The following is a 57,545-nucleotide window of genomic DNA, read 5'->3' on the forward strand; positions in this document are numbered from 1 at the left end:
GTGACGCATCTCTCACCGCTAAGGAACCGAGTAGGGTGAGGCCATGGCCGATCACGTCGACCGAGTGCTGGAGCAGTGGGCCCGCGAACGCCCCGACCTGGACGCCTCCCCGATGGGGGTGATCGGGCGGCTGGGCCGCCTCTCCCGGCTGATCGACGCCGAACTGCGCCGCACGTTCGCCGCCCACGGCTTGGACCACGCCTCCTTCGACGTCCTGGCCACCATGCGCCGCAGCGGGCCGCCCTACCGGCTGAACCCGGCCGAGCTGATGCGCTCGGCCATGGTCACCTCGGGGGCCATCACCCAGCGTCTGGACCGGCTGGAGGCGCGCGGCCTGGTGGCGCGCTCCCCCAGCGAGACGGACGGCCGCGGCGTGCACGTCACCCTCACCGATGAGGGCCACGCCCTGATCGACCGGGTACTGCCCGACCACCTCGCCACCGAGCACCGCGTCCTGGCCGGACTCACCGGCGCCCGGCGCGGCGAACTCGCCGGGCTGCTGCGCGAGCTGCTGGAGTCCCTCGGGGACCGGGTGGACTGAGCCGGGCGCGCCGACGGTGCCTGCGGGAAGCCGCCCTGCCCGCAGGATGCGAGATACCTTCGCCCGCGCCCTGGCCCGCGCCGCGGGTCTCCCCGCGGCGGGGTAGCCGCCCATGGGGCTGCAGCCCCGGACCCTTGCCCCGGAGACCAGCACCCAGCCGTGATCGGCGTCACGGGCGGCCTGCTCGATGTCGAGCATGTCATCCGGACGGGAGATGAGTAGAAGTGCTCAAGCCGTGACTGCGACAGGGTGCTAACTTTCCGCAGCGAACTGATCACACGAGCCGTGCGGTCGAGGCCGGAGAGAAGCGGGGAGTCCGTGTCCTGGGACGACGAGTGGGCGGAAATGGTGCGCAACGCATCGCACGGTACGAGCATGCGTCTCGCCGGCGCCGACAAGGACGGCAACGGCTGGTCCGGAAACCTGAAATCGGAGAGGGCCGCCTGGATCATGGCAGGGGGCGGCATCGGGGAACTGCGCGGAGACATCAGGAAGGCTCTGGGGACGCTCGAGAAGACGCAAGAGGGCCTCGGGTCGGACGGCGACACCGTCGACGGGGTGCAGAGCGGCGCGGCGCAGTTGGAGGTGTACCGATCCTGGAAGCGCTACCTGGAGGACGTGAGCGGCAGATGTGGCACGCTGAGGACACAGCTCGAGAAGGCCGGCGACGACCATGACGTGAACGACGCCGATGTGAAGAAGGCGTTCGACGGTCTGGACGGCCGGTACAAGGACACTCCCGCCGTCGGCGGCCAGGACCAGGGTCGGTGACCCGGGCCAGTGGACTACACGACGCTCAGAGGCCTCAAGCTCTCGCTGTTCGAAGGTGCGGCGGACGGCTACCGCACCACCAGTGACATGGCCTGCCAGGCCAAAGATCGCATCGACCAGCAGATCACCGCGAAGATGCGGGGAGCACTTGAAGGAGAGGCGGCGGATGCCGCCCTTGGGCAGCTTCGGGAGCTGTCGAAGAACTTCCACTACGCCCAGGTGGAGTGCGGTCTGCTCAGTACGGCTCTCAACGGGCTGGTCTCCGACCTGCGAGCAGCCCGGAAGAAGCTCGACGCCGCAGTCGAGGACGTACAGGGCGAGAAGTTCACCGTGGAGCCCGACGGCTCGGTCACCTACCCCGCGGCGGGAGAAAAGGTCGACGGGAAGATCCCCCAGGGTGGCACCGTCAAGGGCACCACCTACGGCGCGGCCCAGTCGGTCCAGGACCAGGCCGCCATGTTCGGCCCCAACCCGAACTACGCTCGCGCGAAGGGGTACGCCAACCGCATCGCGGCGGCCGTGGAGGAGGCCACAGAGGCCGACTCGAAGTGGGCCCCGAAGTTACGGAAGCTGAAGGCGGACGACGACCTCACCGTCTCGCACAAGGACTGGGCGGACGCCCAGAAGGACATGCGCGGCGTCCGCGAAGCCGCCAAGGACTATCTGGACGGCATCGAACCCCCTCCGAAGGAGGGCACCCCGGAGGAGAACGCCAAGTGGTGGAAGGGACTCTCCGACACCGAGAGAGACGACTACGTCTCTCTCCTTCCCGCCGGCGTCGGCGCTTTGGACGGCCTCCCGGCAGAGGTCCGGGACGAAGCCAATCGGGCCGTCCTCGCCGAGAAACGCGGCCGGTACGAGACGGAACTCAGATCCATTCCTCCCGAGCCCGCCAGGTATTTCCAGGACTATCGGGGTAATCACGCGGTCAGAGCCGAGACCGCAGCCTGGGGAGAGTGGAACGAGAAATACGGGGACAGGAAGGAGCACCTCGAGGGCGCCTTGAAGGGGATGCAGGCCATCCAGGACCGTTTCGACGCCACCGGCGAAGAGGGACTGCCGGATGCCTACCTCCTCGAGTTTTCCCCGGAAGGGAACGGCCGGTCGATCGTCGCCAACGGAAATCCGGACACAGCTGACCGCGTCGCCGTGTACATTCCCGGCACCACGTCGAATCTCGGAAGCATCGGGGGAGACATAAATCGCATGACAAGCCTCTGGCGGGAGAGTCAGGCGATGGCTCAAGGCCAAAGTGTCTCCACTATTACATGGCTCGGTTATGAGGCTCCGCAGAGTATTGTCAAGGACGCACCCATGAGCCACTACGCAGACGATGGGGCGCCTGCCTTCAACAGGTTTCTGGATGGCCTTGAAGCGTCAAACAGCACTGAATCAGGCGGTCACCGAACAGCAATCGGCCACTCATACGGCACCACGCTCATCGGTTCAGCGGCTCGCCAGGGCGATCTCAATGCGGATGACGTGGTGCTCGTAGGAAGCCCCGGTGTGCAGGTAGGGCACGCAAGGGACCTGGACGCACCGCCCGGGCATGTATGGAATGAAGAGGCAGACGGGGACGTGGTTCCCGACATCGGCCGCTACGGCCACGGCGGAAGCCAGTGGACGTTCGGTGGCGGCACGTTCATCATCCCCAGCGACGAACTGTTCGGCGCGAATCAGATGAGCACAGACACGACGGGGCACAGCGATTACTGGGACCCGGGCACCGAGAGCCTGAAGAATCAGGCAGCGGTTGTCGCAGGGCAGTACGACAGGGTTGAAATTGAGAAATAGACTGCGCAGCTCGGTTTTAATGATAGCAGGAATGCTCACCGCGATCACTGGATGCAGCATGACAGAAACGAATGAACCCAGAACTTCGCAAGAGGTCAAGACCCGAAGCGTGGAGGAGGTAAAGGCCGACACCAAGGACGTCTCCAGCGAGGTGCTTAATTTGATCGCCGTCAGGGGAGAGGTGTCGGAGCCGGGGCCAGGAGTCGCGGTGTGCGAAGGAAGGGATCGGGATAAATTCTTCAGAATGATTCACCCGTGGACCCTCACGGCTCCCACCGGGAACGAACTCGAAAGAGCCATGGAGCGTCTCAAGGAAGAACTCCCGAAGAGGGGGTGGAAGATCGTCGAATACGGAAGGAACAGCAGTCGGGCCAAGACTCTTGAACTGACGGCCGACCACACCGGGAAGGAATTCTCCGTCAACGTGGAGTTCTGGGCGGAGAGCGGGGAGAAAAGAAAACCCATGCTGGTCGTCAATGTCGTCTCCGCATGCTACTCGACACGCGGTGGAGAGAGGGTCAGGGAGTACTGACGCCCCGGACGGCCCTGGTGCCGACCGGTCCGGAACCGGCGGCCGCGCCCCTCATGCTCGACCCTCCTTCCACCGGGCCGGATGCGGTCGGAGCCGGCTTCCGGCCCGTGGTCAGCAGCGATCAGGGGATGGGACGGTGGACGTCCGTGCGGGTGGAGGGGCCGGGGGCGGCCTCCGCGATCCAGGGGCCGGGAGTGGAGGGGTCGACGACGCCCTCCTCCAGCCAGGTGTAGACCCCGCCCAGGACGCCGCGCACGACCTTGCGGTCCACGTCGTCGGTGTTGTCCCACAGTCGGCCGAACAGTTCCTCGGCGCGGAGGCGGGCCTGGCGGCAGAAGGCGTCGGCGAGCTGGTAGGCGGCGCGGCCGTCCTCGCCGCGGGCGCGCAGCATCTCCGCACGCACGCAGGCGGCGCTCATGGCGAACAGTTCGGCGCCGATGTCCACGATCCGCCCGAGGAACCCCTGCTTGCCCTCCAGTTTCGCCTGCCAGCGGGACATGCCCAGGAAGGTGGCGCGGGCCAGGCGGCGGGAGGCGCGCTCGACGTAGCGCAGGTGGGCGGCCAGGTCGGGGTGGCCGGCGGGGTGGAACTCGCGGTAGGAGCCGGGCAGTTGGCCGGGGCCGGCGACCAGCTTGGGCAGCCAGCGGGCGTAGAAGCCGCCGGCGCGGACGGCGGCGCGGCCCTTGTCGGTGAGGGTCTTGTCGGGGTCGACCAGATCGCCCGCGACCGACAGGTGGGCGTCGACGGCCTCGCGGGCGATGAGCAGGTGCATGATCTCGGTGGAGCCCTCGAAGATGCGGTTGATGCGCAGGTCGCGCAGCATCTGCTCGGCCGGTACGCCGCGCTCGCCGCGGGCGGCGAGGGAGTCGGCGGTCTCGAAGCCGCGTCCGCCGCGGATCTGGACCAGTTCGTCGGCCATCTCGTACGCCATCTCCGAGCCGTAGAGCTTGGCGAGGGCGGCCTCGATGCGGATGTCGTTGCGGTCGTCGTCGGCCATCTGGGAGGCGAGGTCGAGGACGGCCTCCAGGGCGAAGGTGGTCGCGGCGATGAAGGAGATCTTGCTTCCGACGGCCTCGTGGTACGCGATCGGCTTGCCCCACTGCTCGCGGGCCGCGGACCACTCGCGGGCGATCTTCAGGCACCACTTGCCCGCACCGGCGCACATCGCGGGCAGGGAGAGGCGGCCGGTGTTGAGGGTGGTCAGCGCGATCTTCAGACCGGCGCCCTCGGGGCCGATCCGGTTGGCGGCCGGAACACGGACGCGGTGGAAGCGGGTGACCCCGTTCTCGATGCCGCGCAGGCCCATGAAGGCGTTGCGGTTCTCCACGGTGACGCCCTCGGAGTCGGCCTCGACGACGAAGGCCGTGATGCCGCCCCGGTGGCCTTCCGAGGCCGGTACGCGGGCCATGACCACCAGCAGGTCGGCGACGACGCCGTTGGTGGTCCACAGCTTCACGCCGTCCAGGACGTAGGTGTCGCCGTCGGGTACGGCGGTGGTGGCCAGGCGGGCCGGGTCGGAGCCGACGTCCGGTTCGGTGAGCAGGAAGGCGGAGATGTCGCCCCGGGCGCAGCGCGGCAGGAACGCCTTCTTCTGCTCCTCGGTGCCGAACATCTTCAGCGGCTGGGGCACACCGATCGACTGGTGCGCGGACAGCAGCGCTCCGACGGCGGGGCTGGCCGACCCGGCCAGGGCCAGGGCGCGGTTGTAGTGGAGCTGGCTCAGGCCCAGGCCGCCGTACTCGGGACCGATCTTCATGCCGAGCGCGCCGAGCTCCTTGAGCCCCTTGACGACCTCGTCGGGGACCAGGCCCTCGCGGTCGATGCGCGGGCCGTCGATCTCCGTCTCGCAGAAGTTGCGGAGCCTGGCGAGGAACTCCTCGCCGCGCCGGGCGTCGGCGTCCGCGGGCCGGGGGTGGGGGTGGATCAGGCCGAGGCGGAAGCGGCCGAGGAACAGTTCCCTGGCGAAGCTCGGCTTGCGCCAGTCCTGCTCCCTCGCGGCCTCGGCCACCTGTCGTGCTTCGCGTTCGGAGACGGTCATCACGGTTCACCTCGCACTGCCGGGTACTGCGGAGAACTGCCGGGAACTGCCGACGGGTGCTGCGCGATGCGTGTACCCGTTGCGCACGGTACGTACCGTTTCCGAGGTGCGGTGCACCCGTATGCGACCACCTGTTGAAGCGCTTCGACAACCCGTCGCACAGCATCTGGACAGGCGGTCAGGTCGGGTTTAGGGTCGGTCCGCAGATTCCCTGTCGAAGCGCTTCACCTCAGCCGCTTCCCGCACCGTCCTGGAGAGCACATGGTCACCCTCGCCGAGGTCGCCCGGCACGCCGGAGTCTCCGCCAGCACCGTGAGCTACGTCCTCAGCGGAAAGCGCTCCATCTCGGCCGCCACCCGCGAACGCGTCGAGCAGAGCATCCGGGAGCTGGGCTACCACCCCAACGCCGGTGCGCGTGCGCTGGCCAGCAGCAGGTCGAACATCATCGCCCTGATGATGCCGCTGCGCACCGACATGTACGTGCCGGTGATGATGGAGATCGCCCTGGCCGTCGCCACCACCGCCCGCGCCCACGACCACGACGTGCTGCTGCTGACCGGCGAGGAGGGCCCGGAGGCGGTGCGTCGGGTGGTGGGCAGCGGACTGGCCGACGCGATGATCCTGATGGACGTCGAGCTGGACGACGCCCGCCTGCCGCTGCTGCGCGACACCCGGCGCCCCGCCGTGCTCATCGGCATCCCCGCCGACCCGTCCGGGCTGACCTGCGTCGACCTGGACTTCACCGCCACCGGCGCACTGTGCGTGGAGCACCTGGCCGCGATGGACCACCGCGACATCGCGGTGGTCGGCGAGGCGGCCGCCGTCTACGAGCGGCACACCGGTTTCGCCGAGCGCACCCGCGACGGACTGCGCGCCCGCGCCGCCGAACTGGGCGTGCGGCTGCTGCACCGGCCGTGCGAGGGCAGCTACGCGGCGATGGCCGGGACGCTCTCGCGCATCCTCGACGAGCGTCCCGGCACCACCGGCTTCGTCGTGCAGAACGAGGCCGCCATCGACCCGCTGCTGAGCCTGCTGCGCCAGCAGGGCCGGGCCGTGCCCGAGGACGTCTCGGTGGTCGCCATCTGCCCCGACCAGGTGGCCGTCCAGGCGTCCGTGCGCCTGACCTCGGTGGCCATCCCCGCGCACGAGATGGGCCGCCGCGCGGTGGAGCTGGTGATGGCCAGGGTGCGCGGGGAGCGCGGGGAGCGTCTGGAACTGCTGCCCCCGCGGCTGACGGTGCGGGCAAGCTCCGGCCCGGCCCCCGCCGCCCGCTGACCCCTCACCCGCCGTTCTCCCCCGCTTCTCCCCGCTCTTCCCGCCCGACCGGTCCGCACCCCGACGAGCCCCTCAGGAGCCCCGTGTCCACACCCGCCTTCTCCCCTCCTCCCTCCTCCCTGGCCCAGTCCTCCCCCACCCGCGGCACCTTCCGCACGCGCGACGGCGCGCTGGAGTGGCGCGGGCGGCAGGAGACCGTACGCGTCGAGCCCTGGGGTCCGGACGCCGTACGAGTGCGCGCCCGGCTGGGCGGCCCGGTCCTGGACGGACTGCCCGGCGCCCTCCTGGCCGGTCCGCCGCCCGCCGGTTCCGGGCCGGACATCCGGATCGAGGACGACCACGCGCGGGTGACCTGTGGTGCGATCACCGCCGTGGTGAGCACCGACGGCATGCTGCGCTTCGTGCGCACCGGCGACGGCGCCGAGCTGCTGGCCGAGGACCGCGCGCACTTCTGGTGGCCCGGCTCCCGGCTGCACACCGCCACCGGCAACGGCTACCACCGCCTGGAGCAGCGCTTCGCCGCCTACTCCGGCGAGCGGCTGTACGGGCTGGGCCAGCACCAGCACGGGCTGCTGGACCACAAGGGCGCGGTGATCGACCTCGTCCAGCGCAACGCCGAGGTCTCCATCCCCGTGCTGACCTCCTCGCGCGGCTACACCCTGCTGTGGAACAACCCGGCCGTCGGGCGGGTGGAGCTGGCGCACAACGGCACCCGCTGGGTGGCCGACTCCGCCCGCCAGATCGACTACTGGATCACCGCAGGCGACCCGGCCGACGCCCAGCGCCGCTACTCGGCCGCCACCGGCCGCAGTCCGATGCTGCCCGAGTGGGCGGCCGGCTTCTGGCAGTGCAAGCTGCGCTACCGCACCCAGGACGAACTGCTTTCGGTGGCACGGGAGTACAAGCGGCGCGGGCTGCCCCTGTCGGCGATCGTCTGCGACTTCTTCCACTGGACGCACCTGGGCGAGTGGCGGTTCGACCCGGCCGAGTGGCCCGACCCGGCCGCCATGGTCAAGGAGCTGGAGGGGCTGGGGGTGAAGCTGGTGGTCTCGGTGTGGCCGTCGGTCTCGCCGCTGAGCGAGAACCACCGGCCCATGGAGCAGCAGGGCCTGTTCATCGGCACCGAGTACGGGCCGATGGCTCACGCCGACTGGCCGGACAAGGGGGTGGCCGAGCCCGTCCAGGTCGCCTTCTACGACGCCACCGACCCCGACGCCCGTGACTTCGTGTGGTCCCGCATCCGGGAGAACTACCTGTCGTACGGCATCACGGCGTTCTGGCTGGACGCCGGGGAGCCGGAGCTCAAGCCCGGTTTCGCGGCCAATCTGCGCTACCACGCCGGTCCGGGGCCGGAGGTGTCCAACCTCTACCCGCGCGAGAACGCCCGTACCGTCCACGACGGCCTGGCAGCCGAGGGCGTCACCGAGATCGTCTCGCTGAACCGGTCGGCCTGGGCGGGCTCCCAGCGCTACGGCGCCGCCCTGTGGTCCGGTGACATCGGCACCGACTTCGCCACCCTGCGCCGCCAGATCGCGGCCGGCCTCAACACCGCGCTGTCGGGCATCCCGTGGTGGAACACCGACATCGGCGGCTTCCACGGCGGCGACCCGGACGATCCGGCCTACCGCGAGGTGATGGTGCGCTGGTTCCAGTTCGGCGCGCTCTCTCCGCTGATGCGGCTGCACGGCTTCCGCGATCCGGGGATGCCGCTGGGCCCGGACATGACCGGCGGGCCCAACGAGGTGTGGTCCTACGGCGAGGAGGCCGGGGAGATCCTGGAGGCGTACCTGCGGCTGCGCGAGCGGCTCAGGCCGTACGTGCTGGAGCAGATGCGCGCCGCCCACACCGAGGGGCTGCCGCCGATGCGTCCGCTGTTCCTGGAGTTCCCCGGCGATCCGGCCGCCTGGGAGGTGGACGACGCCTATCTGTTCGGGCCGGATCTGCTGGTGGCGCCCGTGCTGGAGGCCGGCGCCCGGGAGCGCACGGTGCACCTGCCGGCCGGGGCGGAGTGGACGGACGCCTGGACGGGTGAGAGGTACCCCGGCGGCGGGCCGGTCACCGTGCCCGCGCCGCTGGAGCGGATCCCGCTGTTCCTGCGGGACGGCGCCCGGCTTCCGGTGAAGGAGGACTGAGGTGGTTGGCGGCTCCCGGGTGCAACGGGAACGGCGGCGCCGGCGGATCGCATCCGCCGGCGCCGCCGCCGTTCCCCCTGTGTGCGGGGCGTGCCCGCCGCCCTATGCGGGCGGCTCCTCGCACAGGACGGCGGCGCCGTGGCGGCCGAGCGTGATCGCGTGCTCGTGCCGCCGCCCGGTGAGCTCGTCGGTCGCCGGGGCGGGCAGGGGGACGGTGGCCGGCTCGCGCCGGTGGTTGAGGAGGAACAGCCGGGCGCCGCGGCGTACGGTCTCCACTCCCGTGGGCAGTCCGGGAAGCGGAGGCCGCAGCCCGGCCTCGCCGGCCGCGCGGGACAGCAGGGCGCGCAGCGCGGCGGGACCGGGGAGGGTGGACAGGTACCAGGCGGTGCCGTCGCCGAAGGGGTGGCGGGTGATCGCGGGACGGCCGTCGAGTTCGCCGCCGCGGTAGGCGGCGACGGTCTCGGCGCCGGGCAGGGTCTCGAAGTCCTCGCGCCACAGGGTGCCGACGGGCCCGGTGGCGTCCTCCCCGGCGGCGTCCGCGCCGAGGAGGGTGCCGCAGGGGGCGAGCGGCTGGACCTCGCCCTCGTCCAGCGGCCACCACTCGTGCACGGTGCCGATGCCCAGCACCTCGCGCAGCCGGGCGTCCACACCGCCCTCGCGCACCCGGTCGTCGGTGTCGGCGACGCCGGTGAAGAAGCCGCACACCAGGGTGCCGCCGCCACGCACGTAGGAGAGGAGGTTGTCCAGGGCCGCGTCGGTGAGCAGGTACAGATGGGGGACGGCGACCAGGGCGTAGCCGTCCAGATCGCTCTCGGGGTGGGCGAAGTCGCAGGTCAGATGGGACTCCCACAGGGCTCGGTGCCAGGCGCGCAGCGGCCGCTCGTAGGTGAGGAGGCTGGAGGGGCGGCCGGCGGACAGGGTGGCCCACCAGGCGTTCCAGTCGTGCAGTACGGCCGCCCGCGCGGTCACGGGCGAGCCGGTGACCGCGCCCAGGCGTCCCAGGTCCGCGCCCAGTTCGCGCACCTGGTGGAAGGTGCGGCCGCGCGGTCCGGCGTGGGAGACCATCCCGGAGTGGAACTTCTCGCTGCCCTGCCGCGACTGGCGCCACTGGAAGAAGCAGATCCCGTCCGCGCCGCGCGCCACGGCCTGCAGTGACCACAGCCGTGTCAGGCCCTCGGGCCTGGGGTGGTTGACGCCGCGCCAGTTGACCGGGCCGGCGGCCTGTTCCATCAGCAGCCAGGGGCCGCGTGCCTGGGAGCGGGTGAGGTCCTGCACCAGCGCTCCCCATGCCGCGCCGTCGTCCCCGTCCGGGTCGGCGGGATCGGGGTAGAGGTCGACGGAGACGACGTCCTCGCGCTTCGCCCACGTCCAGCCGTCCTGGCCGACGAAGAGCGGCATGAAGTTGGTGGTGACGGGGATGTGCGGGGTGCGCTCCACCAGGGCGTCGCGTTCGGCGGTGAAGCACTCCAGCAGAGCGTCGCTGGTGAAGCGGCGGAAGTCCAGTTCCTGGGCGGGGTTGACCATGTACTGGGCGCGGCGCGGCGGGATGATCTCCTCCCAGTCGCCGTAGCGCTGGCTCCAGAAGGCCGTGCCCCAGGCCTCGTTGAGCGCGTCCAGGCTTCCGTGGCGGGCACGCAGCCAGCGGCGGAAGTGGGCGGCGGTGGCATCGCACCAGCAGGCGGTGCCGTACTCGTTGTTCACGTGCCACAGCCGCAGGGCGGGGTGGCCGCCGTAGCGGTCGGCGAGGTCGGCGGTGATACGCAGGGCGTGGTCGCGGTAGACGGGCGAGGAGGCGCAGAAGTGGTTGCGCGAGCCGTACCAGACCACCGCGCCCGTCTCGTCGCGCGGCAGGGTCTCGGCGTGGCGGACGCCCATCCAGGGGGGCGGGGAAGCGGTGGGGGTGGCCAGGCAGACGCCGATCCCGCCCGCGTGGAGCAGGTCAAGGACGCGGTCGAGCCAGCCGAAGTCGCGTTCCCCCGGGCGGGGTTCGAGCCGTGCCCAGGAGAAGACGCCGACGGTGACGAGGCTGACGCCCGCCTCGCGCATCAGCGCCATGTCCTCGTACCAGACGGACTCGGGCCACTGCTCGGGGTTGTAGTCGCCGCCGTAGAGGATCCGGCCGCGGGTGACGTCGGCGAGGGTGGGCCTGGGTGAGGGTGTCACAGGATGCCTCCGTGGCGGGCGCCGCGGTCGCCCGTGTGCTGTGGCGGCGGTCGGGTCGGTCCGGTGGCGGCGGTGGTTGCGGCGGTCCGGCGGTCAGCCCTTGACCGCGCCGATGAGCATGCCCTTCTTGAAGTGCTTCTGGACGAAGGGCGAGAGCACGGCGACCGGCACCAGGGCCAGCACCATCACGGCCATCTGCACCGAGAGGCTGTGGATCTGGCCGGTGTTGATGATCTGGGACATGCCCGCGGGCCGCTCGCCCTTGAGGACGATCTGGTTGAGAACCACCTGAAGCGGCATCTTGGTCTGGTCGTTGAGGTAGATGGAGGCGTTGAACCAGGCGCTCCAGTAGCCCACCGCGTAGAACAGCGAGATCACCGCCAGCACCGGTTTCGACAGCGGCATCACGATCTGCCACAGGATGCGGAACTCACCGGCGCCGTCGATGCGGGCGCTGTCGATCAGCTCCGGTGCGGTGTTCATGAAGAACGCCCGCAGCACCAGGACGTTGAACACGCTCACCGCGCTGGGCAGGATCAGCGAGGCATGGGTGTCGATCAGTCCGAGGGACTGGACCAGCAGATAGGTGGGGATCAGTCCGGCGCCGAAGAACATCGTCGCCAGCAGCGTCATCAGCATCGGCCGGTGCCCGAAGGAGCCCGGGCGGGACAGGCCGTAGGCGCACAGCACCGAGACGGTCATGCTGAACAGCGTGCCGGCGACGGTGACGCAGACGCTGATGACGGCGGCCCGGGTGACCTGGCCGCCGGAGAGCAGCTCCCGGTAGGCCTCGAAGGTGATGCCGTCGGGCACGATCACCAGGCCGCCGGCCTGGCGGATGGTCTCGGCCGACGACAGGCTGGTGACGATCACGATCCACAGCGGAAAGAGGATCGCCAGGCAGGCGACGGCCAGTACCGCGCCCTTGGCGGCGGTGCCGACACCGCTGGGCGACTCCTCCCAGGCGGGGCGCATCCGGGCTCCGGCGCCCTCTGTCCCGTGGTCCTCGGTCAGCACGCTCACTTCTTGTACACCCCCTGCTCGCCCAGCAGATGGGCGGTCTTGTTGGCGGCCAGCACCAGGCAGAGGCCGAAGACGCCCTTGACGACGCCGACGGCCGCCGCGTAGCCGAAGTCGCCGTTCTCCAGGCCGACGTTCCACACGTAGGTGTCCAGCACCTCGGCCGCTCCGGTGCCCACCGCCGTGCGCTGCAGGAGTATCTGCTCGAAGCCGACGGTGAGGGCGTCGCCGACGCGCAGCACCAGCAGCAGGGCGATCACCGGGCGCAGCGCGGGCAGGGTGATGTGCCACATCCGCCGCCACCGGCCCGCCCCGTCCGCGGCGGCGGCCTCGTACAGCTCGTGGTTGACGGCGGCCAGCGCGGCGAGGAAGACGATGATGCCCCAGCCCGCGTCCTTCCAGATGGCCTGGAAGGTGATCAGGAACTTGAAGAAGCCGGGGTCGGTCATCAGGTCGAAGCCGTCGCCCCAGCCGTTCTCGCGCATGCTCTGGGCGATGATCCCGGCGCCGCCGAGGATCTGCTGGAAGACGGTGATGACCAGCACCCAGGAGAAGAAGTGCGGCAGGTAGAGCACGCCCTGCGCCCAGGCGCGCACCCGGGGACTGATGACGCTGTTGATCAGCAGGGCCAGCAGGACGGGGACGGGGAAGAAGAACACCAGCTGGATGAGGAAGATCAGCAGGGTGTTCTCGACCGCCGACCAGAAGTAGGGGTCCTCCCACATCCGCTGGAAGTTCTCGCCGCCGGTCCACGGGCTGAGGGTGAAGGACTCGGTGAAGGAGTCGCCGAGGTAGGGGTCGAACTCCTTGAAGGCGACGGCGTTGCCCAGCAGCGGTACGTAGGCGAAGACCAGGACCAGCAGCAGGGCGGGCAGCGTCATCAGGACCAGGGCGCGGTCGCGGCGCAGCCGGTGCCGCCGGGTGATACCGCCGGGTGGTGGGGAGGCCTTGGCCTTCCCGCGGCCGCCGCCTCCGCCGCCACCGCGTCCGCGTGGCGGTTCCCCGTCCGCGGTCGGCGAGCCGGCCGGGGCGGCCGGGGCGGCCGGGGCCAGGTGCGGCGCCGGGGCCATCCCGGTGGGGCCGGTGCCGCCGGCCGGTGCCTCGCCGGGGGCCGTGCTGTGGGACACGGGACTCTCCTCGTCAGCGTCGTTCCGGCCCCGGCCGGTGATGCGGCGCGCCGCGGTGGACGCCGTACCACCGGGTCGGGGGCCTGTGTGCGCGGGTGCGTCAGGCGGCGTACTCGCCGGCGTCCTCGATCAGCTTCCGGTACCAGTCGCGCAGGTCGTCGCCGCCGGCCCTGCGCCAGTCCTCGACGGCCTTCTGCACGTCGGAGACCTTCTTGCGGCCGCGTACCACGTCGTTCTCCAGGTCCTCGAACTGGTCGCCCAGGTTGGCCCAGCGGTTGGGCTCGCGGACCTGCATCCCGTACAGCAGCGGCTTCTTCATGAAAGCGCCCATCCGCTGCTGCCAGCCGCACCAGTCCCGCACCACCCGGGGGTGGTCGGGGAAGGCGGCGACGGCCTCGGCGCTGGCGGTGAAGAAGTAGGTGTCCTGGACTTCGGTGACGCCCTGCCCCGTCTTGGTGGGCACGCCGTCCTTCAGCGTGTGGTGGGTGCCCTCCACTCCGTACCTGACCAGGCGGTTCTCCCTCGTCCCGTAGGGGGCGGCGGCGAAGTTGGCGATGGCCAGGCATTCCTGGACCGTCTCCTTGGACGCCTTGCGGTTGATGAAGGCCCAGATGCCGGCCGGGTTGGCGAAGTAGAGTTGCGGGTCGCCGCCGTCGTGGCCGAAGACATCCATGCCCTGGACGCGGAAATCCGGGTTCTGCTCGCTCTGCTCGAAGGTCCAGCCGTACCACTTGGCATTGCCGTCGTTCATGATCATCGACTGGCCGGCGGTGAAGCGGGTGCCGGCGTCGCCCCGGCCGGTCTTGGCGTCGGGGTGGACGACGCCCGCGGTGTAGAGCTTGCGGGTCCACTCCAGCGCCTCGAGGTAGTTGTCCGTCTCGATGCGGTGGACGAGCTTCTCGCCCTGCCGCTCCCAGCAGTACGGCTTGTCCGGCAGCACGCCGAAGACGTTGAACGCCGTCCACTTCATGTCCTCACACGCCCACACCTTGGATTTGGGCGCGGTGATCTCCTTGGCGAGGTCCATGAACTCCTGCGGGCTGGTGGGCACCTGCCAGCCCTTGTCCTCGAAAACGTCCTGGCGGTAGTAGGGGATGATGATGTCGACCGCGCCGGCGGGGATCGGCAGACCCCTCAGCTTCCCGCCGAAGATGGACATCTGCCAGGCGGCGGTGGGGATCGCGGCGAGGTTGGGGTAGTCCTTGACCTTGTCCCCCGACAGGTACGGTCCGAGATCGGCGAAGCGGCTGCCGATGGCGCTGGGGATCTTGCCCTGCATCTCCCAGCTGGGGATCACCACCATGTCGGGGATGCCGCTGGAGGCGAGGACGGCGCCGAGCTTCTCGCCGTAGGTGTTGCCGTCCTGGGTCCGCCAGTCGACCTTCACGCCGATGGCCTTGTCGACGGCCCGGTAGTAGGCGCAGTCCTTCTCGGGCGGGGTGCCCCACAGCGGGCTCATGATGGCGACCTCGCCGCCCCCGCCCATCTTCTCGGGGACGGAGGCGGGCAGCGCGTCGTACGGCTCGGCCTTGCCGGTGAAGCCGGGGCGCGACCCGTTCTCGCTGGGGATGTCGGGCTCGACGACCTTCGAGGCGACGTACGCCGGGAGGATCTTCGCCGCGTCCTTCTTCGTCGTCGTGCCCTCGTTCCGGTTGCCGCCGCCCTCGGAGGAGCACGCCGACAGCAGCGGTACGCCGCCCACCGCCGCGGCGGCGACGGCCGTCGAGGCCAGGAAGGTTCTCCGGCTGGGGCTGGTGGTCTGGGACATGGCGGCAACCCTTCGTGGCGGCGCATCGGCGGGACGGACGGGACGGACGGACGGCGTGCGGCCCCGCCGGTCGGGCAGGTCGGTCGAAGCGCTTCGATGTTGCGCCGAGATTAAGTGCGAGGGTCATACCGCGCAAGGGTCGGGGCAAAGAAACATCGAGGCGCCGGAAGTGGCCCGGATACAGGTAGTTCACGGGCACGGGCGGCTGTCTTGCGTTCAACTCCTTGACACCCACCCCGCTGCCACCCCAGCATCGAAGCGCTTCGAATGCATGCTGCCGCACCACACCAAGCACCGCAGCACGTACCACCGCGCGCACCACCGCGCGGTGGCAGCCGCCCATCTCCCGGAGGAGACCTTCCGCACGTGAGCACCGACCAGCCGCCCTTCCGCGACCCGGCGCTGCCGGCCCGTGAGCGCGCCGCCGACCTGCTGGCGCGGCTCACGCCCGACGAGCGCGTCGCGATGCTGCACCAGTTCGCCCCGGCCGTGGAGCGTCTGGGCGTCGCCGCCTTCCGCACCGGCCAGGAGGCGCTGCACGGCGTGGCCTGGATGGGCCCGGCCACCGTCTTCCCCCAGGCCGTGGGGCTCGGGGCGACCTGGAACGACGAGCTGGTACGGAGGGTGGGCGAGGCCGTCGGGCGGGAGGTACGCGCGATGCGGGCCCGCGACCCGCGCGTCGGGCTGAACGTCTGGTCGCCCACGGTCAACCTGCTGCGCCATCCGCTGTGGGGCCGGAACGAGGAGGGCTACTCCGAGGACCCGCGTCTGACCGCCGCGATCGCCACCGCCTACACCCGCGGCCTGCGCGGCGACCACCCCACCCGTCTGCGCACCGCCCCGGTGCTCAAGCACTGGCTGGCGCACAACAACGAGACCGACCGCGACACCTCCTCGGCCTCGGTGCGCCCGCGCGTGCTGCACGAGTACGAGCTGCCGGCCTTCCGCGGCCCTGTCGAGGCGGGCACGGTGGCCGGGGTGATGCCCGCGTACAACCTGGTCAACGGCCGCCCCAACCACCTCTCTCCGCTGCTGGCCGAGCAGTTGCGCACCTGGTGCGGCCACGATCCGGTGGTGTGCTCGGACGCCGGCGCGCCCAGCAACCTGGCCGACTCCCAGGGCTACCTCGACACCCACGAGGAGGCCACCGCCGCCGCCCTGCGCGCCGGGGTGGACAGCTTCACCGACCACGGCGAGGACTCCTCGGTGATCATCTCCCGGGTGCGCGGCGCGCTGGAACGCGGGCTGATCGGGCAGGAGCACGTGGACGCGGCGGTGCTGCGGCTGCTGGCGATGCGGTGCTCGCTGGGCGAGTTCGACCCCGAACCGTTCGACGGGGACGCCGCCTTCGACACCCCCGGGCACCGGGAACTGGCGCGCGAGGCCGCCGAGCAGGCGGTCGTCCTGCTGCGCAACGACGGTCTGCTGCCGCTGGCGGACGGGGTACGGGTCGCGGTCGTCGGGCTGCTGGCCGACGAGTGCAAGCTCGACTGGTACAGCGGCACGCTGCTGCGCCGCTCCACCCCGCTGGACGGACTGCGGGCGCGGTTCGGGGCGGACCGGGTGGTGTACGCCGAGGGCGCCGACCGGGTGCTGCTGCGCTGCCCGGGCGGATGGCTGGCCGTGCCCGAGGCCGGTCCCGGCGGTGCGGACGCGGAAGGTGAGGGCGCGGGCGGCCCGGCGGCCGGGGGCGCGCTGGACCCGGCGCTGCTGCGAGGCCGCACCGATCTGCCGCCGCTGACGGTGAGCGCCGATGCCGGGGAGGAGTTCGCGCTGGTCGACTGGGGCGGCGGGGTGCTGACGCTGCGCGCGGGCCGCGGCCGCTATCTGTCGGTCGCCGACGACGGCTTCGTACGCGCCTCGGCCGAACAGCCGGGCGGCTGGGTGGTCCAGGAGACCTTCGAGCTGGAGCCCCACGACGGCGGACACCTCCTCAGGCACCGGGGAACGGGCCGGTACGTGGAGGTCGCCGCCGACGGCGTCCGGGTTGCCGCCGAGGGCGCGGCGGGGGCGGTCTTCGACGTCGAGACGGTCCTGCGCGGCGAGGGCGAGGTGCGGGCCGCCGCGCGGGAGGCCGACGTGGTGGTCGTCGTTGCGGGCAACGACCCGCACATCGGCGGGCGCGAGACCGAGGACCGCACCACCCTCGCCCTTCCACCGCAGCAGGACCGGCTGTGGCGGGCGGCCCGCGCCGCCAACCCGCGTACCGCACTGGTGCTCACCTCGGCCTACCCGTACGCGATCGGCGACGCGGACGAGGCGCTGCCCGCCCTGCTGTGGACCGCCCACGGCGGGCAGGCGGCCGGGCAGGCCCTGGCAGCGGTGCTGGCCGGTGACGTCTCACCGGGCGGGCGGCTGCCGCAGACCTGGTACGCCGGCGACGCCGATCTGCCCGGTCTGCTGGACTACGACATCATCGGCTCGCGCACCACCTACCTGTACTTCGACGGTACGCCGCTCTACCCGTTCGGCCACGGCCTGTCGTACACCTCCTTCGGCTACGACGAGCCGGAGGTCTCCTGCGACGGCGAGGCACTGACCGTGCGCTGCGCGGTGACCAACACCGGTGCGGTGGCGGGCGACGAGGTGGTCCAGCTCTACGTACGTGCCGTCGACACGGCCGGGTGCCGACTGCCCCGCCCGCACCGCGCGCTGGCGGCCCACCGCCGGATCCGGCTGGGCCCGGGCGCGTCGCGGGAGGTGGAGTTCACCGTCCCGGTCTCCCGGGCCCTGGGCTTCTGGGACGTGGCCCACGGCCGGTGGCGGGTGGCCCCGGGCTCCTACGCCGCCGACATCGGCGCCTCCAGCGCCGACATCCGCCGCAGCGCGGTCTTCCGCGTCGACGGCGAGCCCCGCGCCCCGCGTCCGGTGGCGGGCATCCGGGCCGCCGACTACGACGAGCAGAGCGGCACCGAGCTGGTGGACCTGAGCCGGGAGCGCGGTGACGCGGTCGCCCCGGTCGGCCCGGGGGCGGCCGAACTGGTCTTCCACGACTGCGACTTCGGAACCGGTGCCGGTTCCGTGACGGTGGAGGCCGCGCGCGCCGAGCCGGGCGAGGCGGAGATCGTCCTGCGTCTGGACGGCGACGGCGAGGACGGCGAGGACGGTCAGGGCCGCGTTCTGGCCCGTCTCAGCGTCCCCCGCAGCGGCGACCGCTACGCGTACACCACCGTGCGGGCCGCCCTGGAAGGTCCGCCCTCGGGCGTGCGCGATCTGCGCGTCACCCTGCACGGCTCCCTCAGACTGGCCCGTCTGGGCTTCGGCGGTCCCTCTTCCGCCGAAGCCACCTGACGACGGGCGGGCCCGCGCCGCGGTCCGGTCCTCCTTCCGGGGCCGGGCCGCGGCGGCTGCCCGGCGGCCGGGCGTGGCGAGGGGACTACAGGTCCAGGCCGGTGAGGACCATCACCCGCTCGTAGGTGTAGTCCTCCATGGCGAACAGCACGCCCTCACGCCCGACGCCGGACTCCTTGGTACCGCCGTAGGGCATCTGGTCGGCGCGGTAGGAGGGCACGTCGCCGATGACCACCCCGCCGACCTCCAGAGCGCGGTGGGCCCGGAAGGCCGCCTGCACGTCGTGGGTGAACACCCCCGCCTGCAGGCCGTACCTGGAGTCGTTGACCGCGGCGAAGGCGGCCTCCTCGCCGTCGACCGAGGTCAGCGTGAGCACGGGGCCGAAGACCTCCTCGCAGGAGACCGCGGCGTCGGCGGGCACGTCCGCGAGGACGGTGGGGGCGTATGTGGCTCCGTCGCGCTTGCCGCCGGTCAGCAGCTTCGCACCGGCCGCGACCGCCTCGTCCACCCAGGACTCCACCCGCTTCGCGGCGTCCTCGCTGATCAGCGGGCCGACGTCGGTGGCGTCGTCGGACGGGTCGCCGGTGGCCAGCGCCTCGACGGCCTCGACCACCCTGGGTACCAGCCGGTCGTGGACCGAGGCGTCGGCGACGACGCGCTGGACGGAGATGCAGGACTGGCCGCCCTGGTAGTTGGAGAAGGTCGCGATGCGCTGCGCGGCCCGGTCCAGGTCGGCGTCGGAGGAGTAGTCGGCCAGTACGACGGCCGCGCCGTTCCCGCCCAGCTCCAGCGTGACGCGCTTGCGGGGCACGGTGTCCAGGATGGACCAGCCCACGGGGCCGGAGCCGGTGAAGGAGATGACCGGAAGGCGCTCGTCGGCCACCAGGGAGGGCATTCGGTCGTTGGGGACGGGGAGCACCGACCAGGAGCCGGCCGGCAGGTCCGTCTCGGCCAGCAGCTCACCGATGAGCAGTCCGGACAGCGGGGTGGCCGGGGCGGGCTTGAGGATGATCGGCGTGCCGACCGCGATGGCCGGGGCGACCTTGTGGGCGCACAGGTTGAGGGGGAAGTTGAACGGCGCGATGCCCAGCACCGGTCCGCGCGGGAAGCGCCGGGTCAGGGCGAGGCGGCCGGTCCCGCCCGCGTCGGTGTCCAGCCGCTGCGCGGTGCCTCCGTTGAAGCGGCGGGCCTCCTCGGCGGCCCAGCGGAAGACCGACACGCAGCGGCCGACCTCGCCGCGGGCCCACTTCACGGGCTTGCCGTTCTCGGCGGAGATCAGCTTCGCGACCTCCTCGGCACGCTCGGCGAGCCGCCGGTGGACGTGGTCCAGGGCGGCGGCGCGCACATGCGCGGGGGTGGCCGCGAACTCGGCGGCCACCTCGGCCGCGGCGGCCACGGCCTGCTCGACCTGGGCCTCGGTGGGGACGCTGACGGTGCCGACGCTCCGTCCGTCCCAGGGCGAGGTGACCTCGAAGGTCTCGTCGCCGGTCGCCTCGCGGCCGGCGAGCCAGAACGCGTGTGGGGAGGTCGCTGTGGTCACTGCGTATCCCGGCCCTTCCGAAGTGGTGGAGCGGTGGAGGTGGTGGTCGGGGCCCGGCTGCTGCGCGGCCGGCTCCTGCCACCACCGTAGGGGCCGGAGCCGTACGGGACTCTTGTCCGGCACGTATCACTCGGGTTGTTCCGCGCACCGCTTTGTCGGAAAGGGCCCGGTTGCCCGCCGACCACTTTGCCGCGACCATGACACGGCACGGAACGCACCACCCCCACCCGTCGAACTGGACACCCCAGGAGACGCGATGCGTAGACGTCCTCACGGGCGGCGGACCCTCACCGCCGCCCTCCTCCTCACCCTCGCACTGGCCGTTCCGCTCGGGGCACAGGCCACCGCCGCCCCTCCCGACGACGGCCGGCGGGCCGCCCCCGCCGGCGAGCGGCAGTACGAGATCGCCGGGATCACCGGCGTCGAACAGCGCACGGCCATCGCCCGTACGGGTACGGCCATCGACGCGGTGCGCGAGCACTCGGTGGTGGTCACCGCCGACGCCGCGCAGGCCGAGAAGCTGCGGAAGGCCGGCCACCGACTCACCGCCCTGCCCGCTCCCCCTCAGCGGGGCGCCGCAAGCGACGGGGTGAACACCCTCGACTTCCCGCCCAGTGACTCCGGCTACCACAACTACGCCGAGACCATGGCGGCCATCGACGGGTATGTGCAGGAGCACCCGGACATCATGGCCAAGAAGGTCATCGGCAAGACCTACCAGGGCCGGGACATCGTCGCCGTCAAGATCAGCGACAACGTCTCCGCCGACGAGAGCGAGCCGGAGGTGCTGTTCACCCACCACCTGCACGCCCGCGAGCACCTCACCGTGGAGATGGCGCTGTACGTGATCCGCGAGTTCGGCGAGCGGTACGGCAGCGACTCCCGCATCACCCGCATGGTCGACAGCCGCGAGCTGTGGGTGATCGCCGACGTCAACCCCGACGGCGGCGAGTACGACATCGCCTCGGGCAGCTACCGGAGCTGGCGCAAGAACCGCCAGCCCAACTCCGGCTCCTGGTACGTCGGCACCGACCTCAACCGCAACTGGTACTACAAGTGGGGCTGCTGCGGCGGCTCCTCCTCCAGCCCCTACAGCTCCACCTACCGCGGCCCGTCCGCCGGGTCCGCGCCGGAGGTGCAGGTGGTCGCCGATTTCGTCCACAGCCGCGTCGTGGGCGGAGAGCAGCAGATCAAGGCGCACATCGACTTCCACACCTACAGCGAACTGGTGCTGTGGCCCTACGGCTACACCTACAGCGACACCGCTCCGGGGCTCACCCAGGACGACCGGAACGCCTTCGCCACCGTCGGCAGGGCGATGGCCGCGTCCAACGGCTACACCCCCCAGCAGTCCAGCGACCTGTACATCACCGACGGCACGATCAACGACTGGCTGTGGGCCGAGCACCGCATCTTCAGCTACACCTTCGAGATGTACCCCGGCCCGAACGGGCGGGACGGCTTCTACCCGCCCGACGAGGTGATCGAGCGGGAGACCAGCCGCAACGAGGACGCCGTCCTGCTGCTGCTGGAGAACGCCGACTGCATGTACCGCTCGATCGGCAAGGAGCAGCAGTACTGCTCCTGACGCCCTGACCGCACCCGGTCCCCGCGGGTCCGGTCCTTTGGGCCTCAGCCCTTCCGGGGCCGCCCCTGGTCCCTCCGGACCGGGGGCACGGTCGCCGTCGCCTTGAGCGCCAGCCACAGCTCCATCCGCACGTCCGGGTCGTCCAGCGACCGGCCGAGGATCTCCTCGACCCGCCGCATCCGGTAGCGGAGGGTGTGCCGGTGGACGCCGAGGTCGGCGGCGGCCGCGTCCCACTGCCCGTGCCGGGAGAGCCAGGCGTGCAGCGAGGCGACCAGATCGCCGCGGCCGCGCGCGTCGTGCTCGTACAGCGCGCGCAGCATCCCGTCGGCGAAGGCGCGCACCGCCTCGTCGGCCAGCAGCGGGAGTACCGAGCCGGAGGCCACGTCCTCGTGCTCGACCAGCGACCGGCCGCGGCGTCGGGCGACGGACAGCGCCTGCCCGGCCTGTTTGAACGCCGCGGCCACGGAGGCGAGCCCGGCGGGCGCCGACACGCCGACGACCACACCGTGTTCCGTGCCGGCGCCCACTGCGCCGCCCCCGCCCGCCGTCTCGCTCCGGCTCGCGAAGTCCGCGCAGGCCGCCGCGGCGGCGCCGCCGTCCGCCACCAGTCCCACCAGCCGCCGGTCGTGCCGGACCAGCAGAACGGACTCCCCCGCCCGGGCGGCGGCCGACTCGGCCTTCTCGGCGAGCGTCTCCACCCCGGCGGGCAGGGCACCCTCCGGCTCGCCCGCCTCTTTGGGAGCGCCGCCCACGGTCCCGTCCGCGCCGGGCTCCCGGGCGTCCGCCGCCTTGCGCCGCACCGACACGCCCTCGGCCACGACCACCCGCAGCGGCTCGTCCAGCAGTGTGCCGTAGAGCGAACCGGCGACCGCCCGGGCGTGGTCGGCCTCCCCCGCCAGCAGCATCCGCAGCACCGCCGCGCCCAGTCGCTGCTCGGCCTCCAGCAGGGCGCGGGACCGCTCGGTGGTCAGGGTCAGCAGGGCCACGGCGGAGTTGACGGCGTAACGCTCGGCGGTGCCGGGCGGGGCGCCGGTGCCGACCGCGAGCACGGCCCTGACCCGGCGCCCCGAACCGATCGACTGCAGCTCCACCCGGTCGCCCGCCCGGCCGCCGGCCCCGCCCACCACGGCGCTCGCGGTGGCGGAGCGGTCGCGCAGCCGCCGCACCTCGTCGGTCAGCCCGGCGGCGCGGCGTGAGGCCCAGGACGGGGCGGCGGCGACCAGCGCGCCGGAGACGTCGTAGAGCGCGGCCCAGCCGTCCACATGGGCCGCCAGCTTCGACAGCAGACCGGATGTGCCGCGTGCGGAGAGCACGGCGCGGGTCATCTCCCGCTGGGCCTCGAACCCGGCCTTGACCGCGCGGTACTGCTCGGCGGCGCCTGCCGCCGAGACGGCCTTGACGATGGCCAGGAACGGGGTGCGCCGGGGCACCTCCAGCAGCGGGAAGCCGGCCTCGCGGGCGGCGTCCAGCAGCGCCGGGGGCACCGTGTCGTAGGCGACCCCGGCCGCGAAGCCCAGTCCGACCACACCGGCGGCGTCCAGCCGGGCGACGTAGCGGCGCATCGCCCCCGCGTCCTGGACATCGAGCTTCATCGCCGTGACCAGCAGCAGCTCCCCGCCCTCCAGATACGGCACCGGGTCGGCCAGCTCGCTGACGTGCGCCCAGCGCACCGGGGCGTCCAGCCGCCCCTCGCCCGCGAGGACGGTGAGCTTGAGGGAGGAGTGCTGGACCAGCGAGGCGAGGGTGATCGGCATGGCTGACCTGGGGCCCTTTCCGGCGGTCGACCGCCTGCCGGCGGCCCGGCGGGCGGGAGAGGAGGGCGGCGGGTTTTATCCGTGCGGTAGCAAGGATAAGGCCGCACTGCTACTGGCCGTACAGCCGTACGCGCCGTCGTACGCCCCCGTGTCTCCTGCCACCCGTCCCGCGCCCGCCCCGTCCCGGCCGCGCCCCGGCTACTCCCCGAGCCGGGCGAGGACCGGCGGGCTCGCCTCGCCCCGGACGGTGGTCAGCGACACCACCGCGTGCCCCGGCGGCACCTTGTGCGCGAGGTCGGAGGCGGACCATCGATCGCGCTGGACCGTGCGCACGGTGACCGAGCGGGTGGTCGCCCGCACCCCCGTGAACAGGGTCCGGACCCCGCGCAGGGCACGCCGGAGCGTGCCGCCGGAGAAATCGGGGTTGTGGGTGACGTCCTCGGTCTTCACCCAATCCCGGCCCCACGCCTGTGCGAACACCTCGCCGTCCCAGGTGCTCACCCCCGACAGCACCAACCGGCAGCCGACCGCCCCCACCGCCGCCGCCCGCAGCGGCTCGGGCACCTCGTCCAGGCTGCGCAGCGCCAGCACCACCCCCGCGTTGGCGGTCCGCAGCCGCTGGACGGCGCGTACGGAGGCGGGGGTGAGGGTGTGCGCGGCGTCGTCGAGCACCAGACAGGCGAACAGGGACCGCTCGTCGCGGTCACGGGCACAGGCGGTGAACTGGGCGAGCAGCAGCCGGGCCAGCAGCCGGGACGCCTCGGCATGGCCGCGTTCGGGCAGGTCGATCCGCACCCGCAGCGGGTGCGCCAGATCGCGCATGGCGAAGGGGCGGGCGGTGCCGCCGGTGCCGAAGAACCCGGCGAACGCGGGCCGGTCCAGCAGCGCGATCCGGTCCGCGAGCAGCGGCCCCGGATCGCCGGCCCGCCCGGACTGGCGCTCGCGGGCGTCCAGTTCGCGCAGGGCGGCGCCGTCCCCGGCGGCCTCGCACGCCTGGCGCAGCGCGGCGATCGCGACGGGCACCCCGTCGAGCAGCTCGCGCAGCTCCGGCACGGCCGGGAAGCGGCCGTGGGCGGCCCGGTGGGGGCCGATGAGCTGGGCGAGGGCGGTGGCGGCGCGGCGGGTGTCGGCCTCCCCTCCGAAGCCGACCGCACCGCCGGGGCCCACCGGACCACCGGGTGCGTCCCCGACCAGTGCCTCGGCCAGGACGGCGGCGGCCTCGTCCGGGTCACCGGTGCCGCCGTAGAGGTCGAGGTCGTGAACGCAGCCGGGGTCGCCGAGCCGGATCACCACGTCGTAGGCCTCGTCGGGGCCGAGCCCGGCGCCCGCCGTGCCCACGGCGACCACGGCGGCCCGCCCGGCGAGGGCCTGGAGGGCCAGGGACTCCACCACCGGCCGCACCACCCGGCTGGTCTTGCCCGCCGCCGACGGCCCCACCACCAGCATCGAGGTGCTCAGCAGCGCGGGCTCCAGTGCGAGGCGGACACCCCGGTAGGGGTACGGGTTGCGCTCCTCGTCGGGCACGGCGCCCAGCCTCACCTGCCCGGTCAGCAGGTCGTGCCGGGCCGCCCGGACGGGCAGGTCGCGGTCGCCGGAGGGGTGGGCGAAGGCTCCGGCTCCCCGGTCGAGCACGGCCCCGGTGAAGGCCGGCAGCCGTTCGTACCGCGCCCGCACCGCCTGCCAGGCGCGGTCGATCCGGACGTAGTCGACGTCGTTCATCCGGCCGCCGTGGATCTCGGCCGTCAGCCGGTCGGCGGCCGCGTGCTCGCCCACGGCCCGCAACTGGGGCCACAGTGCCGGGTCGGCGGGCCCACCGGAGGGCGCGGCCGCCGGGCCCTCGGGCCGTCCGGCTCCCTCCGGCCCGCGCAGCCGCGGGCGCACGTAACGCCGCCAGACCTCGCCGCCCCGGGCCATCCAGATGACGGCCGAGAAGAAGACGACGGTGAACAGGTACTCGTAGATCTTCGCAACCCGGACGAATGCCTTGTGGTCGGCACCCCGTTCACGCCATGAGTCGGGCGTGAACCATTCCAGCGGCTTCACCCAGAAATCGATGTAGCCGTTCCAGCACAGCGACCACACCAGCAACCCGCAGAGCACCACCAGTGCCGCACCGCCCAGCAGTTGCCGGTCGTCCAGCCGGTCGGGGTCCTCCGGCGGTCTGGGCCGGTGCCCGTACCGCCAGATTCCGGGGCCCGTCTCGGGGCGCGGGGTGCGCAGCCACTCGCCCAGGGGCGGCCCGGCCGCGGGTGCCTGCCGCGGCTTCGGGGGCGCGGGCGGGGTCAGCGGTATCGCCGGCAGGTCCCCCTGCCCGCCGCGCACCCCGCGCGGGTCCCCTGGATCTCCTGCCTCCCATGCCCCGTGCGCCCCGCCGTTCACCATGCCCCGCCCAGCTCCTCGTCCGGCACGCCCTCGCCCGTCCACCGTCCCAATCTAGTCCCCGGGCAACGCAGTTGGCCGCCGTGCACAACCGGCCATGTCCACCGCGGCCAACACGACACGGACACTTCTCCGCGGCGGTGCATGCCGACATGCCCTCCCCCGCCCTAGCCTGCGAGAAACCACACCCATGAACACCCCTTCGCACCGACGAGCCCGAGGAGTCCGCCATGACCGAAATGTCCGAAGGTTCCGCCCTCCCCCAGGAGCGCCGTGTCGTCACAGCGATCCCCGGACCGAGGTCACAGGAGCTGACGGCCCGCAAGCAGGCGGCCGTGGCGGCGGGCGTGGGGGCGGTCATGCCCGTGTTCGCCGCCCGCGCCGGGGGCGGCGTGCTGGAGGACGTCGACGGCAACTCCTTCATCGACCTGGGCTCCGGCATCGCCGTGACCTCGGTCGGCAACAGCGCCGAGGCCGTGGTGCGCCGCGCCGCCGCCCAGCTGGAGCTGTTCACGCACACCTGCGTGATGGTGACCCCCTACGAGGGCTACGTGGAGGTCTGCGAGGAGCTGGCGAAGCTCACCCCCGGCGACCACGCCAAGCGGTCGGCGCTGTTCAACTCGGGCGCCGAGGCGGTCGAGAACGCCGTGAAGATCGCCCGCTCGTACACCGGACGCCAGGCCGTCGTCGTCTTCGACCACGGCTACCACGGCCGCACCAACCTCACCATGGCGCTGACGGCGAAGAACATGCCGTACAAGCAGGGCTTCGGCCCGTTCGCGCCCGAGGTCTACCGGGTGCCGGTCGCCTATCCCTTCCGCTGGCCCACCGGCCCGGAGAACTGCGCCGAGGAGGCCGCGGCCCAGGCGATCGACCAGATCTCCAAGCAGGTGGGGGCCCAGAACGTGGCCGCGATCGTCATCGAGCCGCTGCTGGGTGAGGGCGGGTTCATCGAGCCCGCCAGGGGCTTCCTGCCGCGCATCGCCGAGTTCGCCCGCGACAACGGCATCGTCTTCGTCGCGGACGAGATCCAGTCCGGCTTCTGCCGCACCGGCCAGTGGTTCGCCTGCGAGGACGAGGGGGTCGTCCCGGACCTGATCACCACCGCCAAGGGCATCGCCGGCGGCCTGCCGCTGGCCGCCGTCACCGGCCGCGCCGAGATCATGGACGCCGTGCACTCCGGCGGCCTCGGCGGCACCTACGGCGGCAACCCGGTGGCCTGCGCCGCCGCGCTGGGCGCGATCGGGACGATGCGCGAGCTGGACCTGAACGCGAAGGCCCGCCGCATCGAGGAGATCATGAAGCCCCGGCTGGAGAAGATGGCCCAGCAGCACGGCGTGATCGGCGAGGTCCGCGGCCGGGGCGCGATGATCGCCGTCGAACTGGTCAAGCCCGGCACCAAGGAGCCCGACCCCGAGGCCACCGCCGCCGTGGCCAGGCACTGCCACCAGTCGGGCGTACTGGTGCTGACCACCGGCACCTACGGCAACGTGGTCCGCTTCCTGCCCCCGCTGGTCATCGGGGAGGATCTGCTGAACGAGGGCCTGGACGTCGTCGAGGAGGCCCTGGCGAGCCTGGGGTGACACCCGGGGGATCCCGGAACGAGGAGCTGCGTGAAGAACGTGTGCGGGGGCCATGGCCTTGCGGTGACACGCCTGTCCGTCGCCCGCCGCCTGCCGTACGGTCTTCCTCGGAAGAACGCGGTGTCCCGCCCGCGGGTCTCTGCGGAAGGTACCGAGCCGGTGATTCCCCTCATCCGGCCCGGCTGTGCCCTCGCGCACACTCCTCACCGATCGGACGGCCGCCCGCCCCACACCCCCCGGGGCGAGCGGTGACCGGTCGCCACGGCGGCCCCGGAACCCTCCCCCCTGTTCCGGGGCCGCCGTTCCGCGTTCCCCGGCCGCTCCCGCTCCCGGCCGTGCTTTTGACGGCGCTTTTGACGGTGGTCCTTCCCCTGCTGCTCTTCGCCGCGGTCACCTGGCAGGTGACCGCCGACGGGCCGCTGGCGGAGGGGGACGAGCGCCTGGCGCGGGAGATGCGCGAGGACGCCCCGCCGGCCGCTCTCGCCGAGTTCCTCGCCGACCTGGGCAACATCGAGGTCGCGCTGCCCGTCCTGGCCGCGGCGATGGCCGCCGTACCGGTCCTGGTGGCGCCGCTGAAGGCACTGACCGGCCGGCCCGGCCCGCTCGGCGGCACCGGCCACTTCCCCTCCGGCCACGCGGCGACGGCCATGGTCGCCTACGGCGCCGTCGCGCTGCTGGTGCTGCCCTGCGTCCGCGCGCGGCCGCGGTGGGTCCGGTGGGCGCCGCCGGCGGTGGCCGCGCTGGTGTGCGCCGCCGTGGGCGCGGGGCTGGTGTGGCGGGGATACCACTGGCCGCTGGACGTGCTGGGCAGCTGGTGTCTGGGCACGCCGCTGCTGGCCGCCGTCCTCGCCGCCTCCGGCGGGTCCGGGCGGTTCCCAAACCGCCCGGACCCGCCGGGCGGTTCCTGGGCCGTCCCGGCGGGCAGGCCGTACAAGTCGGCACCGGACACCCGGTCCACCACCTGGGTGTGGTTGGTGTCCTCGTACCAGGAGCCCTCCTCCGCCGGCTCGAACCGGTCGATGTTGAGGAAGAACCAGGTACCCAGCGCGATGATCACGGCAGAGATCGCGAAGGAGACCACCCCGAGGACGAGCCCGGCCGTCGCCTGGCCGCTGCCGTACGCCTGGCCCCGCTTGACCCTGCGGCGCGCCGCGATGCCCAGGCACATGGCGACGGGGCCGGTGAAGACGGCCAGGACCACGCCGTAGAAGGTCGTCACCAGCACCATGCTGACGATGCCGAGGACCATCGCCGCGGTGCAGATGCCGCTGGTCTGCGGTGGCGGCGGGGGCGGCACCCAGCCGGGCACCGGGCCCGCCGGCCCGTACCCGTGGCCGGGCCGGGGCTCGGCCCCCGGCCACGTACCGCCGTACGCGTACCCCTGCCCGTGCCACTGTCCGTACCCCTGCCCGGGCGGCTGCGTCGGCTGTGTCTGCGGCGGTTGTCCGGCCGGCGGCACGAACGCCGTCACGGCCGGCCGGCCGGACGGCGGCGCACCGGCCTGCTGTCCGGCGGCCCTGCCGAGCGGTACGCCCTCCCCCGGGCCCGGGTTCTCCGGCATGTCCCCTCCTCGTCGGGTGTCGGGCCATCGTAGGCGTGCGTGCGCCTCGCCCGGCTCCCGCCTACCATGGCCGCGCCCCCGTCCATCTGGAGGAATCTTGCCCAGCCCCGGCAGCGACGGTCTGTCCGCGTTCATCGCCGGCCTTCCCAAGGCCGAACTCCACGTCCACCACGTCGGATCGGCCTCCCCACGCATCGTGGCCGAGCTGGCCGCCCGGCACCCGAGCTCCGCGGTCCCGGCCGACGAGGACGCGCTCGCGGAGTTCTTCACCTTCAGTGACTTCGCCCACTTCATCGAGGTCTACCTGTCCGTGGTGGACCTGGTCCGCGACGCCGAGGACGTCCGGCTGCTGACCTACGAGGTCGCCCGGGACATGTCCCGCCAGAACATCCGCTACGCCGAGCTGACCGTCACCCCCTACAGCTCGACGCGGCGCGGCATACCCGAGCGCGCCTTCATGGAGGCCATCGAGGACGCCCGCCGGGCCGCGGCCGCCGAGCTGGGCGTCACCCTGCGGTGGTGCTTCGACATCCCCGGCGAGGCGGGGCTGGAGGCGGCCGAGGAGACCACCCGGCTGGCCTGCGAGCTGCGTCCCGAGGGCCTGGTCTCCTTCGGGCTGGGCGGTCCGGAGGTGGGAGTGCCGCGCCCGCAGTTCAAGCCGTACTTCGACCGCGCGATCGCCGAGGGGCTGCACAGCGTCCCGCACGCGGGCGAGACCACCGGGCCGCGGACCGTCTGGGACGCCCTGGACTCCCTGCGCGCCGAGCGCGTCGGACACGGCACCAGTTCCGTGCGCGACCCGGAGCTGCTGGCGTACCTGGCCGAGCACCGCATCCCGCTGGAGGTCTGCCCGACCTCCAACATCGCCACCCGCGCCGTGGCCTCGCTGGACGAGCACCCGATCGCGGAGATGGTCAAGGCCGGGGTGCCGGTCACCGTCAACAGCGACGACCCGCCGATGTTCGGCACCGACCTGTGCACCGAGTACGAGATCGCCGCCCGGCTGCTGGGACTGGACGCGACCGGGGTGGCGGGGCTGGCGAAGAACGCCGTGACGGCCTCGTTCGCGCCCGTGCAGGTCAAGTCGTCCCTGCTGGCCGAGATCGACGCGTACCTGGCCTCCTGGCGAGGCTGAACGGCATCCGGCCCGGGCGGGTCCGGCGGCCGGACGCACGGCCGTGCCGCACCCGTTCCCCGTCCGGTCACCCCACGTTACCGGCCGGCTGCCCGCCCCCTCCGGGCGGGCGTTGCGCTCCGGCCCCCGCGCCCGGAGGGGCGCGGGGGCCGGCGGCGGCTTCCCGCCGGGCGCGCGGGGTGTGTCAGAGGGCCGTCATCACGTGCTTGACGCGGGTGTAGTCCTCCAGGCCGTACGCGGAGAGGTCCTTGCCGTAGCCGGACTTCTTGAAGCCGCCGTGCGGCATCTCGGCGACCAGCGGGATGTGGGTGTTGATCCACACGCAGCCGAATTCCAGCGCCCTGGACATCCGCATCGCGCGGGCGTGGTCCTTGGTCCACACCGAGGACGCCAGGGCGTACTCGACGTCGTTGGCGCACCGCACGGCCTCGGCCTCGTCGGTGAACCTCTGGACGGTGATGACCGGGCCGAAGACCTCGTTCTGGACGATCTCGTCGTCCTGCCGCAGGCCGGAGACCACCGTCGGGGCGAAGAAGTAGCCCTTGTCGCCGACCCGGTGGCCGCCGGTCTCGATCTTGGCGTGGTCGGGCAGGCGCTCGACGAAGCCGGTGACCTTCTCCAGGTGGGTGGGGTTGTTCAGCGGCCCGTAGAAGCAGTCCTCGTCGCCGAGGTCACCGGTCCTCACCTCGGCGGCGGCCTTGGTGAGGGCCGCGACGAACTCGTCGTGGACCGACTCGTGGACCAGTACGCGGGTGGCCGCAGTGCAGTCCTGTCCGGCGTTGAAGAATCCGCCGTCGCGGATGCCCTCGACGGCGGCCGGGATGTCGGCGTCCTCGAAGACCACGCAGGGGGCCTTGCCGCCCAGCTCCAGGTGGACCCGCTTGACGTCCTTGGCCGCGCTGCCGGCGACCTCCATGCCCGCGCGGACCGATCCGGTGATGGAGGCCATCGCCGGGACGCGGTGCTCGACCATCAGCCGGCCGGTGTCGCGGTCGCCGCAGACGACGTTGAAGATCCCGGCGGGCAGGTCCAGCTCCTTCAGCACTCCGCCGATGATCTCGGCGAGCAGGACGGTGGAGGCCGGGGTGGTGTCCGACGGCTTGAGGACGACGGTGTTGCCCGCGGCCAGCGCCGGGGCGAACTTCCACACGGCCATCATCATCGGGTAGTTCCACGGCGCGACCTGGGCGCAGACGCCGACCGGCTCGCGCCGCACGAAGGAGGTCATGCCCTCCATGTACTCGCCGGCGGACTTGCCCTCCAGCAGGCGGGCGGCGCCGGCGAAGAAACGGATCTGGTCGAGCATCATCGGCAGCTCCTCCTGCCGGGTCAGCTCCAGCGGCTTGCCGGTGTTCTCGCACTCGGCCGCCAGCAGTTCGTCGGCACGCCGCTCGATCGCGTCGGCGATCTTGAGTACGGCGGTCTGGCGGGTGCCGGGGGTGGCGTCGCGCCAGGCCGGGAAGGCGGCCTCGGCGGCGGCCATGGCCGCGTCGACGTCGGCGGCGGCGGACAGCGACGCCGTCGCGTACACCTCGCCGGTCGCCGGGTTGACGACCTCGGTGGTGCGCCCGTCGGCGGCGTCCCGGAACTCCCCGTCGATGTAGTTGCGCAGCCGACGCAGTTCGGTGCCCATCTTCGCGCACTCCTGCTCTGTTGTCCGATGAGTGGGACATCCACCCTAACCATCGAAGAACGTGTTGGACACACCCACCCGTCCGGGGTTTCTTCCGTTCCGAACACCCGAATGGCGGAAATACTGGAGAGGGCTCCTCGAAGGACCATTCGGAGGAAACTGGGCGGCTCCCGCGCCCGCCGCCGTCCCGGCCGCAGCCGCGGTCCGTACCGTGCCAGTTACCGATCCCCCTGGCGCTCGTTACACCCCGTCAGGGAGGAGGCACGACCCGAAGGCGAGGAGCGGAGGTGCCCGTCATGGTGGCTGCACCCGAGGACCTGCTCTGGGCACGCGGGCTGCACCACGAGCACGAGGGCTCGCCCGCGCTGCTGGACGTGTGCGTCGGGGTCCGCGAGGGTGAGATCCTGTCCGTCACCGGACCGCGCGGCTGCGGCAAGTCCACGCTGCTGGGCTGCCTGTCGGGACGGCTGGTGCCGGCGCGGGGCGAGGTGTGGTTCGACGGCGTCCCCCTGCACACCCTGCCCGCACCGGCCCGCGAGCGGCTGCGCCGTGACCGCTTCGGCTGGGTCGGCAGCGAACCGCACCTCCTGCCGGAGCTGACGGTGTGGGAGAACGCCGCGCTGCCGCTGCTGCTGTCGGGCGCCGGGCGGCGCCGGGCCCGCCGCACAGCGTGCGAGTGGCTGGAGCGGCTGGACGTCGGGTACTGCGCCCGCAGCCGGCCGGGCGCGCTGCTGCAGGCACAGCGGCAGCGGGTGGCCATCGCCCGCGCGCTGGCGCACTCCCCCACGATGGTCTTCGCCGACGAGCCGACCGCGCCGCTGCACCAGGCCGACCGCGCCCAGGTGCTGCGCACCCTGGCCACCGCGGCCCGCTCGCACGGGATCACGGTGGTACTGGCCAGCCATGACGCCAGGGTGGCGGGCGTGGCGGACCGCGCGGTCACGCTCGTGGACGGCCGCCGGGTGGGCGCCGACGCCCCGCCGCCCACGGACTCACCCGTGAGGCCTGGTCCGGAGGGCAGGGCAGCGTGCTCGCTCTCCGCCTAGTACGCACTTCCCGTCCCTCGGCTCTGGCGCGGCGGGCGCTGGTCGCCTGCACCGCCGGAGCCGTGGGGTTCCTGCTGCTGAGCACGCTGGGCCATGCCGTCACCCACCCGGAGCGGCCCGGAGCGGCGGCGGCCCGGCTGCTGTGGTGCGCGGTACCGCTGGCCGCCTGTGCGCACCTCTCCGTCGCCGCCGTCCGCAGCGACCCGGGCGTACGTCCCCGGGCCGGGCTGGACGCGGTCGGAGTGGGGCCCGCGCGGCTGCCGCTGCTGGCCGCGCTCGCCACGGGCCTGTACTGCGCGCTGGGATGCGCGCTGGCCCTGCCGGTCTTCCTCCATCTGCGCGGCGGGCTCACCGGTGTGCCCGGTGTCGCGCTCGGCGGGGCACTGGAAGGGGTGCCGCTGGCCGGGGCGGCGGGCGAACTGCTGGGCGCCGGGCACCCGCTGCCGCGGGCCGCGGCGCTGACGCTGCTGGCGGTGCCGCCGCTGGCCGCCGCCGGGGCGAGCGCGGTGGCCGCCCGGATGCGGGCGGCGCCCCGCGACCACCGGCCGCAACCACCCGCCGTCCTCCCCCACCGGCCGCCGCCGGTGCCCGCCGGGCTGCCCTGGGGCGTGGCGGTCACCGCGACGGGTCTGGCCCTGGACGCCTACGCCGCCGAGCGGTTCGTCGCCTCCACCGGTTCGCGGGCATCGCTGCCGGGCTCGCCGGACGCCCTGGGACCGGGGATCGTGGCCGGCTGGCTGCTGATCGCCGCGGGGCTGGTGCTGGCCGGTCCGGGCCTGGTCCATCTGTGCGGACTGCTGCTGGCGGCCGGCCGGCCGGGGGTGCTGCGGCTGCTGTCGGGCCGGGTGTTGCGTGAGGAGGCGCAGCGTGTTGGCCACCCGGCGGGGGTGCTGTGCGCGGTGACGGCGGGGGCGCTGACGGCGGTCCGGCTGCACGGTCCGGGTACGGTCCTCGGCGGCGGAGCGGCGGCCGTGGGACCGCTGGCCGCGCTGGGGACGGCGGTGGTCGTGGTGTGCGCGGTGGCGGGCGCGCTGAGCGCGGCGTCGGAGTTCCGCGCGGCCCGCGCCCCCGCCAACGACGGGCTGCGGCGGCTGGGCGTACCGCGCCGGCTGCTGCGCGCCGCCGCCGCGCTGCGGGTGGCGGCCCTGCTGGGTGTGCTGATGGCGACGGCCTGGCTGGTGGCGGAGCTGGCCTCGACGCCGCTGGTGCGCTGAGGCGGGGCCCCACGCCGCCCGGCCCCGCCCGTTCCCCTCCCGCCCCGTCCTCACACCCCGCGCTGTGCCGTCCTGCCCGCGTTCACCGCGCGGGCAGGACCACCACCTCGCCCGCGTCGAAGGCGGCGGACACGGCGGTGCCCGGGTCGGGCGCCGTGTGCAGGGGGCAGGACGCCTCCAGCGCGGGGCCGCGCTCGGGTGCGAGCAGCAGGGAGATCTCCGAGGAGCCGCCGCGCAGGGTACGGGCGGTGACGGTGCACGGCAGTCCCTCGCCGGGTGCGGCCAGCCGTACCCCGGCGGGGCGCACCAGCAGGGTGCACGGCCCCTCCGGCGCGCCGGACGGCACGGGAACAGCGCCCCAGGGGGTGTCCGCGCTCCGCCCCCGCACTGCCGCCGCGGCGAGGTTGGTGAAGCCCAGGAATCGGGCGACGAACTCCGAGGCGGGGCGGAGCCACACGTCCACCGGACTGCCGGTCTGGGCGATCCGCCCGGCCTCCATCACCACCACCCGGTCGGCGAGCGCGAACGCCTCGCCCTGGTCGTGGGTGACGGCCAGCACGGTGGTGCCCAGGCGGCGGAAGAGCTGCCGCAGCTCCACCACGAGCCGCTCGCGCAGGGAACGGTCGAGCTGGCCGAGCGGCTCGTCCAGCATCAGCAGGCCGGGCCGGGGCGCGAGCGCGCGGGCGAGCGCGACGCGCTGCTGCTCGCCGCCGGACAGGGCTGCCACGGGCCGCCCCTGCGCCCCGGGCAGGCCGACCATTTCCAGCAGCTCGGCGACCCGCCCCCGGACCTCTCCGCGCGGTTCGCCGCGCATACGCGGCCCGAAGGCGACGTTGCCGCCGACATCGCGGGTGGGGAAGAGCTGGTGGTCCTGGAACATCAGGCCCACCCCGCGCCGGTGCGGAGCGACGCCCCGCTGGTCGCGGCCGGCGAGCAGCACCCGCCCGGAGTCCGGCTCCGTCAGTCCGGCGACGGTCCGCAGCAGGGTGGACTTGCCGCTGCCGGAAGGACCGAGCACGCAGACGATCTCGTGCTCGGCGACGTCGAGGTCGACGGCATCCAGGGCGGTGCGCCTCCCGAAGCGCACGGTGACGGCGTCCAGTCGCAGCGAGGCCATCCCTACAGCTCTCCCGATCGGTCGGTGCGGACGCCCTCCAGCGCCAGCAGAGTCGCCGCGCACAGCAGCATCAGGATCGTGCTGAGCGCCATGGCCTGGCCGTAGCTGGCCTCTCCGGCCCGGCCGAGCAGGCGGGCGACGGCGACGGGCAGGGTGGGGGCGTCGGCGCGGGCGATGAAGACGGTGGCGCCGAACTCTCCCAGGGAGACGGCGAAGGCGAATCCCGCGGCGACCAGCAGCGCCCGCCGCACCAGCGGCAGGTCGACCTCGCGCCACACGCGCGGCGGCGAGGCGCCCAGCACCGCGGCGGCCTCGCGCAGCCGGGTGTCCACGGCCCGCAGGACCGGCAGCAGGGTCCGTACCACGAAGGGGATGCCGACCAGGGCCTGGGCCAGCGGGACCAGGATCCACGACGAGCGCAGGTCCAGCGGAGGGGCGTCCAGCGCGATGAGGAACCCGAAGCCGACGGTGACCGCCGAGGTGCCCAGCGGAAGCATCAGCAGCGCGTCGAGGCCGCGCAGCAGCCGTCCGGCCCGGCCTCCCGGACCGCGCAGGGTGAGGGCGACCGCGGCCGGGACGCCGACGACCAGGGCGACGGCGGTGGCGGTGGCCGCGTAGGCCAGGGAGTTGCCGACCGCCTCCAGCGGGGCGACGGTGAAGGTGCCGCCGGCCGCGTCGGCCGATCCCAGGGCGCGGTAGTGGTGCAGCCCGTAGCCGTCGGGCCCGCTCAGGGAGCGTTCGGCGAGCACGGCGAGCGGGGCCAGGAGCAGCACGGCGATCTGGACCAGTACTCCCGCCAGCAGTGCCCGCTGTCCGGCCCCGCGCGGACGGCGGGCGGTGCGGGCCGCGTCGACCAGGCCCAGGGCCGTCCTGCGGCGGCGGAGGGAGCGGGAGTGGAAGGCCATCAGGGCGGCGACCGAGGCGAACTGCAGCAGGGTCAGGACGGCGGCGGTGGGCAGGTCCAGCAGCTGGGCGGTCTGCCGGTAGATCTCCACCTCCAAAGTGGCGTAGCGGGGGCCGCCGAGGATCTGGACGACGCCGAAGGAGGTGAAGGTGAACAGGAAGACCATCAGCGCGGCGGCGGCCACCGACGGGACGAGCGCGGGGAGGGTCACGGTGCGCCAGGCGGCCCACCGGCTCGCGCCGAGCACCCGCGCGGCCTCTTCCTGGCGGGGGTCGAGCTGCGCCCACAGGCCGCCGACGATCCGCACGACCACGGCGTAGTTGAAGAAGACATGGGCCAGCAGGATGGCGGTGACGCCGGTGTCCAGCCGCACCCCCCACCACTGGTCCAGCAGCCCGCCGCGGCCGAGCAGGGCCAGGAAGGCGGAGCCGACGACGACGGTGGGCAGCACGAACGGCACGGTGACCGCCGCCCGCAGCATCCGCCTGCCGGGGAAGTCCAGACGCGCCATCACGTAAGCGCCGGGCAGTGCCAGCAGCAGGGTGAGCGCGGTGGAGGCCGCCGCCTGCCACAGCGTGAACCACACCACGCCGGCGATGTCGGGGTCGGTGAGGACGGCGGCGATGCGGTCCGGGCGCCACCGCCCGCCGTCGTACAGTCCGCGGGCGGTGATGGCGGCGACGGGGTAGGCGAAGAACAGCGCGAGGAAGACGGCCGGCACCGCCACCAGCGCGAGCCTCGGCGCCGTCCCCGCGCGTATGCCCGTGCTCACCTCACGACGGCCGAGGTCCACGCCTTGACCCACGCCTCGCGGTTCTCGGCGATCTTCTCGGGGGCCATGGTGCGGGGCTCGTCGACGGTCTCGCCGTAGCGGGTGAAGACCTCGGGCAGCTTCGCGTCCTCGCGCACGGGGTTGACGAACATCTGCAGCGGCAGGTCTTCCTGGAAGGACCGGCCGGTCAGGAAGTCCAGCAGCGCCTTGCCGCCCGCGGGGTTGTCCGCGCCCTTGAGCAGTCCGGCGAACTCGATCTGGCGGAAGCAGGTGCCGGTGGCCACCCCGGTGGGGGCCTGCTCGGGCGCGGGGTCGGCGCCGAGGACCTCGGCGGGCGGGCTGGAGGCGTAGGAGACGACCAGCGGCCGGTCGCCCTCGCCCTTGCCGCCGGAGGAGCCGGAGAAGCGGTCGTAGTACGCCTGCTCCCAGCCGTCGACGACCTCGACACCGTTGGCCTTCAGCTTCTCCCAGTACTCCGGCCACCCATCGCCGTACTCGGCGACGGTGGCCAGCAGGAAGCCCAGGCCGGGCGAGGAGGTGGCGGCGTTCTCGGTGACCAGCAGACCCTTGTAGGCGGGCTCGGCGAGGTCGTCGAGGGTCTTGGGCGGGGCGATGCCGCGCTCTTCGAAGTAGGCGCGGTCGTAGTTGACGCAGACGTCGCCGGAGTCGACGGGGGTGACGCGGTGCTCCTCGGCGTCGAGCTGGTACCGCGCGGGTATCTTCGCCAGGCCCTCCGCCACGTACGGCGTGAACAGACCGTTGTCCAGGGCCCGGGAGAGCAGGGTGTTGTCGACGCCGAAGAGGACGTCGCCCTGCGGGTTGTCCTTGGACAGGATCGCCTGGTTGAGGGACGAGCCGGCGTCGCCGCCGCGCAGCACCTTCACCGTGTAGCCGGTCTTCTCGGTGAACTCCTCCAGCACGGCGTCGGAGGCCGCGAAGGAGTCGTGGGTGACCAGGGTGACCGTCGTGCCGCCCTCCCCCTTCTCCCCGCCGTTCCCGGAGGGCTGCGGGCCGCCGCATGCTGCGAGGGTGGAGAGGGTGAGCGTGCCGAGGGCGGCCGCGCCCAGGGCGCGCCGGATCTTGATGTGCACTTTCTTCTGACTCCCTACGCCGGTACTAACCGGATCAGGTCCGAGGGTCTGCGGTTCCCCGGGCGGCCTGTCGGCCTTCTCCCGGTGACACCGCACTCTCAGCGCTGTGCGCGCTCCCCTGTCGGTTTCGCTGTTTCGATACCGCTGTTTCGATACTGTGTGCGACCGCTGAGGTCACCGCCACCGTATCAGTGGCGGGCGCGTCCTCAGCGCTCGGTGGCGGCGAGCTGGCCGCAGGCGCCGTCGATTTCCTGCCCGCGGGTGTCGCGGACGGTCACCGGCACGCCGTGCGCCTCCAGTCCGGCGACGAACGCGCGCTCGTCCTCGGGACGGGACGCGGTCCACTTGGAGCCGGGCGTGGGGTTGAGGGGGATGAGGTTGACGTGCGCCCGCTTGCCCGCCAGCAGCCGGCCCAGCAGGTCGGCCCGCCACGCCTGGTCGTTGATGTCCCGGATGAGGGCGTACTCGATGGAGACGCGGCGGCCGGACTTCTCGGCGTACTCCCAGGCGGCGTCGAGGACCTCGCGGACCTTCCACCGGGTGTTGACCGGCACCAGGGTGTCGCGCAGCTCGTCGTCGGGCGCGTGCAGGGAGACCGCCAGCCGGCATCTGAGTCCCTCGTCGGCCAGGCGGTGGATCGCCGGAACCAGTCCGACGGTGGAGACCGTGATACCGCGCTGGGACAGGCCCAGGCCGTCGGGCTCGGGGTCGGTGAGGCGGCGGATGGCGCCGATGACCCGCTTGTAGTTGGCCAGTGGCTCGCCCATACCCATGAACACGATGTTCGACAGCCGCGCGGGGCCCCCGGGCACCTCGCCGTCGCGCAGGGCGCGCATGCCCTCGACGATCTGGTGGACGATCTCGGCGGTGGACAGGTTGCGGTCCAGCCCGGCCTGGCCGGTGGCGCAGAAGGGGCAGTTCATCCCGCAGCCGGCCTGCGAGCTGACGCACATGGTGACCCGGTCCGGGTAGCGCATCAGCACCGACTCCACCAGCGTCCCGTCGTGCAGCCGCCACAGCGTCTTGCGGGTGGTGTCGTCGTCGCAGCTGACGTGCCGCACCACGGTCATCAGCTCGGGCAGCAGCTCGCCGGCCAGCCTCTCGCGCGCGTCGGCCGGAATGTCGGTCCAGGCGGCGGGGTCGGTGGCGTACCGGGCGAAGTAGTGCCGCGACAGTTGCTGGGCGCGGAACGGCTTCTCGCCGATCGCGGCGACGGCCTCGCGCCGCTCGGCCGGGGCGAGGTCGGCGAGGTGCCGCGGCGGCCTGGCGGCCCCGCGCGGCGCGACAAAGGTGAGTTCTCCGGGTGCAGGCATAACCCGTCCAGTGTCGCAGATCGACCGCCCCGCCCGTTCCGGCTCGGAGCCGGAACGGGCGGCCTCCGGAACCCGCTGCCGCGGAGCCGCGTCCAACGTCCGGAACGAGGGTGCGGGGGCATGCCTGACCAGAGCAGGGCCCATCGTCGACGTACGGCGGCCGTCGGGTCGTGCGTGCGGCTCGTCGCGGTGACGGCCGTCTTTCCGCCGGCCGCTGGTTGCGGCGCCCCGAGCGATCCCGTCGAGGAACGCCGGAAGGCCGTGGGCGGTTTCCCCTGCTGCGGCGAGATGGTATCGGAGCAGGGCGAGGACATACGCGGGCAGCGGTGCGGGAGATCGCCTGCCCGCGGCAGTCCCTCGGGAGCGGCGAGGGCGCGGAGTCGAAGGTGGCCTTTCCCACCATGGAGGGCGACCCGGTTCGCGGCCGCCACCGTCTGACGCCGCAGGGCGGGCTCGAGGTCCACACCGACGCCGCGGACGACGGCTACCCGGACGGGAAGTGGTCGTTCGTCAGGTGCTACGCCCCGGATTGACCGGCCGAGGTCTCCTGTCCCCGATGAGGCGGGCTCGGGATGCGGAAGCGGAGCCGGACCGGCTCGGGCCGAGTTCGAGGACATCCGCCTCCGTGCGGGTCGTGGACGCGTCCGGGGCCCGCCGCTTGCGCGCGGCGGGCCCCGGATACGGGTGGGAGCGTCAGCCCGCGCCGACGAAGACGGCCAGCAGCAGCCAGACCACGGGGGCCGTCGGCAGCAGGGAGTCCAGGCGGTCCATGATGCCGCCGTGGCCGGGCAGCAGGGTGCCCATGTCCTTGATGCCCAGATCACGCTTGATCATGGACTCGCCGAGGTCGCCCAGGGTGGCGCTGCCGGCCGCGGCCAGGCCCAGCAGCAGGCCCTGCCACCAGACGCCGCCGTCGATGAGGAGATGCATGCACAGCGCGCCCGCCACCATCGCGAATGCCACCGCTCCAAGCAGGCCCTCGCGGGTCTTGCCGGGGCTGATGCGCGGGGCGAGCTTGTGCGTGCCGAAGCGCCAGCCGACCGCGTACGCCCCGGTGTCACTGACGACGGTGAGCAGCAGGAAGGTGAGCACCCGCTGCGGGCCGTCGTCGGCGGCGAGCATCATGGCTACGAAGGTGGCCAGGAAAGGGACGTAGAAGGCGGCGAAGACACCGGCGGTGACGTCCCGCAGGTACTCCGCGGGGTCCTCCGTCATCCGCCACACCAGTACGGCCAGCGCGGTGAGCGCGGTGGCCACCCAGGCGCCCTCCGCGCCGCGGACGTAACCGGCGATGACCATCGAGGCGCCGCCGACGGCCAGCGGCACCAGCGGCGCCCTGATCCGCTTGCGTTCGGCGAGACGGGAGGTCAGCTCCCACAGCCCGACCACGACGGCGGCGGCGATCACGCCGACGAAGACGTGCTTGTAGACGAAGAGCGAGGCGATGATGACGGCGCCCAGCCCCAGGCCGACCCCTATCGCGGCGCGCAGATCACGGCCCGCCCGCTTGCGGCCCGAGGAACGGCCCCGGGGCGAGGGGGCGGCAGGCTCCGCTCCGGGACCGGTCCGCGGTCCGGGCCGGCCGCCACCGGGGGCGGGGCCGCCGAACGGCCGCCCGGCCGCCCGGCCGTCACGATCGTCCTGGTCACCGCCGGGGGCGTCGGGCACGATGGGCATACGCCGAGTCTGCGACGCCTCGGCGTCCTCGTGCATGTAACCCGCCGGGGCCTGGGCCGCCTCTGCGCGGAGCGGGGAGGAGAGACCCTGTTCGGGGGTGCTCCGGTATCCGAAGTGGCCGGGATGGGCGGGGTGGCCGGGGCGACCGGAGGGCCCGGCGCCCGGCGGTGGTACTCCCCAGGATGAGTCGTTCACGAAAATCGCAGCCTCGAAACCTCAGACCTCGAGAAGCTCGGCTTCCTTGTGCTTGAGCAGTTCATCCACCTGTGTGACGTACTTGGAGGTGGTGTCGTCGAGCTCCTTCTCCGCGCGGCGGCCCTCGTCCTCGCCGATGTCGCCGTCCTTGATGGCCTTGTCGATGGCCTCCTTCGCCTTGCGGCGGACGCTGCGGATGGAGATCTTGGCGTCCTCGGCCTTGCCCTTGGCGACCTTGATGTACTCCCGGCGGCGCTGCTCGGTCAGCTCCGGGAAGACGACGCGGATGATGTTGCCGTCGTTGGAGGGGTTGACACCGAGGTCGGAGTCACGGATGGCCTGCTCGATGTTGCGCAGCGCGCTCTTGTCGAACGGGGTGACCACGGCCATGCGCGGCTCGGGCACCGAGAACGACGCGAGCTGGTTGATCGGGGTCATCGCGCCGTAGTAGTCGGCCACGATCTTGTTGAACATCGCCGGGTGCGCACGGCCGGTGCGGATCGCGGCGAAGTCCTCCTTGGCGACGACGACCGCCTTCTCCATCTTCTCCTCGGCCTCGAGGAGGGTCTCTTCGATCACCACGTGCTCCTGGTTCGATGAATTGAGCCGGAAAGCCCTGATTCCTGCACGGTGTCCGACCGGCAGGCTGTTGTCCATCCCCGTACCGTGCCCATCGTGCGGCACGGAGTTGCCGTACGGTGCCGTCTGCGGCGGCTCCCGTACGGACGTCGTTTCGTGTCCGCCGCCGGCGTCAGGCCCGGGAGCCCTGGTCGCTCACCAGCGTGCCGATCTTCTCACCCCGGACCGCCCTGGCGATATTCCCCTCGGCCAGCAACTCGAAGACGAGGATCGGGAGCCTGTTGTCGCGGCAGAGGGTGATGGCGGTGGCGTCGGCCACCCTCAGCTCGCGGGCGATGACCTCGCCGTACCCCAGAGCGTCGAACTTCACCGCGTCGGGGTTGGTCGCCGGGTCGGAGTCGTAGACGCCGTCCACGCCGTTCTTGCCCATCAGCAGCGCCTCGGCGTCGATCTCCAGGGCGCGCTGGGCGGCGGTGGTGTCGGTGGAGAAGTACGGCATGCCCATGCCGGCGCCGAAGATGACCACGCGCCCCTTCTCCAGATGCCGTACGGCCCTCAGCGGGATGTAGGGCTCGGCGACCTGCCCCATGGTGATGGCGGTCTGCACACGGGAGTCGATGCCCTCCTTCTCCAGGAAGTCCTGGAGGGCGAGGCAGTTCATGACCGTGCCGAGCATGCCCATGTAGTCGGACCGGGCCCGGTCCATACCGCGCTGCTGGAGCTCGGCACCGCGGAAGAAGTTGCCGCCGCCGATGACGACGGCGATCTCGGCACCGTCACGGACCACGGCTGCGATCTCGCGGGCGACCTTGTGCACGACGTCGGGGTCGACTCCGAGCCCTCCCCCGCCGGCGAACGCCTCACCGGAGAGCTTCAGCAGGAAGCGGCGGCGGTCGCGGTCCTTGTCGGAGGCTTTACCTCCGGGCTCGTTGCCCTGTTTCATGCGGATCTCCTCGTGCACACGCGTGAGGAGGCCATTGCCGGTGGTTCCTCTCGGTCCCCGAAAGCGGCAATGGCCTCCTCGTCACAACTGCGGTCGTCCGGTCCGTACACGCCTGCGCTCAGTGCGCGACGCACCGGGACGGGCCCCCGTCAACCCGACCCTAACCGGGAGCGGGCGTACGGATCAGGCGCCGACGCGGAAGCGGGCGAAGCGCTTCAGCGTGACACCGGCCTCGTCCAGGACCTTCTGGACGGACTTCTTGTTGTCCTTGGCGAAGGGCTGGTCCAGGAGGCAGTTCTCCTTGAAGAAGCCGTTCACCCGGCCATCGACGATCTTGGGCAGAGCCTGCTCGGGCTTGCCCTCCTCGCGCGCGGTGGCCTCGGCGACACGGCGCTCGTTCGCGACGGTCTCCTCCGGGACGTCCTCACGGGAGAGGAACTTCGGCGCGAACGCGGCGATGTGCTGCGCGACGTCCTTGGCGACCTCGGCGTTCTCCTGCTCCAGCTCGACCAGTACGCCGACCTGCGGGGGCAGGTCCGGGCTGGTGCGGTGCATGTAGGCGGCCACGTAGCCGCCGGAGAACTGCGCGAAGCGGTCGAGGACGATCTTCTCGCCGAGGGTGGCGTTGGCCTCGTCCACGTACGTCCGGACGGTCTTGCCGGACTCGATCTCGGAGGCGAGCAGCGCCTCGATGTCGGCCGGGGAGGTGGCGGCGACATGTGCTGCGATGGCGTCGGCGACGGCGAGGAACTTCTCGCCCTTGGCGACGAAGTCGGTCTCGCACTTGAGCTCGACCAGCACACCGGACTTCTTGTCGTCGGCGATCAGGGAGACGACGGCGCCGTTCTCGGCGGTGCGGGACTCGCGCTTGGCGACGCCCTTCTGGCCCTTGACGCGGAGGATCTCGACGGCCTTGTCGACATTGCCCTCGGCCTCGTCCAGCGCCTTCTTGCAGTCCATCATGCCGGCGCCGGTGAGCTCGCGGAGCTTCTTGACGTCAGCGGCGGTGTAGTTCGCCATGGTCGGTGAATCTCTTCTCGAAAGGTCGATGAGGATGGATCGATCTACGGGACGGGCATGCGGCCGGGGGCGGCGCTCATGGCACTGCCCCCGGCCGTACCACCTGCGGCGTCGGTCAGGCCTGCTCGGCCGGCTTCTCGCCCTCGGCGGGGGCGGCCTGCTCCTCGGCCGCCGGAGCCTCGGGGGCGGCCTGCTCCTCAGCGGCCGGGGCCTCGGCGGGGGCCTCGCCCTCCTTGGACTCGGCGGCCTTCTGGGCGTCGCCCTCGAGCAGCTCGCGCTCCCACTCGGCGAGCGGCTCGCCGGCGGCCTTCTCGCCCTTGCCCTCGCCGGCGGCGCCGGAGCGGGCGATGAGGCCCTCGGCCACGGCGTCGGCGATCACACGGGTGAGCAGGGTGACGGAGCGGATCGCGTCGTCGTTGCCCGGGATCTTGTAGTCGACCTCGTCCGGGTCGCAGTTGGTGTCGAGGATCGCGACGACCGGGATGTTCAGCTTGCGCGCCTCACCGACGGCGATGTGCTCCTTCTTGGTGTCCACGATCCAGACGGCGCTGGGCACCTTCTGCATGTCGCGGATACCGCCGAGGGTCTTCTCCAGCTTGGCCTTCTCGCGGGAGAGGACCAGAAGCTCCTTCTTGGTGAGGCCGGAGGCGGCCACGTCCTCGAAGTCGATCTGTTCGAGCTCCTTCAGGCGCTGCAGGCGCTTGTGGACGGTCGAGAAGTTGGTCAGCATGCCGCCGAGCCAGCGCTGGTTGACGTAGGGCATGCCCACGCGCGTGGCCTGCTCGGCGATGGCCTCCTGGGCCTGCTTCTTGGTACCGACGAACATGATGGAGCCGCCGTGGGCGACGGTCTCCTTGACGAACTCGTAGGCGCGGTCGATGTACGACAGCGACTGGAGCAGGTCGATGATGTAGATGCCGTTGCGCTCGGTGAAGATGAATCGCTTCATCTTCGGGTTCCAGCGACGGGTCTGGTGCCCGAAGTGGACGCCGCTCTCCAGCAGCTCCCGCATCGTGACGACGGCCATGGCCGTATCTCCTTGGATCACTCGGTTGTACACGGCGGCCGGACGGCCGCCGCCCCTGACGCCCCGATGCGCCTGCCTGCGAAGTCGACGGTCTGAAGACCGTCTTCGAGGACCGAGATGCGCTGCCGCCTGTGGAAGGTGGCGGGGCGTGCGAAGTCGATCCGGTGACCCGGATCGCACCAGAAGTGTACGGGACCGGGGAAGCGGCGGGCGACACGCATGGGGGCGGATGCCGCGGCTGCGGGCGGTGCCGTCCCCGGTCCGGGTGACGCGGTTGTCCACAACCGGCCGGTACTCCACAGCCTTCGCCCGAGATCGTCTCCGTCCCGCGTTCCGCGCCACGCTGTCCTCATGGGATGCCGACTCCGCGCCGCGCTGCTGTGCCGCCCGCCCCTCCGCCCGCCCCTCCGCCTGTCGCTCTGCCTGCTCCTCTGCCTGGTGCTGACGCTTCTCATCGCGGGGGCGGCGGCGGCCCGGGGTGCCTCCGGGGACGGCCCGTCCGGCTCCGGCCGGGTCAGGCCGGTGCCGGGAGCGGTCGGACGTGGCTGGGAGCCGCCGCCCGAACGATGGTCTGCCGGCCACCGGGGTGTGGACCTGGCGGCTCGCCCCGGGGAGCCGGTGCGCGCGGTGGCCGCGGGCCGGGTCTCGTTCGCGGGGGAGGTCGCCGGACGCGGGGTGGTCTCGGTCGAACTCGCGGGTACGGGATCCCCTCCGCTGCGCACGACGTACGAACCGGTCGGCGCGCGGGTGCGCGAGGGCGACCGGGTCGCGGCGGGGGATGTGGTGGGCGTGCTGGAGGCGGACGGTTTCCACTGCCCGGTGGGGTGCCTGCACTGGGGGCTGCGCCGCGGTGACGCCTACCTGGACCCGCTCTCTCTGCTGGGCCGCGGTCCGTCCCGGCTCCTTCCGGTGCTGGGGGTCCCGCTTCCGGAGGAACCGGAGAGCCGGCGGGGCGACTCGATGCGGGTGGCGGCCGCCCAGGGCTCCCCGTCCGCGGGTTCGTCCGGGGCGGGGGCGGCTCTGGTCCTGGCGGTGGCCGCGTTCTGGGCGCAGCGCCGCCACGTCCGGCTTCACGAGGGGAAACCTTCTCGGGTGGAACGCGGCGTTCGACGGCCGGACGCGCCCCGGACGCCCGCGGGTGCCCTTGTCACTGCCGTCGGGAGGATACCCGTACCGGAAGGGTCGGCGGCTGGAAAAGCCGGGCGACGGGCCGGGACCGGACGAAGGAAAGGGGCTCAGCCCGCGACACCGTGGAGCGCCATCGACACGGCGGCCCGCGTGATCCGGTCCGGGTCCTCGGCGGCGCCCAGCTCTATACGGCGGACCGCTGCGTCCACCACGCCCTGCAGCAGGGTGGCCGTCAGCCGTGGCTCGTCGTGGCCGAGGACCGCGAGTGCGTCCACCACCATGGTGATCAGTCCACCGTGGGCCGCACGGATCTTCTCCCTGGCGCCGGGGTCCAGTTCACCGGCCGAGATGGCCACGACAGCCCGGTGGCGCCGGTCGCCGGCCAGTGCCAGCTGCCGCCGCACATAGGCCTCCACCTTCGCCTGGGGGGTGTCGGCCCGCTCCATGGCGTCCTCCACTTCCGCTGCCCAGACGGGGAAGTCCACGGCGCACAACTCCTCGACGACGGCGGCGCGGGAGCGGAAGTACTCGTAGACGGAGGAGCGCGCCAGTCCCGTGCGGGCCGCCAGCGCGGGGAAGGTCAGCGCCTCCGTGCCGCCCTCGGACAGCAGGGATCGTGCTGCCTCCAGCAGGGCGTCGCGCTGCATCGTCCGGTGCTCGGCCACGGAGGCCGCTCGAATCCTGGGCACGGGTCCCACTGTAGGGAGGGCGGTACCGGTTCAGCGACCGACATCGGCGAGCTTGGCCCGAAGCTGCAGTACGGACTTGGTGTGGATCTGGCTGACCCTGCTCTCCGTGACACCGAGCACCTGCCCGATCTCGGCGAGGGTGAGCCCTTCGTAGTAGTAGAGGGTCACCACCGTCTTCTCGCGTTCGGGCAGGGTGTTGACCGCCCGGGCCAGCAGCCGCCGCAACTCGCGGTCCTCGGCGATCTCGACGGGGTTGTCGGCGGCCGTGTCCTCCAGAGTGTCCATGAGGCTCAGCCGGTCGCCGCCCTCCGCGCCGCTGTGGAGCACCTCCTCCAGGGCGACCACGTTGGCCAGCGGCAGCCGGCTGAAGATCCCGTGGAGCTCCTCCAGCGGGATCCCCATCTCATTCGCGACCTCGGCCTCCGACGGCGTACGCCGCAGCGCCGCCTCCAGCTCGGCGTGGGCACGCTCGAACGCACGGGCCTTCTGCCGTACGGAACGGGGAATCCAGTCGAGCGCCCGCAGTTCGTCGATCATGGCTCCGCGGATGCGGGTGATGGCGTAGGTCTCGAACTTGATCGAGCGCCCCGGGTCGAACTTCTCGATCGCGTCGATCAGCCCGAACACCCCGGAGGAGACGAAGTCGGCCTGCTCCACGTTGGTGGGCAGGCCGACACTGACGCGTCCGGCCACGTACTTGACCAGGGGCGAGTAGTGGAGGATCAGCTGTTCCCGCAGCCGCTCGTCGCCCGTGCACTTGTATGACCGCCACAGTTCGTCGAGCGATCTGGGCGGGGCCGGGCGTGCAGCGCAGCCGGCTGCAGTCGGTTCTGCCGTGGCCGTGCGGTCGGGCCCGGTGATGTGATGGGGCATGCGTCGTCTTGAGCCGTTCTGCCGTGATCTGTGCGCTGACGCCGGTGAGGGGCGTACGAAGGGGCCGGGAACCTTGGGAGCGTAGCGTGACTGCGGCGTCGCTCAGTGCGAGGATCGGTCGGTCGGGCATGCGCAGATACGTTCCGCTGCCCGCACCCCGGGGTTACCCGGATGGCCTGAGCGGCACGGCCGGGCCATGCGGAATGAAGCGTTCAGCGATCATGTCTCTCACCCTTTCACTCGATCGCTCCAGGTCAAGGACCGCCTCGTCACCTGTTGGTGTGTTGGTTGGCCGCTCTGGCCAACTGCCAGTGGTCACCGTTGCGTTCGAGGAATCCGAGTGACCGCAGTTCCTGGAGGCGGACGAGCGCGCGGTCCTCCGCGAGGGCGGCGGCGCGCGCCACCGCCCCGACGCCGAGAGCACCCCGGGCGGGCAGTGCCTCCAGAACGCACGCCGCCTCCGGGGACAGCAGGTCGCGCGGCACCACGGGCCCGCGCCGCTCGGGGGCCAGTTCGCCGATCGCGCCGACCAGCTCGACGATCTCGGCGGCATCGGTGACGACGATGCCCTCACCGCGCAGGAGTTGGTGGACACCCGCCGAAAGTCCGCTGGTCACCGGACCGGGAACGCCCATGGTGATCCTGCCCAGCCCGAGGGCCCGCCGCGCGGTGACCAGCGAGCCGCTGCGCAGTTCCGCCTCCACCACCACAGTGCCGCGGGTGAGGGCGGCGATCACGCGGTTGCGCAGGACGAAGCGACTGCGGGTGGGGTGATCGCCGGGCGGCAGTTCGGCGACCAGCAGTCCCTGCTCCCCGATGCGCCGGATCAGCCCGCCGTTGCCCGGCGGGTAGGCCACATCGACTCCGCAGGCCAGAACCCCGACGGTCGCTCCCTCCACCGTCAGAGCTCCGCTGTGCGCGGCGCCGTCCACTCCGTACGCCGCGCCGGAGACCACCGTCCAGCCGCGCGAGGCCAGGCTGGAGCCGAGCGTCGCGGCCACGTGGGCGCCGTAGTCCGTGCACGCCCGGGAGCCGACGACGGCGACCGAGCGCAGTGCCCACATCCGCAGCGAGGCCCTGCCTCGCACCCACAGGCCCACGGGACGCCCGTCGCCCAGGTCGTCCAGCTGGCTCGGCCACTCGGCGTCACCGGGGCAGACGAAACGCCCGCCCAGTCCGCCGATCGCGGCGAGGTCGGCTTCGGGGTCGAGCCCTCGCGCGCGCTGCCGCAACCCGGCCCAGCGGGTCCGGGACGCGCCGGGCAGCGGGGAGTCGGACCCGAACGCCTTGAGCGTCTCCGCCGCCCCGTACCGGTCGAGCCACCGGTTCACCGCCTCGTCTCCGGGCTCCCCGATCCTGGTGAGCGCCGCCCGGGCCACACGCTCCTCGCGGCCGGTCACACCCGCCCTCCCGCGAGTGCCGCGCCGCGCCGGACCCCGGTGCGCAGCTCCAGCGCGCCGTCCACGTCCCCGGCCGTGGGCCGGTCGTGTCCGGCGAGGTCGGCCAGGGTCCAGGCGACCCGAAGGACGCGGTCCAGACCTCGTGCGGTGAGCAGGCCGCGTTCCATGTCCTCCTCGGCCCGGCCGAGCGCTCCCGGGCTACCGGGCCACCGGGTCCGCAGTTCGTGGCCGGGAACCTCGCTGTTGGTGTGCCAGGGCGTGTCGGCGTAGCGGGCGGCGGCGCGCTCGCGAGCGGCGAGTACGCGAGCGGCCACGGTCCCGGTGGACTCGGACCGGGCGCCGGGGGCCGTCAGTTCGGAGCGGGTGACGGGTTCGACGGTGACCCGGAGGTCGACACGGTCCAGCAGTGGCCCGGACAGCCGTGCCCGATAGCGTCTGACCGATGAGGGCCTGCACTCGCAACCGCCGCCCCGGGAGCCGTGCCGGCCGCAGGGGCACGGGTTGGCGGCGAGGGCGAGCAGGAAGCGGGCGGGCATGCGCATCATGCCCTGGGCCCGGGCCACGACGACCTGCCCCGACTCCAGCGGCTGGCGCAGTGCGTCGAGCACCCGCGCGCTGCATTCGGCCGCTTCGTCAAGGAACAGCACACCGTGGTGGGCGAGGGAAACCGCTCCGGGCCGGGGCAGACCGCTGCCGCCGCCCACCAGGGAGGCGGTGGTGGCCGAGTGGTGCGGGGCACAGTAGGGGGGCCGCTCGACCAGCGGCTGGCCGGGCGGCAGCGCCCCGGCGACGGAGTGGACGGCGGTGGCCTCCAGCGCCTCCTTCGGGGTGAGCGGCGGCAGCAGCCCGGGGAGTCGTTCGGCGAGCATGGTCTTGCCCGCTCCCGGCGGTCCTTTGAAGAAGATGTGGTGGCGCCCCGCGGCGGCTACCTCCAGCGCCCTGCGTGCGGATCTCTGACCGGCGACCTCGGCGAGGTCCACCCTGCGTTCACCGCCCAGCCCCGCGATCCCTCCGCCCGCGCCGGGCACGGTGAGACCGGCGAGCATGGTGGCGTCGGTGCCGTACCCCTCCGGGCACTCCTCGTCGGGGACGGGCGCGTCGGTGAGGACGGCGACGAGTTGGCGCAGGGAGCGGACGCCGAGGACGGAGACGCCGGGGACCAGTGCGGCTTCGGGGGCGGTCTGCTCGGCGACGACGACCTGGCGGTACCCGGCGTCCGCGGCGGCCAGGACCGCGGGCAGGACGCCGCGGACGGGCCGGACGCGCCCGTCCAGGCCCAGTTCGCCGATCATCACCAGTCCGGTGAGTTCGCGGGGGGCGATCCGCTCGGCGGCTCCGAGCACCGCGCAGGCGACCGCGAGGTCGAATCCGCTGCCGCTCTTGGGCACCGAGGCGGGGCTGAGTCCGACGGTGAGTTTCTTCTGGGGCCAGTCGACACCGGAGTTGACGACCGCGGCCCTGACCCGGTCGCGGCTCTCCACCAGGCTCTTGTCGGGCAGGCCGACGAGCGTGAAGGTGGCCAGCCCCGGTTCGAGATCGGCCTGGACCTCGACGACCACGCCCTCGACGCCCACGAGCGCGACCGAGCAGGTACGGGCGAAGCCCATGTCAGGCCACCCCCCTCACGTGCTGCACCCGGGGGGCGCCGCGCTCGGGCAGGACGATGCCGACGAGGTCGATGCGCACGCCCCCGGTCGGCGGACGGCCGTACCGGGTGAGCCAGCGTTCGCTGAGCCACTGGGAGGCGAGTCTGCGCAGCCGCTCGGCCTTGCGCGGGGTCACGGCCGACATCGGGTGGCCGTACGGGCCGGCCCGGCGTGTCTTGACCTCGCAGACGACGAGTGCGTCGGCGTCCCGGGCCACGATGTCGATCTCGCCACCCCGGCAGCGCCAGTTCCGTTCGAGGACGGCCATGCCCATCTCGCGCAGCCGCCGGGCGGCCAGGTCCTCGCCGTAGCGCCCGAGTGCGTTCCTGCCGTTCATCGGTACCACCTCCGGCGCCGACTGTGACGGCTGGGGGGCGGGTTGGATGATCATGGTCCGGTTCGGTGGACCACCGATCGGTTGTGGATATCTCACTCACTCGCGCGAGCTATCCCGTGGGCGCGGCGTTGACGGAGTGGCGGTCGGTGCCGGACTCACCTCTTGAAGCCGGAGTCCTCGGGCAGGTCCAGATCGCTCTTGTTCAGCTCCTCGATGTTCACGTCCTTGAAGGTGAGCACCCGCACCTGTTTGACGAAGCGGGCCGGCCGGTACATGTCCCACACCCAGGCGTCGGCCATAGAGACTTCGAAGAAGACCTCACCCTGAACCGAGTGCACCTGCATCTCGTAGTCGTTGGTGAGATAGAAACGGCGTTCGGTCTCGATCACGTACCTGAACAAGCCGACGACGTCCCGGTACTCCCGGTAGAGCTTCAGCTCCATCTCGGTCTCGTATTTCTCGAGGTCCTCGGCGCTCATGGCATGTTCCCCTTCAGCCGTGCGTTCCCCCATTGTGCGTCAGCACCGTGCGCTTGCCGCGGACCGAGCCGATCGCCCCGTACCCGGCGCCGCCGAGGATCAGCAGGGCGCCGGCCCCGACCGCGGCCAGGGCGGGGCCCAGCGGTCCCGGCCGGGAGGTCCCGCCGGGCAGGTCCGCGAAACCGGCTGGGCGCTCGACCATGCCCGCGTGGCCCAGCGGCCAGACGGTGGCGTCGACCCGGCCCGTCACCGCCTCCCTGGGCACGGAGCCGTTGTCGGCGTCCTCCAGGTGAGTGCGCGAGTCCAGTGATCCCTCCCGGTGGTCGCCGAGGAGGAAGAGCTGCCCTTCGGGCACGGACGCCTCGAAGGTGGCGAAGGAGGCGCGTTCCCGCTCCAGCCGGTACGGCTCGTCGACGGGATCGCCGTTGACGGTCAGCTTCCCCTGCTCGTCGCAGCACTCCACGGTGTCGCCACCGACGCCGACGACGCGTTTGATCACCGGCATGTCGCCCCACAGCGGATCGAGGAAGACGACGACGTCACCGCGCCGGACCTCGTCACCGTCGATGCGCTCGGCCAGCACCCGGTCCCCGGCCTCGACGGTGGGCGACATGGAGTCGGTGGGTACGGCGTAGGGCTGGTACAGCACGGCGGCCCAGACGAAACCGCCCAGGAAGAGGACGCAGCCGATCGCCGTGGCCGCCGACGACAGCACCTGGCCCACGCGGCCGCGGCCTTTCCCGGTACGTTCGGCTCTGCTCACTCGCACTCCCGGAAAAGGTCTGGGTCCACCGGCGGTCTGCGCCGCACCCTACCCCCGGGTAGGCTCCCGGGTCAGCCCGCTGCCCGCCCGTCCGTCCCGCTCCCAGTGCCGGGCGCCGTCCCGGACCCTCCGGCGGACTCTTCCGCGTTCCCCTTCACGGCCCTCGCCCCCAGGCGCCGCCGCCACATGACCAGCGGCACCGCGCCCGCCAGGCCCAGCGCCGCGGGAGCCGCGGCCAGGCCCTGCTCGGCGAAGGTGTCGGGCACCGGGAGGGTGCCCCAGCGGTCGATCGGCCACGCCTTGACCACGGCCCGCCCCACGACCTCGTCCACGGGCACCGTCCCCTGTCCGGGGAGCTGCTGGTGGAAACGGGAGTCCAGGGAGTTGGAGCGGTGGTCGCCCATCACCCAGATCCGGTCCTCGGGGACCTTGACCGGGCCGAAGCCCTCACCGCCGCAGGGGGAGTCTCCGGGGTAGACGTAGGCCTCCTCCTCCAGGGCCTTGCCGTTGACCGTGACGGGGCCGTTCTTCTCGCACGCCACGGTGTCGCCGCCGACCGCGATGACCCGCTTGATCAGGTCCTGCTCCTCGGCTGAGGGCATCAGGCCGATGAAGCTCATGAAGTCCTGGAACACGTTGGTGTCCTGCTGGACCGACGGGTCGAGCCAGCCCCCCGGGTCGTGGAACACGACGACCTCGCCGCGCTCGGGCTCGGCCCCGAACCAGGGTGTCAGTTTGTCCACCAGCACCCGGTCGCCCCGCTGGAGGGTGTTCTGCATCGAGTCGGAGGGGATGGAGAACGCCTGCAGCAGGAACGTCTTGATCCCCAGGGCCAGCAGCAGCGCGATACCGATGAGGATGGGCAGTTCCTTCAGGAAGGAGCGTTGCTTCTTTTCCGTCACTCTCTCTCCGCTGTCCGGGCCCGCGGCCGTTTCCTCACCGCGCTCCACGGGCTCGCCTTCGGCCCGCCGCTCGGGCCCGTCCGCGTCGGAGCGCGCTCCGACCGACACGTCCCCCACATCCACTCCTCACACCGATACCGCTCTTACCGCGCTGCAGCCCGCGCCTCAGCCGGTGCAGACCCACGCCTGCCACTCCCATAACGAGCGGGAGTTCCGCAGGGCTCGGGATGTGCGCCATGTCTTCGCCTCCGTCATCGTCGGCGCCCGCGGCCGCGGAGGCGGTCTCGCCGCGCGGATCCGGTACCGACGCGTAGGTCTCGGGCTCCTCCAGCCGTCGCCAGTGGGAGTAGGGCCAGGCGATCACCACTGCCTTGCCCACCACCAGGCTCTCCGGAATGGTCCCCTTCCCCGGATCCTGCAGGTGGTAGCGGGAGTCGGCGGAGTTGGAACGGTGGTCGCCCATCACGAAGATGCGGCTTTCGGGCACCTTCACCTCGAAGCGCATCTGCGAGGGCGCGTTGCCCGGGTGGAGGTACGGCTCGTTCAGCGGTGTGCCGTTGACCGTCACCCGGCCGTCCTCGTCGCAGCACACGACGGTGTCTCCGCCGACGCCGACGACCCGCTTGATCAGGTCCTGCTCCTCGGCAGAGGGCAGCAGGCCGATGAAGGTCAGGAACTGCCTGCCCTGCCTGATGCCCACGGGGTCGTCCCGCTCCGGCTCCTCCCCGGGGGGCAGCCAGCCTCCCGGGTCCTTGAAGACCACCACGTCGCCGCGTTCGGGGCGCGAGCCGAACCAGGGCGTGAGCTTGTCCACCAGCACCCGGTCGTCGATCCTGATCGTCTGCTCCATCGAGCCGGAGGGGATGACGAACGCCTGGACCAGGAACGTCTTGAGCACCAGCGCGATCAGCAGTGCGACGCCCACCAGGACGGGGATCTCCTTGGTCACCGACAGCCGTCGGCGCCGCCTGATCCGCTTGGCGGCGCGCCGCCGGTCGGCCCGGCCCTCGCCGGGGCCGCGCAGTGTGCTCCCGTGCTCCGGCGGTGTACCGCCACCGCGGGCGGCACCCGCCCGCAGGCCGTCGCGCGGCCGTCCGCGCCTACCCATCCCGGCCCCGCAGGGAGGTCCAGCGGCTGGCCGGCCAGACGATCCAGTCGGCCCGGCCGATCACCCTCTCCACCGGTACGGTGCCGCCGCCGGGGGATCCGAGGTGGTCCCGGGAGTCGCTCGACCGGGAGCGGTGGTCGCCCATCACCCACAGCCGTCCCTCGGGGACCGCGATGTCGAACGGGACGGCCGAGGGCCGGTCGCCGGGATGCAGGTAGGCCTCGTCCACCGGTTCGCCGTTCACCTCGATCCTCCCCCGTTCGTCGCAGCACCTGACCCTGTCGCCGCCGACTCCGACGACCCGCTTGACGTAGTCGGTTCCCCGCGACGGCCCCCGGTCGAACGAACCGGTGCCGTCGAACACCACAACGTCTCCACGCGCCGGAAGGTTGCCGAAACGGTACGCCAGCTTGTTCGCCAGGACGCGGTCGCCCGCTTCGAGGGTGTTCCCCATCGAGCCGCTCGGGATGCGGAAGGGTTCCGCCGCGAACGCGTGGACCAGCAGGAGCAGCACGGCGACCGCGGCCACCGGACGCACGAAACGCGACCGGCTCCCCCATCCCCGTACGGGGTGGGGGGAGCGGTCGCGCTCCATGGGTCGCTTGTGCTGTTCGTCGGTGTTCATCGAGCCGAGAGCCTAACGCGGCGGCGCGGCGGACACCGGTGCGGACAGCGGCGCGGGGGCCGTGCCCCGCGGGCGGCGCCGGACGCCGGCGCACCCCGGCACTCCGCCGCGCGGACCGGTCTCGGATCAGCGCTCGCGCTTCTCCTTGATCTTGGCGGCCTTGCCGCGCAGCTCGCGCAGGTAGTACAGCTTGGCGCGGCGGACGTCACCGCGGGTGACGACCTCGATCTTCTCGACGATCGGGGTGTGCACCGGGAAGGTGCGCTCCACGCCGACGCTGAAGCTGACCTTGCGGACGGTGAAGGTCTCGCGGACGCCGGAGCCCTGGCGGCGGATGACGACACCCTTGAACTGCTGCACACGGGAGCGGTTGCCCTCGATGACGCGCACGTGGACGTTGACGGTGTCACCGGGGCGGAAGGCGGGGATGTCGCTGCGCAGCGAGGCGGAGTCGACGCTGTCGAGAAGGTGCATGACCGTCTGCTTTCCTCGCCGATGCCACAGGTCATCGGCGGAATCGTTCGTTGGGTTCGGTGAGCCGCCGTACCGGTCGGGCGTTGGTCCCCCTGTGGCAGGGTCGCGCGCCGGACGCGAGGCAGCGGCCTATTCTTCCACGCCCCGGGCCGCGGGCCCAAATCGGCCGTCGGACCGCTCGGCCCAGCCCAGCTCCGCCAGCAGTCCGCGGTCGTCGGCGTCCAGCGCGGCGGGGTCGCACCTCCCGATCAGGTCCGGGCGGTGGCGCACGGTGCGGCGGAACGCCTGGTCGCGGCGCCAGCGGGCGATTTTGCCGTGGTGGCCGCTGAGCAGCACCTCGGGGATGTCCCGGCCGCGCCACACCGGCGGCTTGGTGTAGACGGGGCCCTCCAGCAGGTCGGCCATGGCGCCGGGCGCGAAGGAGTCGTCGCGGTGGGACTCGGCGTTGCCCAGGACTCCGGGCAGCAGCCGGGCGACTGCCTCCACCATGACCAGCACGGGCGCCTCGCCGCCGGCCAGCACGTAGTCGCCGATGGACAGCTCGCGCACCCGCAGGCGCTCGCCGTACTCCTCGACGACACGGCGGTCGATGCCCTCGTAGCGGGCGGGGGTGAAGACCAGCCACGGCTCGGCGGCCAGTTCGACGGCGGTCTCCTGGGTGAAAGGGCTGCCGCTGGGGGTGGGGACGACCAGGACCGGCCCCTCGCCCTGCCCGTCCCCGCCCGAGGCGACGACCGAGTCCAGCGCCTCGCCCCACGGCTCGGGCTTCATCACCATACCGGGGCCGCCGCCGTAGGGGGTGTCGTCGACGGTGTTGTGCCGGTCGCGGGTCCACTGCCGCAGGTCGTGGACACGTACGTCGAGCAGACCGCGGGCGCGCGCCTTGCCCACCAGGGAGACGTTCAGCGGCTCCAGGTACTCGGGGAAGATCGTGACGACGTCGATCCGCATCAGGCGCCGTCCTCTCCGTCCCCGCCGTTCCCGCCGTCCGGCACACCGCTCGCGGGGCGGGATCCGGCGATCTCGGCGCGGTCGTCGATGAGCCCCGGCGGCGGGTCGATGACGGCCCGCTGCCCGTCCAGGTCGATCTCGGGGACGATCTCGGCGACGAAGGGGACCAGCACCTCGCCGCCGTCGGGCCTGCGCACCACGAACAGGTCCTGGTGGGGCGGGTGGGCGATCTCCTCGATCCGGCCGACGGGCGTTCCGTCGAGGGTGACGACATCGAGGTCGATCAGCTGGTGGTCGTAGTACTCGTCGGGGTCCTCGGGGGTCTCCTCCGGGTCGACCTCGGCGATCAGCAGGGTGTTGCGCAGCGCCTCGGCGGCGGTGCGGTCCCTCACTCCCGCGAGACGCAGCAGCAGCCGGCCGCTGTGGACGCGCCCCGACTCGATGGTCAGGGGACCCGCGGAGGCGGGGTCGGTGGTCAGAACCGCGCCGGGGGCGAGGCGCACCTCGGGTTCATCGGTGCGCACCTCCACCGTGACCTCGCCCTTGATGCCGTGGGCACGGCCGATGCGCGCGACTACCAACTGCACTGCTCGTCACTCCAGGTTCTCGCCGGTTCCCGTACGCCGGCGGTCACGGCACGGGCCGGGAGCGGCGGTGCCGCTCCCGGCCCGTGCCGGTGCTCTGCGTTGTCTGCCGCGGCCCTCAGCGGATCTGGTCCACGTCGACGAGGTCGACACGGACGCCCCGTCCGCCGAGAGCGCCCACGACGGTGCGCAGCGCGCGTGCGGTGCGGCCGTTGCGGCCGATCACCTTGCCGAGGTCGTCGGGGTGGACCCGGACCTCCAGCACGCGCCCGCGGCGCAGGTTGCGGGCGGCGACCTGCACCTCGTCGGGGTGGTCGACGATGCCCTTCACCAGATGGTCGAGGGCCTCTTCCAGCATGGTCACGCCTCGGTCGACTCGGCGGCGGCCTCGGCCTCGTCCGCCTTCTTGTCGGCCTTCTTCGCCTTCTGGGTGATGGCCTCACCCTTGGGCTCGTCCGCCGACTCCTTGGCGGCGGCCTCGAAGAGGGCGCGCCTGTCGGCCTTCGGCTCGGCGACCTTCATCGGCTCCGGGGCCGGCAGACCCTTGAACTTCTGCCAGTCGCCGGTGACCTTCAGGATGGCCAGGACCGGCTCGGTCGGCTGCGCGCCGACACCCAGCCAGTACTGGACGCGCTCCGAGTCGACCTCGATGCGAGAGGGGTTCTGCACCGGGTGGTACAGACCGATCTCCTCGATGGCCCGGCCGTCGCGACGGGTACGGGAGTCGGCGACGATGATGCGGTAGTGAGGCGAACGGATCTTGCCCAGTCGCTTCAGCTTGATCTTGACTGCCACGGCTGTGGTGTCTCCTGGTCTTTGGCGTGGTTGGACACGGCGGGATGCCACGTGGGGTGGTGGTACCCGAGTGTCCGAGTGGACGCGTCAGCCGGAGGAGAGAGGGGTCCTGTGCGGCTGTCGAGTACAGCCGCCCATTGTGCCACACCTCTTGCGCCACACCCCGCGGGGGCAGCCGGTTCCCCGGCCTCCCCCGGCCCCCGGTCCGGCGCGGGTCCGTGGCGCCTCAGCCCACCCCGACCGCCTCCTTCTCCTTGTCCGGGATGCG

The 57,545-nt window shown here is 72.5% G+C and carries 48 protein-coding genes, 2 pseudogenes and 1 riboswitch (1 of these 51 only partly in view); of the genes and pseudogenes, 15 read left to right on the forward strand and 35 right to left on the reverse strand.

All coding sequences use genetic code 11. From position 1 onward, the window contains the following. Positions 1-43 precede the first annotated feature (43 nt). The 4 genes from ACGRHY_RS06820 to ACGRHY_RS06835 all read left to right on the forward strand — a co-directional run bounded on the left by ACGRHY_RS06820 (position 44) and on the right by ACGRHY_RS06835 (position 3,638). On the forward strand, positions 44-541 hold the full coding sequence (locus ACGRHY_RS06820) for a MarR family winged helix-turn-helix transcriptional regulator (protein ID WP_394634500.1): 498 nt from the start codon (positions 44-46) through the stop codon (positions 539-541). Positions 542-859: 318 nt separating this feature from the next. Beyond that, positions 860-1,312 (forward strand): hypothetical protein, encoded by a 453-nt coding sequence (locus ACGRHY_RS06825; protein ID WP_394634501.1) that lies wholly within the window; start codon positions 860-862, stop codon positions 1,310-1,312. Positions 1,313-1,321: 9 nt separating this feature from the next. Continuing rightward, positions 1,322-3,106: an alpha/beta hydrolase gene (locus ACGRHY_RS06830; RefSeq protein ID WP_394634502.1), complete on the forward strand. Its 1,785-nt coding sequence runs from the start codon at positions 1,322-1,324 to the stop codon at positions 3,104-3,106. Positions 3,107-3,137: 31 nt separating this feature from the next. Then, complete coding sequence (locus ACGRHY_RS06835) at positions 3,138-3,638, forward strand: hypothetical protein (RefSeq protein WP_394634503.1); 501 nt, start codon at positions 3,138-3,140, stop codon at positions 3,636-3,638. Between the two features lie 121 nt (positions 3,639-3,759). On the opposite strand, the gene ACGRHY_RS06840 is transcribed toward ACGRHY_RS06835, so the two are convergent. Then, positions 3,760-5,676 carry an acyl-CoA dehydrogenase family protein gene (locus ACGRHY_RS06840; RefSeq protein ID WP_394634504.1) on the reverse strand — a complete coding sequence of 639 codons (1,917 nt, stop codon included), beginning with the start codon at positions 5,674-5,676 and terminating at the stop codon, positions 3,760-3,762. A gap of 261 nt (positions 5,677-5,937) precedes the next feature. Here ACGRHY_RS06840 and ACGRHY_RS06845 point away from each other — a divergent pair, with 261 nt between their 5' ends. Together ACGRHY_RS06845 and ACGRHY_RS06850 are read left to right on the forward strand one after the other, a co-directional pair. After that, the gene (locus ACGRHY_RS06845) at positions 5,938-6,951 is read left to right on the forward strand and encodes a LacI family DNA-binding transcriptional regulator (RefSeq protein WP_394634505.1); all 1,014 of its coding nucleotides are present in this window, start codon (positions 5,938-5,940) and stop codon (positions 6,949-6,951) included. An 83-nt stretch (positions 6,952-7,034) separates the two neighbouring features. Then, complete coding sequence (locus ACGRHY_RS06850) at positions 7,035-9,083, forward strand: glycoside hydrolase family 31 protein (protein WP_394634506.1); 2,049 nt, start codon at positions 7,035-7,037, stop codon at positions 9,081-9,083. A 102-nt stretch (positions 9,084-9,185) separates the two neighbouring features. On the opposite strand, the gene ACGRHY_RS06855 is transcribed toward ACGRHY_RS06850, so the two are convergent. The 4 genes from ACGRHY_RS06855 to ACGRHY_RS06870 form a co-directional block, all read right to left on the reverse strand. Next, complete coding sequence (locus ACGRHY_RS06855) at positions 9,186-11,246, reverse strand: beta-galactosidase (RefSeq protein WP_394634507.1); 2,061 nt, start codon at positions 11,244-11,246, stop codon at positions 9,186-9,188. A gap of 93 nt (positions 11,247-11,339) precedes the next feature. Further along, complete coding sequence (locus ACGRHY_RS06860; protein WP_394637950.1) at positions 11,340-12,221, reverse strand: carbohydrate ABC transporter permease; 882 nt, start codon at positions 12,219-12,221, stop codon at positions 11,340-11,342. 44 nt (positions 12,222-12,265) lie between these two features. Continuing rightward, the gene (locus tag ACGRHY_RS06865; protein WP_394637951.1) at positions 12,266-13,336 is read right to left on the reverse strand and encodes an ABC transporter permease; all 1,071 of its coding nucleotides are present in this window, start codon (positions 13,334-13,336) and stop codon (positions 12,266-12,268) included. Between the two features lie 157 nt (positions 13,337-13,493). Next, positions 13,494-15,161, reverse strand: coding sequence for an extracellular solute-binding protein (locus ACGRHY_RS06870; RefSeq protein ID WP_394634508.1), 1,668 nt, complete (start codon positions 15,159-15,161; stop codon positions 13,494-13,496). 366 nt (positions 15,162-15,527) lie between these two features. Between ACGRHY_RS06870 and ACGRHY_RS06875 the strand changes: the two genes are divergently transcribed. Beyond that, positions 15,528-18,452 (forward strand): glycoside hydrolase family 3 C-terminal domain-containing protein, encoded by a 2,925-nt coding sequence (locus tag ACGRHY_RS06875; RefSeq protein ID WP_394634509.1) that lies wholly within the window; start codon positions 15,528-15,530, stop codon positions 18,450-18,452. Between the two features lie 85 nt (positions 18,453-18,537). Here the strand turns inward: ACGRHY_RS06875 and ACGRHY_RS06880 are convergent, their stop codons facing one another. Then, complete coding sequence (locus tag ACGRHY_RS06880; RefSeq protein WP_394634510.1) at positions 18,538-19,992, reverse strand: aldehyde dehydrogenase family protein; 1,455 nt, start codon at positions 19,990-19,992, stop codon at positions 18,538-18,540. A gap of 256 nt (positions 19,993-20,248) precedes the next feature. Here ACGRHY_RS06880 and ACGRHY_RS06885 point away from each other — a divergent pair, with 256 nt between their 5' ends. Next, entirely contained in the window at positions 20,249-21,580 is a 1,332-nt protein-coding gene (locus ACGRHY_RS06885; RefSeq protein WP_394634511.1) for a M14 family metallopeptidase, read from the forward strand. Positions 21,581-21,624: 44 nt separating this feature from the next. On the opposite strand, the gene ACGRHY_RS06890 is transcribed toward ACGRHY_RS06885, so the two are convergent. Next, complete coding sequence (locus tag ACGRHY_RS06890) at positions 21,625-23,334, reverse strand: PucR family transcriptional regulator (RefSeq protein ID WP_394634512.1); 1,710 nt, start codon at positions 23,332-23,334, stop codon at positions 21,625-21,627. Positions 23,335-23,532: 198 nt separating this feature from the next. Then, positions 23,533-25,716: an ATP-binding protein gene (locus ACGRHY_RS06895; RefSeq protein ID WP_394634513.1), complete on the reverse strand. Its 2,184-nt coding sequence runs from the start codon at positions 25,714-25,716 to the stop codon at positions 23,533-23,535. Between the two features lie 227 nt (positions 25,717-25,943). Between ACGRHY_RS06895 and gabT the strand changes: the two genes are divergently transcribed. Continuing rightward, positions 25,944-27,296, forward strand: a complete 1,353-nt coding sequence (gabT, locus tag ACGRHY_RS06900; protein WP_394634514.1) for a 4-aminobutyrate--2-oxoglutarate transaminase — start codon at positions 25,944-25,946, stop codon at positions 27,294-27,296. Positions 27,297-27,943: 647 nt separating this feature from the next. Beyond that, complete coding sequence (locus tag ACGRHY_RS06905) at positions 27,944-28,504, forward strand: phosphatase PAP2 family protein (RefSeq protein WP_394637952.1); 561 nt, start codon at positions 27,944-27,946, stop codon at positions 28,502-28,504. On the opposite strand, the pseudogene ACGRHY_RS06910 reads toward ACGRHY_RS06905, so the two are convergent. Further along, positions 28,411-28,857: pseudogene (locus tag ACGRHY_RS06910) on the reverse strand (hypothetical protein); the annotation flags it as partial. The gene ACGRHY_RS06905 and the pseudogene ACGRHY_RS06910 overlap by 94 nt on opposite strands. Here ACGRHY_RS06910 and ACGRHY_RS06915 point away from each other — a divergent pair. Further along, entirely contained in the window at positions 28,856-29,992 is a 1,137-nt protein-coding gene (locus ACGRHY_RS06915; protein ID WP_394634515.1) for an adenosine deaminase, read from the forward strand. The pseudogene ACGRHY_RS06910 and the gene ACGRHY_RS06915 overlap by 2 nt on opposite strands. A gap of 184 nt (positions 29,993-30,176) precedes the next feature. Here ACGRHY_RS06915 and ACGRHY_RS06920 read toward each other — a convergent pair whose 3' ends face one another. Next, positions 30,177-31,625 (reverse strand): gamma-aminobutyraldehyde dehydrogenase, encoded by a 1,449-nt coding sequence (locus ACGRHY_RS06920; protein WP_394634516.1) that lies wholly within the window; start codon positions 31,623-31,625, stop codon positions 30,177-30,179. Positions 31,626-31,921: 296 nt separating this feature from the next. Here ACGRHY_RS06920 and ACGRHY_RS06925 point away from each other — a divergent pair, with 296 nt between their 5' ends. Further along, positions 31,922-32,671 (forward strand): ABC transporter ATP-binding protein, encoded by a 750-nt coding sequence (locus tag ACGRHY_RS06925; protein ID WP_394634517.1) that lies wholly within the window; start codon positions 31,922-31,924, stop codon positions 32,669-32,671. Beyond that, the gene (locus tag ACGRHY_RS06930; RefSeq protein ID WP_394634518.1) at positions 32,653-33,885 is read left to right on the forward strand and encodes a hypothetical protein; all 1,233 of its coding nucleotides are present in this window, start codon (positions 32,653-32,655) and stop codon (positions 33,883-33,885) included. The genes ACGRHY_RS06925 and ACGRHY_RS06930 overlap by 19 nt, the downstream gene beginning before the upstream one ends. 82 nt (positions 33,886-33,967) lie before the next feature. Here the strand turns inward: ACGRHY_RS06930 and ACGRHY_RS06935 are convergent, their stop codons facing one another. The 4 genes from ACGRHY_RS06935 to rlmN form a co-directional block, all read right to left on the reverse strand. Then, positions 33,968-35,002 (reverse strand): ABC transporter ATP-binding protein, encoded by a 1,035-nt coding sequence (locus ACGRHY_RS06935; RefSeq protein WP_394634519.1) that lies wholly within the window; start codon positions 35,000-35,002, stop codon positions 33,968-33,970. Between the two features lie 2 nt (positions 35,003-35,004). Beyond that, positions 35,005-36,699, reverse strand: coding sequence for an ABC transporter permease (locus ACGRHY_RS06940; protein ID WP_394634520.1), 1,695 nt, complete (start codon positions 36,697-36,699; stop codon positions 35,005-35,007). Then, positions 36,675-37,769, reverse strand: a complete 1,095-nt coding sequence (locus ACGRHY_RS06945; RefSeq protein ID WP_394634521.1) for a thiamine ABC transporter substrate-binding protein — start codon at positions 37,767-37,769, stop codon at positions 36,675-36,677. Before ACGRHY_RS06945 ends, ACGRHY_RS06940 begins: the two co-directional genes overlap by 25 nt. Beyond that, positions 37,764-37,899, reverse strand: a riboswitch (TPP riboswitch). (Overlaps the previous gene by 6 nt.) Positions 37,900-37,975: 76 nt before the next feature. Then, positions 37,976-39,082: a dual-specificity RNA methyltransferase RlmN gene (gene rlmN / locus ACGRHY_RS06950; protein ID WP_394634522.1), complete on the reverse strand. Its 1,107-nt coding sequence runs from the start codon at positions 39,080-39,082 to the stop codon at positions 37,976-37,978. Positions 39,083-39,408: 326 nt separating this feature from the next. Between rlmN and ACGRHY_RS06955 the strand changes: the two genes are divergently transcribed. Then, on the forward strand, positions 39,409-39,615 hold the full coding sequence (locus ACGRHY_RS06955; RefSeq protein WP_394634523.1) for a hypothetical protein: 207 nt from the start codon (positions 39,409-39,411) through the stop codon (positions 39,613-39,615). Between the two features lie 160 nt (positions 39,616-39,775). Here the strand turns inward: ACGRHY_RS06955 and ACGRHY_RS06960 are convergent, their stop codons facing one another. The 5 genes from ACGRHY_RS06960 to rpsB form a co-directional block, all read right to left on the reverse strand. Beyond that, positions 39,776-40,954, reverse strand: a complete 1,179-nt coding sequence (locus tag ACGRHY_RS06960) for a phosphatidate cytidylyltransferase (RefSeq protein WP_394634524.1) — start codon at positions 40,952-40,954, stop codon at positions 39,776-39,778. 21 nt (positions 40,955-40,975) lie between these two features. Next, positions 40,976-41,533 carry a ribosome recycling factor gene (gene frr, locus ACGRHY_RS06965; protein ID WP_093662313.1) on the reverse strand — a complete coding sequence of 186 codons (558 nt, stop codon included), beginning with the start codon at positions 41,531-41,533 and terminating at the stop codon, positions 40,976-40,978. A gap of 172 nt (positions 41,534-41,705) precedes the next feature. Further along, complete coding sequence (gene pyrH / locus ACGRHY_RS06970) at positions 41,706-42,476, reverse strand: UMP kinase (protein WP_394634525.1); 771 nt, start codon at positions 42,474-42,476, stop codon at positions 41,706-41,708. Positions 42,477-42,659: 183 nt separating this feature from the next. Then, the gene (gene tsf, locus ACGRHY_RS06975) at positions 42,660-43,496 is read right to left on the reverse strand and encodes a translation elongation factor Ts (RefSeq protein WP_394634526.1); all 837 of its coding nucleotides are present in this window, start codon (positions 43,494-43,496) and stop codon (positions 42,660-42,662) included. A 115-nt stretch (positions 43,497-43,611) separates the two neighbouring features. Further along, entirely contained in the window at positions 43,612-44,523 is a 912-nt protein-coding gene (gene rpsB / locus ACGRHY_RS06980) for a 30S ribosomal protein S2 (protein ID WP_394634527.1), read from the reverse strand. A 351-nt stretch (positions 44,524-44,874) separates the two neighbouring features. Here rpsB and ACGRHY_RS06985 point away from each other — a divergent pair. Beyond that, positions 44,875-45,333, forward strand: a pseudogene (locus ACGRHY_RS06985) (peptidoglycan DD-metalloendopeptidase family protein); the annotation flags it as partial. Positions 45,334-45,758: 425 nt separating this feature from the next. Here the strand turns inward: ACGRHY_RS06985 and ACGRHY_RS06990 are convergent. The 16 genes from ACGRHY_RS06990 to ACGRHY_RS07065 all read right to left on the reverse strand — a co-directional run. Beyond that, positions 45,759-46,316: a TetR/AcrR family transcriptional regulator gene (locus ACGRHY_RS06990; protein ID WP_394637953.1), complete on the reverse strand. Its 558-nt coding sequence runs from the start codon at positions 46,314-46,316 to the stop codon at positions 45,759-45,761. Between the two features lie 54 nt (positions 46,317-46,370). Then, positions 46,371-47,213: an RNA polymerase sigma factor WhiG gene (gene whiG, locus ACGRHY_RS06995; protein WP_394634528.1), complete on the reverse strand. Its 843-nt coding sequence runs from the start codon at positions 47,211-47,213 to the stop codon at positions 46,371-46,373. A 269-nt stretch (positions 47,214-47,482) separates the two neighbouring features. Beyond that, positions 47,483-48,613, reverse strand: a complete 1,131-nt coding sequence (gene dprA / locus ACGRHY_RS07000; protein ID WP_394634529.1) for a DNA-processing protein DprA — start codon at positions 48,611-48,613, stop codon at positions 47,483-47,485. After that, positions 48,610-50,220, reverse strand: coding sequence for a YifB family Mg chelatase-like AAA ATPase (locus ACGRHY_RS07005; protein WP_394634530.1), 1,611 nt, complete (start codon positions 50,218-50,220; stop codon positions 48,610-48,612). Before ACGRHY_RS07005 ends, dprA begins: the two co-directional genes overlap by 4 nt. A 1-nt stretch (position 50,221) precedes the next feature. Next, entirely contained in the window at positions 50,222-50,596 is a 375-nt protein-coding gene (locus ACGRHY_RS07010; RefSeq protein WP_394634531.1) for a YraN family protein, read from the reverse strand. 155 nt (positions 50,597-50,751) lie between these two features. After that, complete coding sequence (locus tag ACGRHY_RS07015; protein ID WP_237876658.1) at positions 50,752-51,075, reverse strand: DUF2469 domain-containing protein; 324 nt, start codon at positions 51,073-51,075, stop codon at positions 50,752-50,754. Between the two features lie 13 nt (positions 51,076-51,088). Next, positions 51,089-51,838: a signal peptidase I gene (lepB, locus tag ACGRHY_RS07020; RefSeq protein WP_394634532.1), complete on the reverse strand. Its 750-nt coding sequence runs from the start codon at positions 51,836-51,838 to the stop codon at positions 51,089-51,091. A gap of 71 nt (positions 51,839-51,909) precedes the next feature. Further along, positions 51,910-52,848, reverse strand: a complete 939-nt coding sequence (gene lepB / locus ACGRHY_RS07025; protein WP_394637954.1) for a signal peptidase I — start codon at positions 52,846-52,848, stop codon at positions 51,910-51,912. Then, positions 52,775-53,848: a signal peptidase I gene (lepB, locus tag ACGRHY_RS07030; protein WP_394634533.1), complete on the reverse strand. Its 1,074-nt coding sequence runs from the start codon at positions 53,846-53,848 to the stop codon at positions 52,775-52,777. Before lepB (ACGRHY_RS07030) ends, lepB (ACGRHY_RS07025) begins: the two co-directional genes overlap by 74 nt. After that, entirely contained in the window at positions 53,841-54,473 is a 633-nt protein-coding gene (gene lepB / locus ACGRHY_RS07035; protein ID WP_394634534.1) for a signal peptidase I, read from the reverse strand. The genes lepB (ACGRHY_RS07030) and lepB (ACGRHY_RS07035) overlap by 8 nt, the downstream gene beginning before the upstream one ends. 126 nt (positions 54,474-54,599) lie before the next feature. Further along, entirely contained in the window at positions 54,600-54,947 is a 348-nt protein-coding gene (gene rplS / locus ACGRHY_RS07040) for a 50S ribosomal protein L19 (protein ID WP_394634535.1), read from the reverse strand. A 129-nt stretch (positions 54,948-55,076) separates the two neighbouring features. Next, a complete protein-coding gene (gene trmD / locus ACGRHY_RS07045; protein WP_394634536.1) occupies positions 55,077-55,898 on the reverse strand; it encodes a tRNA (guanosine(37)-N1)-methyltransferase TrmD in 822 nt (273 codons plus the stop codon). After that, positions 55,898-56,485 carry a ribosome maturation factor RimM gene (rimM, locus tag ACGRHY_RS07050; protein ID WP_394634537.1) on the reverse strand — a complete coding sequence of 196 codons (588 nt, stop codon included), beginning with the start codon at positions 56,483-56,485 and terminating at the stop codon, positions 55,898-55,900. Before rimM ends, trmD begins: the two co-directional genes overlap by 1 nt. A gap of 115 nt (positions 56,486-56,600) precedes the next feature. After that, positions 56,601-56,840, reverse strand: coding sequence for an RNA-binding protein (locus ACGRHY_RS07055; RefSeq protein WP_394634538.1), 240 nt, complete (start codon positions 56,838-56,840; stop codon positions 56,601-56,603). A gap of 2 nt (positions 56,841-56,842) precedes the next feature. After that, the gene (gene rpsP / locus ACGRHY_RS07060; RefSeq protein ID WP_394634539.1) at positions 56,843-57,277 is read right to left on the reverse strand and encodes a 30S ribosomal protein S16; all 435 of its coding nucleotides are present in this window, start codon (positions 57,275-57,277) and stop codon (positions 56,843-56,845) included. Positions 57,278-57,503: 226 nt separating this feature from the next. Continuing rightward, a protein-coding gene (locus tag ACGRHY_RS07065; protein WP_394634540.1) for a hypothetical protein crosses the window boundary here: on the reverse strand, positions 57,504-57,545 show its end. It continues 609 nt past the right edge of the window; the window shows 42 of its 651 coding nt (coding positions 610-651); its start codon lies off the right edge, out of view; its stop codon occupies positions 57,504-57,506.

The organism is Streptomyces shinuiensis, from assembly GCF_043660855.1.
In the GTDB taxonomy this organism is placed as follows: Bacteria; Actinomycetota; Actinomycetes; order Streptomycetales; family Streptomycetaceae; genus Streptomyces.

Bases quoted from the DNA above. Each gene is read 5' to 3' on its own strand.
- ACGRHY_RS06820 (WP_394634500.1), top strand. From the start codon at position 44: ATGGCCGATCACGTCGACCGAGTGCTGGAGCAGTGGGCCCGCGAACGC.
- ACGRHY_RS06835 (WP_394634503.1), top strand. From the start codon at position 3,138: ATGCTCACCGCGATCACTGGATGCAGCATGACAGAAACGAATGAACCC.
- ACGRHY_RS06840 (WP_394634504.1), bottom strand. From the start codon at position 5,676: ATGACCGTCTCCGAACGCGAAGCACGACAGGTGGCCGAGGCCGCGAGG.
- ACGRHY_RS06845 (WP_394634505.1), top strand. From the start codon at position 5,938: ATGGTCACCCTCGCCGAGGTCGCCCGGCACGCCGGAGTCTCCGCCAGC.
- ACGRHY_RS06860 (WP_394637950.1), bottom strand. From the start codon at position 12,221: ATGCGCCCCGCCTGGGAGGAGTCGCCCAGCGGTGTCGGCACCGCCGCC.
- ACGRHY_RS06865 (WP_394637951.1), bottom strand. From the start codon at position 13,336: ATGGCCCCGGCGCCGCACCTGGCCCCGGCCGCCCCGGCCGCCCCGGCC.
- ACGRHY_RS06870 (WP_394634508.1), bottom strand. From the start codon at position 15,161: ATGTCCCAGACCACCAGCCCCAGCCGGAGAACCTTCCTGGCCTCGACG.
- ACGRHY_RS06885 (WP_394634511.1), top strand. From the start codon at position 20,249: ATGCGTAGACGTCCTCACGGGCGGCGGACCCTCACCGCCGCCCTCCTC.
- ACGRHY_RS06890 (WP_394634512.1), bottom strand. From the start codon at position 23,334: ATGCCGATCACCCTCGCCTCGCTGGTCCAGCACTCCTCCCTCAAGCTC.
- ACGRHY_RS06895 (WP_394634513.1), bottom strand. From the start codon at position 25,716: ATGGTGAACGGCGGGGCGCACGGGGCATGGGAGGCAGGAGATCCAGGG.
- gabT (WP_394634514.1), top strand. From the start codon at position 25,944: ATGACCGAAATGTCCGAAGGTTCCGCCCTCCCCCAGGAGCGCCGTGTC.
- ACGRHY_RS06905 (WP_394637952.1), top strand. From the start codon at position 27,944: ATGGTCGCCTACGGCGCCGTCGCGCTGCTGGTGCTGCCCTGCGTCCGC.
- ACGRHY_RS06915 (WP_394634515.1), top strand. From the start codon at position 28,856: ATGTCCCCTCCTCGTCGGGTGTCGGGCCATCGTAGGCGTGCGTGCGCC.
- ACGRHY_RS06920 (WP_394634516.1), bottom strand. From the start codon at position 31,625: ATGGGCACCGAACTGCGTCGGCTGCGCAACTACATCGACGGGGAGTTC.
- ACGRHY_RS06925 (WP_394634517.1), top strand. From the start codon at position 31,922: ATGGTGGCTGCACCCGAGGACCTGCTCTGGGCACGCGGGCTGCACCAC.
- ACGRHY_RS06935 (WP_394634519.1), bottom strand. From the start codon at position 35,002: ATGGCCTCGCTGCGACTGGACGCCGTCACCGTGCGCTTCGGGAGGCGC.
- rlmN (WP_394634522.1), bottom strand. From the start codon at position 39,082: ATGCCTGCACCCGGAGAACTCACCTTTGTCGCGCCGCGCGGGGCCGCC.
- pyrH (WP_394634525.1), bottom strand. From the start codon at position 42,476: ATGAAACAGGGCAACGAGCCCGGAGGTAAAGCCTCCGACAAGGACCGC.
- tsf (WP_394634526.1), bottom strand. From the start codon at position 43,496: ATGGCGAACTACACCGCCGCTGACGTCAAGAAGCTCCGCGAGCTCACC.
- rpsB (WP_394634527.1), bottom strand. From the start codon at position 44,523: ATGGCCGTCGTCACGATGCGGGAGCTGCTGGAGAGCGGCGTCCACTTC.
- whiG (WP_394634528.1), bottom strand. From the start codon at position 47,213: ATGCCCCATCACATCACCGGGCCCGACCGCACGGCCACGGCAGAACCG.
- ACGRHY_RS07005 (WP_394634530.1), bottom strand. From the start codon at position 50,220: ATGGGCTTCGCCCGTACCTGCTCGGTCGCGCTCGTGGGCGTCGAGGGC.
- ACGRHY_RS07010 (WP_394634531.1), bottom strand. From the start codon at position 50,596: ATGAACGGCAGGAACGCACTCGGGCGCTACGGCGAGGACCTGGCCGCC.
- ACGRHY_RS07015 (WP_237876658.1), bottom strand. From the start codon at position 51,075: ATGAGCGCCGAGGACCTCGAGAAATACGAGACCGAGATGGAGCTGAAG.
- lepB (WP_394634533.1), bottom strand. From the start codon at position 53,848: ATGGGTAGGCGCGGACGGCCGCGCGACGGCCTGCGGGCGGGTGCCGCC.
- lepB (WP_394634534.1), bottom strand. From the start codon at position 54,473: ATGAACACCGACGAACAGCACAAGCGACCCATGGAGCGCGACCGCTCC.
- rplS (WP_394634535.1), bottom strand. From the start codon at position 54,947: ATGCACCTTCTCGACAGCGTCGACTCCGCCTCGCTGCGCAGCGACATC.
- trmD (WP_394634536.1), bottom strand. From the start codon at position 55,898: ATGCGGATCGACGTCGTCACGATCTTCCCCGAGTACCTGGAGCCGCTG.
- ACGRHY_RS07055 (WP_394634538.1), bottom strand. From the start codon at position 56,840: ATGCTGGAAGAGGCCCTCGACCATCTGGTGAAGGGCATCGTCGACCAC.